Below are 57,671 nucleotides of genomic sequence, written 5' to 3'. Positions count from 1 at the left end.
GCAGCTCTTCGATGTTGTGAACTACTACCATACCTTGCCCGCCGATGACGTACGAAGGTCGCATCAAAACAGGGAAGCCGATTTCCTCCGCAATCGCGGTCGCATCCTCCAAGGACGATACTCCTTTACCAGGGATATGAGGAATGTCCAGCTTGCGCAGCATGGCGTAGAACAGCTCCCGATCCTCCGCGCGTTCGATGGCTGTAAGCGACGTGCCCATTACTTTCAGACCCGCATGCTCTAGCTTGGCTGCCAGATTGATCGCGGTTTGACCGCCGAACTGAACCATGACGCCCTCAACCTGTTCGCGTTCTGCGATATGCAGCACGTCTTCTACGTGAAGCGGTTCAAAATAAAGATGGTCGGCTGTTTCATAGTCAGTGCTGACCGTCTCTGGGTTGTTGTTCACAACGACAGCCGCAATACCGCTTGCCTGAAGCGCATTGGCTGCATGTACGGAGCAGTAGTCAAACTCGATACCCTGACCGATGCGAATGGGACCTGAGCCAAGTACCAGTACTTTGCGGCCAGACAGTGACTCGACCTCATCTATTCCTTGCCAATCCGAATAGTAGTAAGGGGTTTGAGCATCAAATTCTGCTGCACAAGTGTCCACGATTTTATAAGTAGGCGTAATGCCCGACTCTTGACGAAGTGATTTGATTTGGGCAGATGTAGCACCAACCAGTGAAGCGATGGTTTCATCGGCAAACCCGCGACGCTTTGCTTCCAACAACAGTTCTGGGGTCAGTGTTTTCCGATCGTGGCAAGACAGCTCTACTTCCAGGTCCACGATTTTACGCAAGCTCCGCAAGAAAAACGGATCGACACCAGTCAGGCTGTGTAGCTCACTTTCTGTAAAGCCTTTGCGGATCGCCTCTGCAAAAACAAACAGTCTGATATCAGTCGCTTCCTGCAAGGAATGGGCAAGCTCCTCACGTGTCCAGGATGCAAGCTCCGGTCGATTCAAATGCGTGCAGCCCTGTTCCAGAGAGCGAACTGCCTTCAAAAGTCCTGCTTCCAGATTGCGGGCGATCGACATGACCTCGCCAGTCGCTTTCATTTGAGTCCCCAGCTTGCGGTCTGCCAGTGGAAATTTATCAAACGGAAAGCGTGGGATTTTGACAACGATGTAGTCCAACGCCGGTTCAAAGCTAGCGTACGTATAGCCCGTGATTGGATTGAGTACTTCATCCAGTCCGTAGCCCAATGCGAGCTTGGCAGCGATCCGCGCGATTGGATAGCCTGTTGCTTTGGACGCCAACGCACTTGAACGACTTACACGAGGATTTACCTCGATCAGCACATACCGATCGGAATTCGGATCAAGCGCAAATTGTATATTGCAACCACCTACTACCCCAAGCGAACGAATTACTTTTGTTGATACACTCCGCAGCATTTGGTACTGGCGATCTGTCAGCGTCTGAGATGGCGCTACGACAATGCTGTCTCCCGTATGAATACCTACCGGGTCCAAATTTTCCATATTGCACACAATGATGCAGGTATCATTTGCGTCCCGCATAACCTCGTATTCAATCTCTTTCCAGCCTTTTACACTGCGCTCAATCAATACCTGACCGATTGGGCTAGCTGCAATACCACCGGCTGCAACCTTTCGCAAGGCCGCTTCATCCTCTGCGATCCCGCCGCCTGCTCCTCCAAGCGTATAAGCAGGACGCACAATCACTGGATAGCCGATAGAGTTCGCAAACTCGATCGCTGTTTCTACAGATTCGACGGTATCGCTCTCTGGGACAGGCTCTCCGATTTGTTGCATCAATTGCTTGAACAGCTCACGGTCTTCCCCGTTTTGAATGGCAGCCAGCGGCGTACCCAACAGCTGCACACTGTACTTTTCCAGCACGCCTGCTTCTGCCAGCGAAACAGCAAGATTAAGTCCCGTTTGGCCGCCTAACGTAGGCAAGAGGCCATCGGGACGCTCTTTTGCGATAATAGCTGTCACGGATTCCACCGTGAGCGGCTCCAGATATACTTTGTCCGCTACTTGTTCGTCTGTCATGATCGTTGCCGGATTGTTATTCACCAGTACGACCTGCACGCCGGCTTCTTTCAGGGAAAGGCAAGCCTGTGCGCCTGCATAATCAAATTCCGCTGCCTGCCCGATGACGATCGGGCCAGAACCGATGACCAATACTTTATGAATGTGTGGCAATTTAGGCATATCTCTTCGCTCCTACTACGCGCATCGACTGCAAGAATTGGTGGAAAATGTGGGATGTATCACTAGGGCCTGGATGTGCTTCCGGATGGAACTGCACACTGAAAACAGGCAGACTGGCGTGACGCAGTCCTTCGACCGAGCTATCGTTAACATTGCGATAAGAAACGGTCAGTTGGCGTTTATCCAGAGACTCTTCCTTGACTACGTACCCGTGATTTTGTGAACTCATGTATACTTTGCCAGTCATCAGATCCTTGACCGGATGATTGCTACCGCGATGACCGTATGCGAGCTTTTCTGTCTTGCCGCCGTACATCAGCGCCAATACTTGATGCCCCAAGCAGATGCCCAAGGTCGGGTACTGCTCTACGGCTTTGCGCCATTCGCTGCAATACGCAAGCAAGTGCTCCGGATCGCCAGGTCCATTGGAAAACAATAAGCCGTCTGGTGCGAGAGCATTGATTTGGGCAAAACTCGTATCAAATGGGACGACCGTGACACGGCAGCCCTGTTGCAGAAGTGCATCCAAAATCGATTGCTTCATGCCGAGGTCAATTAAGACGACATGCTCCCCTGTTCCCGGATACCGCTCTACCTGTTGTCTGGATACGTTGGCAACCAATGATTTCTTGGCGTGCTTGTAGCGCAGGGACACAACTTCCTCCACCTGCATAGGCTGATCGGAAATGACACCAAATACGGTACCATTCTGACGGACGCGCTTTGTAATTGTTCGCGTATCAATCCCTGCAAGGATCGGGAATCCAAATGCTTCAGCCGCTTGGGCCAAAGTCATGTTTGATTCGTAATGGCTCGGCTCCATGCATAGCTCGCTGACAATCATCCCTGTCAACGCTGGCTTAGCTGCCTCATAATCCTTCTCGTTGATCCCGTAGTTTCCGATCAAGGGATACGTGAAGGTAACGATTTGCCCTGCAAACGAAGGGTCTGTCATCACCTCTTGATATCCCGTCATTCCTGTATGAAAAACCACTTCTCCGAAACCGTTAATTGGGGCGCCATACAGCTTTCCTGTAAAAACCTCACCGCTCTCCAACGTTAGAAATCCTGTTCCTAACGATTGTTTCTCTCTATCCATCTATGAAGCCACTCCTCTCCAATGGGCACCGGACTGATCGCTCTTATCGAAAATTTATGCAACCTTTTGTATTAATATACATTTGGAATTATAAAAATGCAACGAGTTTTTTGACCACTTCCACTCGTTGCATTTCATGCTTTTTTCTTCTAAACCTGAGACAGCGCTTCGCTTAATACAGCAATTGCCTGCTTTACCTCATCATCTGTGGTCACAAAAGAAGGCAGGAGTCTCACTACTTGTGGGCCAGCCATCAGCAGAATGACTCCTTTTTCCCGTGCATACGCTACCGACTCACCAGCAGGAATCGTTAGCTCCACACCGAGAAGCAGTCCTTTTCCCCGAACTGTAACTACTTTGTCTGGATGCTCTGCCTTGAGCTTCTCCAGCTCTTTGATCAATACGTCATGGATATGGGCTACCCGCTCCAAAATCTGCTCTTCTTCCATCGTCGTAAGCGTTGCGATTCCAGCAGTTGCTGCCAATGGGTTCCCACCAAAAGTAGTACCATGCGTACCCGGAGCAAATGCTTCTGCTACTTCCTTGGTCGCGACTACTGCTCCAATCGGGAAACCACTTCCCAATCCTTTTGCCAAGGAAATCGCATCCGGCTTCATGTCATATTGCTGGAAGGCAAACCATGTACCCGTGCGACCGATCCCAGTCTGTATCTCATCGATTAACAGGAGCAATCCGTGCGTATCGCATAATTCACGCAGCGCCTTCACCCACGCCTCTTCTGCTGGATGTACGCCGCCTTCACCCTGAACCAGCTCCAGCATGATCGCGCATGTCTTGTCTGTAATTGCTGACTTGACTGCATCAAGGTCGTTGTAAGGAACGGTGACAAAGCCCTGCGGCAATGGTGCGAATCCGTCCTTCACCTTTTCCTGTCCAGTAGCCGTCAGGGTAGCCAATGTCCGTCCATGAAAAGATTGTTCAAAGCTGATGATTTCGTAACGGTCGGTCCCTTTTACCTTTTGTGCATAGCGGCGAGCGAGCTTGATCAAGCCTTCATTCGCCTCCGCTCCACTGTTGCAGAAAAAAGCCTGATCCAGTCCAGACAGTCGGCTCAGCTTTTCCGCCAAAATCTCTTGCTGAGGCACATGTACCAGATTCGAGCAATGCCACAACGTATCGAGCTGTTCGTGCAGCTTTGCCGTTACTTTTGGCGGGACATGCCCTAACGAAGTCACGGCAATTCCTGAGGTAAAATCGAGATATTGCTTGCCTTGATCATCCCATACCTGGTTTCCTTGTCCTTTTACCAAACTGATTCGCCATCTCGCATAGTTATTCATGAGATGCACTGGCGCTGTTGTTGTATGCATATTCTTTTCCCTCCTACCTAAGCGTAATTGACATTCATACGAACGATTGTCCCAACTGCCTGCCCCGCACAAACACCGAGCAGATCGTCAGCGATTCCCCGGCAGATGACAACCTGCTCCACTCCCTGTCCGAGAGCGTCGAGAGCTGCCTGAACCTTCGGAATCATTCCACCAGTAATAATTTCTGCCCGAATCATTTCCTGTATCTCTTCGGCACTTGTGGCTGGTACTACTGCCTTGGTTCCGTCTGGCTGTGGCTGCATGATGCCCGGAACGTCTGTCACCATAATCAGTTTTTCAGCGCTGAGTGCTGCTGCAATCACTCCTGCGGCTACATCAGCATTGACGTTAAATGTCTCCGTGCCATCTTCACTGACGGAAAGGGGAGCAATCACCGGGACGTATCCCTGCCCAAGAATCGCTTTCGGAATGGTCGTATCCGCCTGCTTGATTTCTCCTACCCACCCGAGTGGCTTTGGCGTTTTTGTTGCCAAAAGGGTCTGGCCATCGATGCCACTAACTCCCCAAGCCTTGGCTCCTGCCTCCGTCAGCCTTTTTACCAGTGCCTTGTTGATACTGCCGCACAAGACCATCTCTACAACACGCAGTGTGTCCTCGCAGGTAACACGAAGCCCATCGACAAATTGCGGAGTGATCTGAACTCGATCGAGCATACTGTTAATGGCAGGTCCGCCCCCATGGACGATGACGATCTCTTTCCCTTGCGCCTGCAATCCGGCAATCGCCTGAAAGAAGGAGTCAGGTAGCTGATCCATGGTGCTTCCGCCACATTTGATCACGACAATTCCTTGCATCTGCTCTCCTCCTCTACGGGAATACTGGTACGAGCGGCAAGCCTGTTTTCTCAGGCAAATTAAACATGACATTCATGTTTTGTACGGCTTGACCGGCTGCGCCCTTCATCATATTATCGATTACCGACAGTAAGATGACACGCCTCGTGCGCTGATCGACATGGATGGCGATATCGCAGTAATTGGAGCCATATACTTCTTTGGTATGTGGATGACTGCCTGCAGGACGTACGCGCACAAAAGGCTTATCCGCATAAGTGGCCTCGTATAGTTCCTGGATTTGCGATTGTGTAACATCAGTCGTTAGTTGTCCGTAAGCCGTGACTAAAATCCCTCGGGTCATCGGCACCAGATGCGGCGTAAATTGAACAAGCGTCTCTTCCCCGCTCTGTTTTTGCAGCTCCTGTTCAATCTCTGGTGTATGCTGATGATTCGCAACTTTATAAGCATGAATACTTTCATTGATCTCGCTGTAATGAACACCGAGCGCTACTCCACGTCCAGCGCCGGATACACCTGATTTGGCATCGACGATCCAACTGTTAGGCTGTACCCAGCCTGTCTTCACCAGCGGAAGCAAGGCGAGGAGCGTAGCAGTGGGATAGCAGCCTGGATTCGCGATGAGACTGGCACCTGCCACTTGCTCTTGATTCCACTCGGTTAAACCGTAAATCGCTGCTTCTACCCATTGGGAAGGGGCCGGCTCATGTTTGTACCACGTTTTGTAGACCGCACCGTTTTCTAGACGAAAATCCCCGGACAAATCAATGACCTTCAAGCCTTTTTCGACCAACTTCGGAGATAACGTGCTACTTACTCCCGCAGGTGTAGCGAGAAAGATCAGATCGTTCACACCGCTCATGCTGTCTGCATCAATCGGTGATAATGTGGGCAACCTGAGCCCAGCTACATGCGGAAACGATTTTTCCAAGCTTTCCCCTTCTGATGAACTTGAGTATACGTTTGCAATCTCAACATGCGGATGCCCAGCCAAAAGACGGATCAACTCCGCGCCACCATAACCCGTTGCTCCAACAATCCCGACCCGAACCATGCTCTCTCCCCTTTATTCTATTCTGTATTTTTATACATGAATAATAATAAAAATCCATATAGAATACAACAAAAAATCTTTTTTCGTCCAAAGAAAAAAGCGCCCGATTTGCTCGAGCGCTGGTTTGTTGCCCTGTTTACTTTTTGTCTGCTAACCATGCAGCGATGTTTTCTGCATCTTTTCCTGTGACGAGACCTGGAGGCATTGATCCTTTTCCTTTTTCCAAAATGCCCATGATCTGTTCCTTGTTCAACTGACCGCCGATCTTTTGCAAGTTCGGTCCAACTGCCCCTTCCAACGTCTGTCCGTGGCAGCTTGAACAGGTATTTTTGTACATGGTTTCTGCAGTTGCTGCATCATAGCTGCCAGATGGCGTTGTGGCTGGCGGAGTTTCTGTAGCCGGAGCCTCTGTTGCCGGTTGGTTGGCTGGCGGCTGGGCTTGCTGATTGCCGCCACCACAGGCACTTAGCGAGAATGCGAGTACAGCCGCTGTCAAAACGAGTGGAATACGTTTCAAGGCTGTTCCCTCCTTTATTCGGATTTCTTCGCTAAGTATGCCTCCGACTACCGCTTCTCATTCTTGCGACAACCATTTAGGACAGAGGAAATTCCAACGGGCTCCATTCACGTAACTCCAACGTCCGTGCGCCTTCCACAACAACTGGATCAGCCTCAGCCAATTGGCGAGCTTCTTCCAGAGAATCCGCTTTGTAAATAACCAATCCGCCAAGCTTATCTGTAAAGGGTCCTGCCATGAACACTTTTCCCTGCTTGTACAAATCATTAATATACGTAAGATGCGCAGGTCTTACTTGAGCATTCAGCTCTTGATTTACGATTGGCAAAAATGCTGCATACAACATGACGGTTTCTCTCCTTTTTCATGACCTTGTTCTTTCATGAAGTATAACATAATTATGAATACAGACTTTTGTCTGGTAGGATTTTTCCTTTCTACAGCGAACGATTCAAGGTAGCAAGTAGCAACAGAGAGGCGGATAGGTATGGACACGCAGATACAGTTATATACTTCTCTATTCCACAACAATCCTGATGCTGTTTTCATGTTCGACATGGAAGGCAAATTCACAGGAGTGAACGCCGCTGGTGAAGCATTGATAGGATACACCTCTCAAGAATTGCTGCGCATGCAAATTTGGGAAATTCTCGCTTCTACAGAGGGTCTCGACAGTAAGAAACAACAACAAATCCTCTCTGCAGAAATCAGAAAAAATAAGCATTATCAGTTGCTCCATAAAAACGGGCAGGTTGTGGATATTTTCGCTTCCAGTTTTCCTATTTTTCACAACGGCGAAATCGTCAGTCGCTATTCCATCGCCAAGAACATCACGCAGCAAAAGAAGATGGAAAAAGCTCTGCACCAGATGCAAGAAAATTTCCGCTTAATATCCGAAAACATTATGGATTTGATTTTAATTGTCGATGTCGACGGAATGATTACTTACGCTTCTCCTTCTGTTCAGGCGGTGAGCGGTCTTACAATTGATCAAGTGATCAATCAGCATTTTTCGATCTTGATTCATCCTGAGCAAGTAACCAAAGCCAAGAGCGATTTTACTCAAATGATGAAGCAGAAAATCACACTCGACGCTGAGTACCATTACCTTCACCCAGACGGGAGAATGTTACTGTTCGATGTGAAAGGAACACCTGACATTTGTTCGTACGGTCATATTCTCAGCACGGTTTTTGTGGCACGTGATATTACAGAACGTCGGCAATCAGAGGAATTGCTTCGTTACTCTGACAAGCTGTCCGTTCTAGGAGAGCTTGCCGCGGGAATCGCCCATGAAATTCGCAATCCACTTACGGCATTGAAAGGGTTTATTCAACTCATGGAAGGGGACGAATTCGCGAATCAGCAATACTTGCAAATCATGCGATCTGAAATCGACCGGATCACTTCGATTACCAGTGAGCTTTTGATCATGGCGAAGCCGCAAGCGTTGCGATTCGCTCCCAACGGCCTTTTGCCATTGCTTTTGTCTGTCATTAAGCTTTTGGAACCACAGGCACTTCTTAAAAATGTATCCATTCTTACTGATTTTCCGCAAGTCACGTCCCTCATATTGTGTGAGGAATATCAAATCAAGCAAGTCTTCATAAACATCATAAAAAACGGCATGGAAGCCATGCCGTTAGGTGGAAATCTCACAATCAAGGTTGTAGAGCGCTCTTCCGATGTTGTCATCCGAATCAGCGATCAAGGACAAGGCATCCCTGCCGAGCTACTTCCCCGATTAGGAGAGCTTTTTTATAGTACAAAAGAAACAGGAACTGGCCTGGGGTTAATGGTAAGCTCAAAAATTATTCGCGATCACGGGGGAACAATCAACATCGCCAGTGATGTCGGCAAAGGAACCACCGTATCGATTTCCATACCAAAAGCCTTGAAGCCTTCTGTTTCGTTTAACGATTAATCTGCGCGCGCAGATAGGCATCGATAAACGAATCAATATCACCATCCATGACGGCTTGAACGTTTCCTACCTCCATATTCGTCCGGTGGTCTTTTACCAGACTGTATGGGTGGAAGACATAGGAACGAATTTGGCTGCCCCATGCAATATCTTTTTGTTCACCTTGAATAGCGGCCAACGTTTTCTCTTGTTCTTCCCGTTTTTTCTCAAACAGTCGTGCCGTTAGCATCTTCATCGCACGCTCCCGGTTTTTAATCTGGGAGCGTTCTGTTTGACACGTCACCACAATTCCAGAAGGCAAGTGAGTAATCCGTACAGCGGAGTCAGTCGTGTTGATATGCTGACCACCTGCACCACTGGAACGATACGTATCAATTTTCAGGTCTTCCGTACGTATGTCTACCGCATTATCGTCTTCGATCTCCGGCAGGACGTTGCAAGACACAAACGATGTGTGTCGACGTCCAGAGGCATCAAACGGAGATATCCGCACAAGACGATGAACCCCTTTTTCTGATTTGAGGTAGCCATACGCATTGTAGCCCTTAATGAGGAGAGTAACACTTTTTACACCGGCTTCATCACCAGGCAAATAGTCCAATGTATCCACCTTGAAGCCCTTGGCATCCCCCCAACGTGTATACATACGCAGAAGCATGGACGCCCAATCCTGGGACTCTGTCCCACCCGCTCCTGGATGCAGCTCCAGAATCGCGTTGTTTTTGTCGTATTCATCACTCAAAAGCAATTCCAGCTCAAAGCTCTCAAATGACTTCCGCAGCTCCTGCGTACTGTCATACAGATCTTGAATGAGGGACGAATCCCCTTCTTCGATGACGAGCTCCAGCATTACCTGGAGATCCTCGTACTGAGAATCCAGCTTGGTCATCGTCTCTACGAGGCTTTTGATTACATTCAGTTCACTGATTGTCTTTTGCGCTGCATCATTGTCATCCCAAAAATCGGGTGCCAGCATACGCTCTTCCAGTTCACCGATTCGTTCCTGTTTTACTGGGAGGTCAAAGAGACCCCCTAATATCCGCTAAACGCTTAGCCATGCTAGACATCTCTTGTTTGATGTCCGCAATATCGATTAATGCCATGTTGCGAATCACCTTCTCTTTACGTAAGCTATGTTTTATTGTAACGTAATTTGCCCGATGCGCAAATACGGTAGCATGTCACGTTTAGAAAAGGGACTTCGCCCATACACTTTGTCACGTTGCCACCGGTGGTGATGGCGAGGATCTCAGGTCTCGGATTTCATGTGGTTGTTTATTTTCCGCCTGTGGTGCGGCAACCAGATGGAGATGCGTACGCCGAGCTTCGCTTGCTTTCAGCTGATAAGCTTGCTTGATGAAGGCTTGTCTCTTCCAGTTGTGTGTTTTTCGATATTTTTTTACTAGTGGACTTTCACGCGTTCGATCCACCAATCCATTCGGTGGGACGATCACGGCCTCATTCCAATTTGGCTCCGGAATTTCTTCCATCAGTCGCTTGTCCTCAAAAACTGGCTCTTGCGCTGAGATAACTCTCGGTAATTCGATTCCCTCCTCTTTTTCAATCAGTTGTACTTTTTTATTCTCCTTTCCTGTCTTTAGCACCGCTTTTAATGTTATAGAAATGCGCTCCATTATATTTTTCGTTTGTATCCCCATCACGTTCGCTGACGTTCTCATTTGTTCATTCCCCCGCCTTCGTGAATTTGGTAAAAGTGTTGTACTTACGATTCTATTTATTTTTCAGATAATTACCACTTGAATCGTTCGATCACATTTACCAGTGTTAGACAAATAGATCGTTTATATCAGACGAGGAAGAATAGATGAGGACGAATACTGTCAAGGCATTAGGAATGGGCAAGAAAAAAACATTCCCCTCGTACCGAATTTGCCGATACGAGAAGAATGTTCTGTCATTGCTTAGTGTTTCTTATTCTGGCGTTTGCGATCCTGCTCTTGAGCGCGACGCTGTGCACGGTTTTTCGGATCAGCATCACCGGAGGTCTCAGGATCTGGACGATCAGATGGTCCTGAGGTTTGCAAGTTGTCCGTATCGATTCCTTGACCGCGAATGACATCCTGACGCTCCAGGTTTTGACTGACTTCGGCCTTCATGATGTACATAGCGACTTCTTCTTGAACAGCAGCCAGCATACCTTGATACATTTCGTATCCTTCGAACTGGTACTCACGAAGCGGGTCGTTTTGTGCGTAGGCGCGCAGGTGAATACCTTGACGCAATTGATCCATCGCATCGATGTGATCCATCCACTTGCTGTCGACAGCACGCAGAATGACGACTTTTTCAAACTCGCGAATCGATTCACCGATTTCTTCTTCACGCTGTTTGTACTGCTTGTCGACTTCAGCTTTCAACAGTTCGAGAATTTCTTCTGCTTCCATGCCTTTCAGCATTTTTGCTGCAATATTTTCTTCATAGAGGAATCCATTATTGGCAGCATCGGCCATTGCTTGCAGATCCCAATCCTCTGGTACCTCTTCTTTTGGACAATGCAGAGACACTGCACGCTCCATTACTGCGTAGATCATATTCAAAGCAACATCGCTGAGATTTTCCTGTTCCAGGATGTCTTTACGTTGTTTGTAGACAACCAGACGCTGCTGATTCATCACGTCGTCATACTGGAGAACGCCTTTACGTGCATCGAAGTTCGATCCCTCTACACGCTTCTGCGCAGATTCTACCGCACGAGTAACCAGTCGGCTCTCGATCGGCATATCCTCTTCCATCCCCAGACGATCCATCATATTCATGATATTGTCTGCACCGAAACGACGCATCAGCTCATCTTGCATCGAGAGGAAGAACTGGGATGAACCCGGGTCTCCCTGACGACCAGCACGACCACGCAGCTGATTATCAATCCGACGGCTCTCGTGACGTTCTGTACCGATAATATGAAGACCGCCCTGCTCCGCAACACCTTCGCCAAGCTGAATGTCCGTACCACGACCCGCCATGTTTGTCGCAATGGTAACCGCTCCATACACACCTGCACGCGCAACAATTTCCGCCTCGCGCTCATGCTGCTTCGCGTTCAATACGTTATGCGGTACGCCCTTTTGCTTCAGCATTTGGGACAATCGCTCCGAGTTTTCGATGGAGATGGTACCTACCAGGATCGGTTGGCCCTTTTTGTGACGCTCGACAATGTCGTTTACAACCGCACGATATTTCGCTGCCTCTGTTTTGAAAACAAGGTCTGGCGAATCGATACGCTGTACAGGCTTATTCGTTGGAATAACCACGACATCGAGACCGTAAATCTTTTTGAATTCTTCTTCTTCCGTCTTCGCTGTACCTGTCATACCCGCCAGCTTCTGGTACATACGGAAGTAGTTTTGCAAGGTAATGGTAGCCAGTGTCATGCTCTCGCTTTGGACACGCAGACCTTCTTTGGCTTCGATCGCTTGATGCAAGCCATCGCTGTAACGACGTCCAACCATCAGACGGCCGGTAAACTCGTCAACGATCACAACTTCGCCTTCCTGCACCACATAATCGACATCGCGCTTGAATAATACTTGTGCCTTCAACGCCGCTGTAATGTGGTGGTTCAACGTGATATGTGCCGTATCGTACAGGTTGTCGATGTTGAATGCCTGTTCGACCTTGCTCACACCTTCATCTGAAAGGTTGACGATTTTCAACTTCTCATCGATGGTAAAATCTTTTTCTGCTTCCAGACGCTTTACAAAATGCGAGCAGATGTAGTACAGCTCTGTCGATTTGTTAGCAGAGCCGGAGATGATCAACGGCGTACGTGCTTCGTCAATCAAAATGCTGTCCACTTCGTCGATGATAGCGAAGAAGAGCGGACGTTGCACCATTTGTTCCTTGTACAGGACCATATTGTCACGCAGGTAATCGAAGCCAAACTCATTGTTCGTACCGTAAGTAATGTCACACGCGTATGCTTCGCGTTTTTCCTCAGGGCTCAGTCCATTCTTGTTCAAACCGACTGTCAGTCCGAGGAAGTTATACAGCTTACCCATGATGGTCGAGTCGCGCTCAGCCAAGTATTCGTTCACGGTAACAACGTGAACGCCTTTTCCCATCAGGGCATTCAGGTATGTCGCCAGTGTCGCAACCAGGGTTTTACCTTCACCCGTCTTCATCTCGGAGATACGGCCTTCCTGAAGAACCATACCACCAATCATCTGGACGTCGAAGTGACGCATACCCAGTACACGAATCGATGCTTCACGTACAACGGCAAACGCTTCATTCAAAATTTTGTCCAGTTCTTCTCCATTTGCCAAGCGCGCCTTAAACTCAGCAGTCTTCTCCCGCAGTTGGTCATCAGAGAGTGCCTTAATCGTTGGTTCCAGATCGTTGATACTTTCTACACGCTTAAACATTTTCTTTACTTCACGTTCATTGCTATCGCCGAATATCTTTTTAACGAGTCCTAACATGAGGACACCCCTTCCATATGCTGCCAAACAAAAATGCACAAGCCGGCATGAGTCCAGATAATAAATAAGAATACCGATTCTACGAAAATAATACTTTCTAAAAAGATATTTTATCAAATAGAGCATCCTCTACACAAGTAAAGGGAGTTGCCAATAGCAACTCCCTAGTCTTATACGAATGAGAATGTGTAAAGTTTCGTTATTTTGGTTCAATCAATCCGTAACGTCCATCATTGCGGCGATACACCACACTGACGTCATTGGTGTCACTGTTTTGGAAAACGAAGAAGCTGTGTCCCAGCATATCCATCTGCATGACCGCTTCCTGTGCATCCATCGGCTTCAGATCGAAGCGTTTGGTTCGAACGATATCAATGTCTACGTCGATATCCTCCTCATCCACATCCGGGATCATAACTGCAACTGGCTGACTCTCACGCTGTGCGATTCTTCCTGTCGAATCCACTCGAAGCTTACGCATCAGCTTCGTTTTGTGTTTGCGAATCTGACGTTCCAGCTTTTCTACTACCAGATCGATAGCAGCATACATATCTTCGTGCGTTTCCTCCGCTCGGATAATGACCCCACCCAGTGGGATAGTTACCTCGATCGTGCCTTCTCCTCGATGTACATGCATGGTGACTTGTACTTCTGTAGGCTGTGGAGTTTCAAAATATTTTTCCAGACGGCCGACTTTCTTTTCGACATATTCTCTAAGCGCAGCGGTGACTTGAATGTTTTCTCCACGAATGTTAAATTTCATGGTTCCAACCTCCTTCCGTCTATACATACTTATTCGCCACCTCTGTAAATAATCCTTCCATTCAGCTTAAAAAAATCTTTGCAAATCTTTTACAATCCATCATTATCCGACATTATTTTACCAATACTTACTAGATTCCCTATGCTATAATAGGAAAGGTAGTCATCCAATCCTATATCGCGGTCGTACATCGCACTGGAGGAATCCTCATGGCCGAGGTAAAACCTTCCCATTCACTAATCGGAACAACGCTCGCTCAAGACGTCTACAATGAGTACGGCCTACTTTTATTACCCGCTGGTGCAATCCTTCATCTAAGTGATTTACGACTGCTAGAGGCTCACCAGGTGGAAGCCGTACACGTTACTACTGACTCGGAAGCACCCGAAATGCCTTTTCCTCTCCTTCATTGGAGTGAGGCAGAAGCTGCAAAGGCCTATATGGTGGCCGTACAAAAAACCGAGTATTTATTTAACCAGCTCGCAAATGGGGCTACCCCCCGACTGGCACAATTTAGCGACGCTGTTCATCCTATGCTCGATCAAGTTCTTCATCACATGAGATTTCTGCGCTTCATTTATTTGAATGAAGGAACAGAAAGTTATACGTATCGCCACTCCCTGCATGTAGGAATCGTGGCTGCCTTAATCGGAAAAATCATTGGATTGCCGCAACGTAATGTTCATTTTTTAGGTGTAGCAGGCCTTCTCCATGACATCGGCAAGATGAAAATTCCCGATGAGCTACTGTCCAAGCCAGAGCGTTTGACAGACGAAGAGTATACGATTATGAAAAAGCATACCGTATACGGCTACGAGCTCCTGCGCACTATGGACGATGCCGACCATTTGCTGGCACAATGCGCGCTCATGCACCACGAACGCTGGGATGGAAGTGGATATCCGCTCGGACGAAAAAAAGATGGCATCCCTTTGGAATGCCAAATCATCAGTGTCGCAGACGTATTTGATGCGATATGCGCAGATCGCGTATATCGGAAGGGAACCTCTCCCTTTGAGGCCGCGAATGTTCTGTGGGAGTTAGCTTGTTCAGGCAAATTAAATCCGATGATTGTCTCTCGTTTTATCCATTACATTATCTTACTATATGTCGGTTCCCATGCGCTTTTAAGCAATGGCGACCACGTCGAAATCATTATGATTCATACCGATGAGCCTATGCGCCCTCTCGTTCGTAGAGGTAATGATTTTATAGACCTGAGACTGCAGCGTTCCCTACGCATTCAGAGAATGATCAGTTAAACACGTTGAAAAAACGAATCCCCCTGTCCTATCTAAGGAAGCAGGGGGATTTGCTATTGTTTCGTTTATAACTTCACGACGTTCGCCGCTTGTGGACCGCGCTCATTACCGTGTGGAGTATTTTTTCTCAAGTCCTCTCACGACTACACGGGACAAGAACAACGTAAGTACCAGGTAAACCGCCGCTTCTGTTAAATACGGAGGGTAGCGCTCAAATGTACTTTTCGCCACGTTCATGGCTGCGTAGTTTAATTCCGGCGTCGCGATTACCGCCAGAAGAGATGAATCTTTCAAAAGAGCAATAAACTCATTTCCGATCGCAGGCAGCATTCGTGTAAACGCCTGCGGAAGAACAATTTGGCGCATCGCAAGACCCTTGTTCATGCCAAGTGATCGTGCTGCTTCCATTTGTCCCGAATCAATTGATTGTATCCCTGCCCGAAAGATTTCCGCCATGTAGGCTGCCGCATTAAGTGAGAGTGCGACGAAGCCTGAATAAATCGCTTCTGGACTACTTGCTCCCGGATACAGAATACCCCAAATCGATGGGATCACCGCGAAGTGAATCAGCAGAATTTGGACCAACATCGGGGTTCCCCGAAACAGTTCTACGTAAATCGAACAGGTCCAACGTATCATTCGCTTTGAGGACATTTTGCCCAAGCTGATGAACAACCCTAAAAATGTTCCGCAAACCGTAGCCACTGCCGTTAGTAAAATCGTATTGATAATACCTCGGATAAATAGTTCACGATAGTCGTAGATGACACTCCAGTCCAATGGCTAATCCCCCCTTCTTCAAGTCAGCAAGCCAAGGTGCGAACAAACGCCGGCTACGTCATAAGGACGCACCCGGCCATTTTGCTGCCTACTTATTGCCAAAGTACTGGGTGTAAATTTCCTGCAGCTTTCCATTTTCTTTTATCTTTTTCAATCCGTCGTTAATTTTGTTCATCGCATCGGCGTTGCCCTTTTTCACGATAATTCCGTAAAATTCTTTTTCAAAGGAATCGTCTTTAATCAGCTTAAACTTCTTATCTTGTACTTTATTCACGTAGTATGACAAAACACCATTGTCGCCAATCACTGCATCTACCCGACCATTAAAGAAGTCATCGACGGAGGATGGCATGTCGTCATAGCCTTTCAGGCCTTCGTACGTATCTCCAAACGCTTTTTTGACCACTTCTTCACCCGTTGTCGCAGCTTGCACCCCGATCTTCTTACCTTTCAAATCAGCCAGCTTCGTCACTGGGGAATCTTCCGCTACCAGAATGAGTTGGTTCGCTTCAAAGTATGAGTCCGAAAAATCGTATTTTTCCTTGCGCTTCTCCGTGATCGTGATAGACGAGATCCCGATATCAACCGTCCCTTTGTCCAGTCCATCAAAAAGTGGGTCCCACCCGGTGTTTTTCCACTCGATCTTGAATCCGCCAGCTTCCGCGATCGCGTTCATCACATCGATATCGTGGCCGCTAATTTTGTCAGCCTCAAGCATTTGGAACGGTGGGTATGCTGCATCTGTACCGACTACGTACACCTTGTCGCCCGAACCACTGCCAGACGTTTGCTGACCACCCGATCCACAGCCTGCGAGGAGTACCCCCACACCGACGACCAACGCGAGCGATTTGAACCAATTTGTCCCGATACGCATTTCGAAATCCCCCTTGTGTCTCTCTATCTGCCCATTTTGTCCCCAGCAATGTCCACATGAAAATAACGGATTTTTTGCGTTCTCCACAGAGTTATCCACATTATCCACATGACCTTGTGCACAAGCTGGGTATAACTATTTTCCTGTATATTCTGCCACTTTGGTACGAAAGTAAGGGGAACGACTTCGGATTATAAGTGCGAATAGCAGCAAAAAACAGGATTCATATACACTGGATATACTTCTATCCTGTATATAAAAATCCTGCTTTTATCTGAAAAATATGAATTGTTATTTTTCCCCTAAAATCACGATTTCCACCCGGCGGTTCTTCGCACGGTTCTCCGCGTTGGAGTTGTCCACAAGCGGTTTATATTCGCCCAAGCCAGCCACTGTAAAGCGAGACGCTGGTAAGGAATGAGCATCCACCATTTCACGCATCACAGAGATCGAGCGCGCCGAGGATAGCTCCCAGTTGGATTGGTAGGAACTGCGCGATATCGGCACATCATCTGTATAGCCCTCGATTCGCACCTTGTGCTCAAAGCGCTTCAAAACCCCCGCTACCGTCCCGACGACTTGCTTCCCTTGGGCCTGTAGGTCTGCCGAACCACTCGTAAACAAGATCGTTTCCGGCAAACGGATACGCAAGCCTTCTTCGGTCTCCTCGTAGTCCAGATTCAGCTCAGCTAATGCAGAGGATAGCTGGTTACGCACCGTCTCCATATCGCGCTCACTCGAGTCAGACATGCCCATTGGCGGCTTCGGCACATTTACGGTGTCTTCGGAGCCTTCTTCTTTTTCGCCCTTGAGATCCTTCTGACGAGCCTCCAATTGGTAGACTTCTCGCTGCAGCTCCAGCTTTTGCAGGTTGAGCAGGTCGAGACTCTCATGCACCTGCTCCAAGCTCGCTTTTTCCTTTTGGACCTCTTCCTTTTGTGCCTGAATGCTCTTCGTCTGCATCGCCGCGATAATAATCACAATCACGAACAGCAGGGTAATCAGATCACTGTAGCTGAGCAGCCAGCTTTTTTCTAACTCTTTTTCATCGTATAACCGTTCGTCATGCATAGCGGTCCTGCCTTTCAATCGTGCCCTTCATGCTGCCTGCTTCTTTAATCAGCACCAGCTTCTGGTCACCTGGCAAGAATGAGTTCAGCTTTTCAAACAACAAGCGTGGCGTCTCCATGCGCTGCAAGCCAACGCAACCTTCGACGAAGAGACGCTTTTCAAACATTTCCCGGTCGTACAGATCCATCAGACGGTAGTAGCATGGCAGCGCGAACAGGTTCGCCAAGAGCGCGCCATACAGCGTCGCTACGACTGCTGCGCTCAGGCTGTGGCCAGTCAGTGCCATGTCGGAGAGCGACTTCAGTACCCCCGTCATCCCTAAGAGCGTACCGACCAGCCCCATCCCAGGCGCCAGCAAGCTAATGAGACGGAAGAACCCTGCCGACTGTTGGTAGCGATACTGCTCTCCCTTGAGCTCGTTCTCTAGGATCAGGCGCAGCTCTTCTTCGGGAACACCCTCGATCGCCAGTAAGCTGCCGCGTTGGACAAACGAATCGGGTTCTTGTTGCAGCTCCTTTTCGAGCGCGATGTAGCCCTGTTCCTTCAGAACGAGCGCGTAATAGTAGAAGCGCTTGATCGTCTCTTCGACGTTGCTTTGCCGGCCGTGGATAAGGAGGCGCCAGATTTTTTTCAAGTCGAGATGCTTGCGTTTCACTGCATAGGACATGACTACGGAGAGCGCGACCAGTTCGATGGCGGTAACGTTGAGGAGATCCGATAAGGTTCCGTTTAGGTAGACCGCGTGTATGAAGATGAGGAGGACGGCTCCGATTAAGACGAGTGAGCGGCGTTTTGTGGACAAAAGTGATTCACCTTCCTAGTTTTTCAACAAGTTGTTCTTAAAGTATAGCAGATGGTGGAAAAAAGATGAGAGAATAGAGTCATGGTTATAGTGAAGCTTGGTATAGAAAATGTCGATAATGATAAAGAAAGCCATTCTAGCAAAGAGGTGATCATCTGTGAATGCCGTACAATTAAAACAAGCTGTTACTATTAGTTTGACGAAGCAAGTGCAGGAGACTGCGCAAGCGCAAGCTTCCATCATGTTGGAGGGTTTTGCTAAGACGCAGCAAAATGTTCAAGCGGCTCAGGCTAGTCATCCATCTCTTGGAAAAGCGATCGACATTCGTGCATAAGTTGTGAAAAGAAAACGGCCGGTTCCCCGGCCGTTTTTACTTTTTGCGGTCGAAAAAGGCACCATAGCCGTTTGGACCTACTTCGTTGTACGTATTCATTGCGAGTTTGCTGCGCTGGAGGTTGTTAAGTTGTTGCTGGACGCCTTGCATTCTTCCATCGATCAGGGGAATGAGGCGTTGGTTAATCTCGTAAATTTTCTCTAGCTGTTGCTTTTGCAACGCAGATAGCGATTCATTGTCTAAACCCTGATGCTGCATCTGAGAAATCATTTCTTCTCTTTCGTCCAATACAGACAACCATTCATCAGGTTCTGAATCCTTTACACTTACTACTTTCTCTAAGCGTAATGTTGTTTCTAGCAGGCCATTTAGAAGAACATCGACTGTCATTTCCATATACCTTACCCTTGTTTCTTCGCCAAAAGCATGGCTTCTTTCCAAGTGTCTCGGAATTGAATGAACAGGTCTTCTACTTCTATTAGAATTTCCAAGTCCTTACGCATGTTTGCTTCTATTGTCCGTTGAAGCATATATTCGTAGAGTCTGGAGAATTCTTTTGAAATATCATAGTCATTATTTAAAGTAGACATTAACTCGTAAAGGATGTTCTGTATTTTGATCGAAGCTTCATGAGCTTTTGTTACATCTTTGTTCTCAAGCGCAAGCTTTGCCTGTTTAATGAATTTGAGTGCCCCATTATATAGCATCAGTGTTAAATCAGCAGGAGTAGCCGTTGTTACTTGATTTGATTGGTACGTTTGAGCAGCATTTTGTAACATCTGCATCACTCCCTATTATCGTTGCCCTAACATTTGTGCAAACCAAGATCCCTGAGACTGGGACTTGGACATTGCTTTTTCCATGGCGGAGAATTGTTTCCAGTAACGATCTTCGATTAATTTTAAACGATCTTCCCAGCGATTGATTTCATCATCTGTTTGCTTTAATTTTTTACTCAAATTACTGTTGTCAAATGCACTTCCTACAGCACCAGCTTGCTCGGTAATTTTATCGATTACTTGTTTCACTTGTCCATACAGACGCTCGGCAACGCCACTTTCATTATACTTCGTAGCAGCGTTACTATTATCACTGTAATTAGTAAATAGCTTGAGGACATCTTCCCCGTTATTACGAATAGATTCCCGTAGCTTTGTTTCGTTAATATAAAGTTTTCCATTTTCTTGATAGGCATACTTACCATTTGGAGGACCACCGATACCTATTTCTGACAAAGTATCCATTGATTTATTGATACCAGCAGCCTGTAATGGTGTACTAATGGCTCTTCTTAGCTCATGTAATCCGCTGGTTAAAATTGGATCACGCAATAGAGTACCACTACGTGCCATATTCTCCATTTTTTCTACTGTTTTTTCTGGTAAAGCTTCTTTTTCTTCATCCAAAAGCGGTTGGTAGCCTTTGTATTTTGGTTCAGAAATCTTTTTGTTAACAGTCTCTATAATTGCATTGTACTTGTCTACAAAATCTTTAACCATGGTATATACAGCATCTTCGTCAGTCTTTGTATTAATAACTACCGGGGCACCAACGTTAGCCTGCTTTAAATTAATTTCCATACCATCAAAAGTTAAGGAATTTGTAGGAGAGGTGTACTCTACACCATTAATTTTAAATTTTGCCGGAGTCCCTACCGTCCCCGGGGTAGATGCTGTAGAACTTCCGATGTTCAAATTGTTCACGGTGGATGCTTCAACTTTAAACTGTTTGCCATCTTCTGAAGTAAGAACCAGTTTATTGTTAAAGAAACTTGCTTTCACACCTGTATTCGTATTGTTAATTTTAGCTATGACATTCTCTAAAGTGTCTGTCGCAGATAACGATATTGGTATACCAGCAGCATCATTATTATCTACCGTACCATCACCATTCGTATCTTTACCGATAGTCATTGTAAAATCTGTACCACCAATAGGACTTTTAGGATCTGTTACTCCTGTGTTAAATTCCGCTCTTGAAGGAGTTCCTGCTTTTGCTAAGTCCTGAACCTCTATTGTATAGGATGAGAGTGATGGTTTACCTACCACCTTGGCAGTGGCAACACTATCATTTTCTGAGGCAGCAACTTTTTTGTTGAAGCTACTGGCCATTCGGAGATTCTTCAGTGAATTCTGCATGTCTGCAAAAAGTGTATTAATATCACGATAAGCATCGCGTTTCCACTCTGTTGAATATTTATTTCGTTGTAAACGATTAACTGGCTCACGTTGAGCTTTCATCAAATCTTTAATCATCTGCTCTGTATTCATTCCAGAAGCCATACCACTAAGCCGTATTCCCATTTCCTTCTACCTCCTATCTTTTTTCGTCCACAAGTAAACCGATCATTTCATGCATTTTTGCAACCATATCCATCATTTTCTTTGATGGTATTTCACGGATAACCTCATTCGTTTGATCGTTAATAACCTGCACATAGTACTCATTTAGATCTTCATGTAAGGTGAATTTAACATGGGTATTCGTAGATTGTAGCCATTTGTTTATTCCGACAATCTCATTCTGTAAATCAGACTTTGTTTGTGGATTCAGTTCCACCTGTTTGTTCGTGGTGTTCTGCTCATTTGCAGCAGTTGTTCCCGGTCCCTGTTTCATGCTATTCTTCTGTCCTGGTAATGAATGAACAGAGGAAATCTCCATTTTATTCACTCCTCAAAAACGATCTTATTCTATATATCGGTAAGAATACGATTGAGTTTTATTTTTTCTTTGGATTATTGTTATTGAACTTACTTTTTTGTCCGCTTTAGCCGATAAAACTATATATACTTTTTTAGGCGAGGAGAGATAATATGAGCAAGAAAATGCACCAAGCCCTTGTACCACAGTATATGAAAAACTTTCAGTGTATTGGTTCATTTTGCGAAGACACATGCTGTCAAGGCTGGACAGTTGTCATTGATAAAAAAACTTATAAACGCTATAAGAATATACGAGACAAGGAATTCGTCCCGATCATTAACGATCACATAACACGCTTACGAAATGAATCAAGTGATCTTATCTATGCTAAAATTAAAATGGATAGTAAAAACGCATGCCCTTTTTTAAATACTGAAAAATTATGTTCCTTTCAATTGAATTTAGGGGAAAACTATTTATCCAGTGTTTGCTCAACCTATCCTCGGACTCTTAATATGATTAATGGATCTTTAGAACAATCTGCTACACTTTCGTGCCCAGAAGCAGCGAGGCAGGCTTTGCTGAATCCAGAAGTTATGCAATTTGACGAAATAGAACTTGAAATAGATTCTAAGACCATTGTAGGAAAATCGCTAGAAATAGAAAATGCTAATCTACCACAATATTACTTTTGGAATTTGCGTATTTTTAGCATAGAGATACTCCAAAATAGAGATTACTCTATCCCTGAGCGCTTATTACTTCTAGGAACATTCTATGAAAAAGTTCAAACCTTAATCGATCAGAATGAGCTTGTACAACTCCCTCAATTCATTGAATCATATAAGACTATAGTGAAAAATGGAACTTTAAAAGAGACAATACAAGCCATACCAACCTCTTATGACATACAATTTAAACTTGTTAAATATATGATGGACATGCGTGTGCTATTAGGAGTTAATAGCCAAGCCTATCTTGAGTGTGTTCAAGATACTTTAGATGGCCTTTCGTTTACTGAGGAAGACTCTAATAATGAAGAACTCATTCAAAAATATAAGCACGCTTCTGAATCACACTATCTGCCATTCATTACGAAGCATGAATACTTACTGGAACATTATCTTGTGAACTATGTATACAAAAATCTTTTTCCGTTCCAAACTACTAGCCAAAATTTATTTGATGAGTTCTCTCTGCTCGTGCTACATTTTTCAATGATCAAGCTTCATCTAATCGGTATGACGAGCCATTACAAAGAAAACTTCACTGTAGATCATGTCGTTAAACTAATCTATTCCTTTGCCAGAGCAATTGAACACACTCCTATCTACCTTTATAAAATATCAAAAAATTTACGTGAGAAAGAACTAAGTTCTCTTGCACACCTTGCCATTCTAATAAAGAATTAGTCCTTACTTCCAATTAATAATAGCAAGCATTATGTCTCTCACTGACTGTACTATGTGATGAGACTTTTTTTGTTCTTATTTGGTTTTCTCTAACATACAAACAAAGCTGTCGAATGAATTCGACAGCTTTGTAATGAACGTACTCTGAAGTTATTAACGGAGCAATTGCAGAACGCCTTGTGGCAGTTGGTTAGCTTGAGCAAGCATTGCTTGGGAAGCTTGAGTCAAGATGTTGTTCTTTGTGAACGACATTTGCTCTTTCGCCATATCTACGTCACGGATACGGGATTCAGCAGCTGTCAGGTTTTCAGAAGTGATGTTCAGGTTGTTAATTGTGTTTTCCAGACGGTTTTGGTTTGCACCAAGATAAGAACGTGCTGAACTTACTGCGTTAATTTGCGCTTCAACAGCACCCAAAGTAGTAGTTGCAGCAGCTTGTGTATCAATTTTCCAACCAGTAACTGCTGTATCTACTGCAGTAAGATCAAATTTCGTAGTATCCAAATCCAATACTTGTGTAGATTCTTGACCAATTTGCAGAGAAATTTTGTTACCTGCAGCAGAATTGTCGAGAAGATTGATTCCGTTGAATTTAGTATTACCTTTAATGTTTGTTACTTCTTTTGCCAGTTCAGCCAATTCTTCTTGCATACGAGCACGGTCGTTAGTGCTGTCATAAGTACCGTTCGCAGATTGAGTAGCCAGTTCTTTAACGCGAACAAGCATGTTATTTACTGTTTGCAGAGCACCCTCAGCTACTTGGATCAAAGAAATACCGTCTTGGGAGTTGCGTGAAGCTTGCTCCATACCACGAATTTGTGCACGCATACGCTCGGAGATGGAGAGACCTGCTGCATCGTCAGCTGCACGGTTGATGCGGTAGCCGGAAGACAGTTTCTCAACGTTTTTCGCCAAGCTGCCAGTGTTTACACCCAATTGACGGTGTGTATTCATTGCGGAAATATTGTGATTGATAATCATTGATTTTTCCTCCTTGATATGTCGATAGTCACGTCCCTGTGACTATTCATGAATTTGAGACTCATCACAATCGCGCGCTTGTAACTTTGTCCCTACATTACTATTATCGGATTGTAGCTTTCGAGATTTTAGCACTTTTTTTCTTTTTCTGCAGAAAAAAGAAAAAAGATGGTCTATTGACCATCTCCAGAATCCTTTTTCGTTTGAATTAGGCTCTTTAAAGTGGACCAATCATTCTGACTCTTTGTAGCCAGACGATTCTCTTCCTGAATAGCATCAAATATTTCTTTTCGATAGACGTCCAAGTTTCGAGGTGCTTCAATTCCAATACGAACCTGATCGCCATCCACAGAAATGATTTTAATCTCGATGGTGTCACCGATCATGATTGATTCATTTTTCTTTCGAGAAAGGACCAACATGTAAACACCACCTACTTGTTTTCCGTAGCTGGTTGCTCAATCAACTGCTGACGGATAGAATATGAATCTTCCTGTAAAATAACCTGCCTACCCATCCGATTCGATAGATTGACTACAATTGGCGCTTTCAAATTTACCGTCGTCTGGTTATTTTCTCGTATCGTTACGATGGAGAAAACAGCCACGGGAGACGATTCATTTATTCTTAAAGTTTCTTTTGTTACAGATGATAACGAAAACTCATAGGAAGGAAAGAACACAAAAGGATCTACTACCCAAAACCCAACATCCTTATCTTCTGTAGACTGAATTAAAAAGAACGGGCTCTCCTCTTCCTGCATCAACTGGAAAAACTGCAAATGAGAAAATCCAGGGATCCCATCTTCAAAAAACAACTTGCCCAATTCCACTTTTTGACTCGTGTTCATATTCTCCCCCTCACTTACATGGTTCTATCCAGTTGACTACCCACCGCGTCTATTTTGAGACTATTGTATTGTATCATATACGGCTCCACTTTACCTGGTATATAGGAAAGCTCCGGAGGACTCAACACTGGCTGCATACTCATGCCGTTGCGCTTTACGTTAATAATTGCCGGTTTTGTCTGGACGCTTACGTCGACTCCCTCATCTGAGGATGCTGCTGGAGGGGTATATCCGCCCTCCAATGCACGTAGCCCTTTTTCTCTTCCAATGTTAGCGATGGCATTTTCTCTTGTATGAATCCTCATTAAACGGTCGCCTTCTTGACTTTTCTCCGCAATCGCCTGCAACCACTTTTGTCGCCCGTAAGATGCATTACTATCACTAAACTGCATGGGCGTCATGAGCCCAATGTTGGCTCTAGCCTGGCTAGAATCAATTTGCAGCTCCGTTCTTCCCTGCTCAATCGAGATACTAGCCGCTTCTTGATGTAGGTTCATCTCTGCCTTTGGCTGCTTAATTTCTTGTATAGGTTTTTTGATATTTAGACCTATTTGAGCAAAGGTACTCTCCATCCGAATTTGCTGAATCTGCATTTAGCTTCCCCCCTTACAATTCCTAGCGAAGGAAGTCTAACAATGTCGGTTGAATAATGCGTGCTCCCGATCCTAGCGCCGCTGAATGAACACTTTCTTGCGTTTTTAAATTCGTCATTACTTCTGCCATGTTGGCATCTTCATTTCTTGACATTAAATCAGAAATACTTACTTCTTGCGTCTTCAATCTTTCGGCAATTAATTCAACTCGATTTACGTTTGCACCAAGCGATGCGCGTTCCGAAAGAAGTTTATCAAATTGCTGGTCTGCTTTTTGCTGAAATTGTGCGGCGCTTCTTCCATTACTAAGTTCAGTAATGACATTATCCAACAACTTAAACATATTGTTTGCGTTATCAGGAAAATTAAATATGTTCTGTGCATTTACGTTTGAGGTCACAAAGACATTTTGGCTTACCTCTAAATTTATCAGTGAACTGTTAGTATTAACAAAATCTCCTTTCCCGCCATTTGCTGCTGCATCATATGGAGCTTTGTTTGTATCAGTACCTGCAAAGATATACTTTCCATTTATTTGTTGGTTAGCAAGTGTTCCCAAGTGGTTCTTTAATTCCTGGACCTCTGAACCCATCGTTTTTAAATCCTCTGGCGATATGGCTCCATCGGCAGAGTAGATTAAAAGCTCTTTGATCCGCTTCATAACGTTCCCAACTTCGTCCATCGTACTATCCGTCATATCTAACCAAGATTTTGCCTCATCCACATTGCGCGTATATTGTTCATTCTCCATCAACGATGACCGATAAAACATACCACGTGCTGCTACAACAGGATCATCAGAAGGTGTTGCGATCTTCTTACCAGATGCTAATTGATCTTGTAGCTTATCCATGCTACGCATGGAATTGTGCAAATTCCGCAGCATATTACTATTCAGCATGTTCTGCGTTACACGTACCGCCATATCTATACCCTCCTAATTAGAGGCCGACCCGGCCCATGCCATTGATGACTTTATCCAAAATTTCGTCCATGCTTGTCATGACACGTGCAGATGCGCTGTATGCATGCTGATACTTCACCATTTCTGCCATCTCATCATCAATAGATACTCCTGATACAGATTGTCGCTGATTGTCAACAGTGCCAACGAGCATTTCGGAGTTCAATTGATTACGCTTGGCTTCCTGGGCATCAACACCCAATTGGCTGATCGTATAGCGATAGTAGTTATCCAGCGTAGAGCTTTCTGCCAAGTCATTAGGGCCAGTGCCTGCAGCCAATACCTTGAACTTAATCGATGCAATGGCGAGAGCGCTCTTGTTATTCCCTACAGGAGTGCGGCCTGCTTCTTCTTGTGCTGCCGCGATGGCATCCAAGCTCTTCATGATCTCCGGGTTAACAACCAGGCTGGATGCACTCGTTGGATAATTTTTCGAAGCAGGATTTGTTGCCAAAGAATTCGCATCCACAAAGAATGGCAGATCCTGTACAGTCCCATTGTTAATATCACTCAAGCTTCGTCCTGCCCGATGCAGGTCGTTGATTTCCTTCGTCAGATTCACTGCCAAAACATCCAAGCGTTTCAACATGTTCGGCACGATCTGATCACGAGATTGGAGGGTTCCTGCCATGTAGCCGGTTGTCGGCACAAACGCCGCTCCGCCCAGCGTCATGTCACTCATGCCCGTAGCTGGATTCTGTACAGTAGCTACTGGCTGCGATGTAATTCCAGTAACAAATTCACGACCTTCAATGGTCACGTTAACCATACCTGCTGTTGACTGAGTTGCACGGACCTCCACCAGTTTGGAGAGCTTGTCCAGCAATACGTCACGTTGATCATACAGATCGTTTGGTTGATAACCATGCGGCACAACGTTTGCAATCTGATTGTTCAAGTTAGCAATCTGTTGGCCCAAGGAATTGATCTCCATCGATTTTACATTGACCACGTTGTTGAGATCGGTTTGTACTTCCTTGATGTGATTGGTTAGCGTATTAAACGTATCAGCTACTGCCTTGCTTCGTTCCCGAACAACCGCACGAGCAGAAGTATCTGTCGGGTCTTTGGCCAAGTCTTGCCATGCTTGCCACATTTGGTCCATAACCTTTTGCAAGCCAGTGTCAGAAGGCTCGTTCATGATGCCTTCCAGTTTCTCCAAGGTTTCCAAACGACCATCCCAATAGCCTTGGCGTTTGTATTCGTTCCGATACTGAATATCCAAAAACTCTTCTCGCAGACGCTGAATACTAGTAGCTTGAACCCCTGTCCCGAGCAACCCCGGCTCGATACTCGCCTGCATCCCCACATAAGGCAAACCATTCGTAGCCTGCATATTCACGCGCTGGCGACTGTATCCTTCCGTATTCGCATTGGAGATATTATGTCCCGTTGTATTTAGCGCGGATTGTTGAGCGAACAAGCCGCGTTTGCTGACTTCGATTCCATGAAAAGTAGAGCGCATTTCGACACCTCTTTACGCTTTTTTGTTGAAAAAAGTTCGATTAGCCTGACGATACGTATCCGAGGTCGGCTTGCCGTAGATGAAGTCGTCCTCGGGTGTATCCGTGATCAGATCGAGCGTCATGTTTACAAAAGAAAGGGATTGCTCCAATAACTGCTGATTCAGGTCGTTAGCATCGCGCAGTTCGGTCACAATCCGGCTTAGCTCATTACGACAGGAAATGAGTCGCATCTTCTCTTCCGCACTGGTCGTCAACTTGATCAATTCAGCCAGTGTGCCTTCTTGCAGCGCAAAGCCCTTCTGTGCTGTCAGTTCTTTTACTACTTGCTGGCGGGCTGCTTCAGCTTCTGTGACGCCCTTGATCAGTTTTTGCTCCTGGCGCGTAATGGCTACCAGTTCATCCACGATCCCTTTTAACAGCACTTCTTTCTTGTGCGAGGCTAACGTGTACAAGGCTTTGTGCAACTGGATCAAGTTGTCGAGCAGATCGTAGAGTCTATTCATTCCTTGCTTCTCCTCATCTTCCATCGAAAACTATTCAAAGAGGCTTCTTACAAAGCCATCTTTCGATCTATGTTACAGCTTTTTCCAAAAGGACAGGAGCTTATCAGCGATCCGCTCACTTGAGACGTGATATTTTCCTTCCTCCACTTGTTTCTTCAACTGTTCCACTTTTTCCCGACGTTGTGGAGAGTTGACATCTTCTACTTGCCTTTGCATTTCCAACGCTTCTGTGGAAATGTTCACTTCATCCTTGCCCATCGGGATTTTGCCGCTTTTGCCTACTTGGTTGTTGCCTGTCTTGTTGTAAGCATTGATCATCCCGACACGGTTAGGTTCATTAATCCGCATCTGTTTACCATCCTCTCATACCACCAGTCTTTTCATAGAAAAAACCGATGACACCTCTTAGTAGTATCATCGGCAATTTCATGATGTACGATTAGTTTTTTTGCACAAAACTATTCGTCACTATTCTGCTTTCTTCGATAAGCTGCCTTAGCCAGATCGGCGCGTTGGAACTCTTCCAATCGTTGCTCTACCTCGATTTGTTGCGTGATCTCATGTTTCAAGCCTTTTAGACAAGATTCGCAAATGTTGCCTGCTCGAATCAAAAAACCGCAGCGCTCACATGGATAACCAAGATTTGGACTTCCGGCAACCGAAATGCGCCCTTCCTTGATAAACTTCGTGATTTGCTTCACGCTCACACCGGTGGCTTCGCTCACTTGATGAATATTCGTTCCGCGATTTTCACGCTTGCGTAAAAACTGGGCGCATGCCTCATATTCTTGTTCCACTTCTTTATAGCATTTGGGGCAAATGTCACGGACTGCTTGTACAAATACAGCATCACACCGCGAGCAGTTTGCCAACTTGCCCATAGACATATCGGACAACCCCTTTTCCGTTCAGAAAGTTCATACGGTTCCCACATCCATTGTATGCCTACATCATAGCTTAATTTTTCCAAACTGGCTATCGGTATATTGTCAAGGAATATATTTCACAGCTTGGCCCCATATGTCCTCTGATTGTCCTCGCACAAGAGCGCAGCGTCGAACCAGTCGTATAAATATCATCAATGAGCAAGATTTTAGAGACACAAGGCATGTTATTGCCATCCCAAGCAAATGCTTCACGCATACTTTCTTGACGGGATACACGCCCTCTCTGCTTACTTAACTTTGGGGTGTCCTTCGTTCGACGTAGCAACGGTCTCACGGGAATCTTCGTTGCTACTCCTAAATGGCGGGCCAGTAAATCAACCTGATTGAAGCCGCGTTCGCGCAGCCGTTGTGGATGTAAGGGTACTGTCGTGATGCAGGTAAATCCGATAGACCTGTAAAAACGTTGAACCGTAATGGCGAGAAGCGTTCCGTAGTAGGAAGCTAACCGCTCATCACCACGGTACTTGAACAATCCGAGTAGATCCTTCTCCCCCTCTTCATAGCGAAGCAAACTCCGATTTGCCACCAAAATCTGTCCATCTTCTCCATGAACACAATCCCTGCATAGCCCTTCGTTGCCGATACAAGTCTGATACTCCATATCCCGCCCGCACCGCTGACAATAATCATTCCCAATCAACGGCAAAGCATCAAGGCAGACTCCACACAACACAATCCCTTTTAACATACGGTAGATGACCGGATAGCTAGTCTGATCTGATAGCTGTCGCGCTTTTTCACGAGCTACTGTCTCCTTTTGGAGAGCAGCGATACGCCCACTACAACGGACACACGTCCCACCGATCATGAAAGGCCTCTTTGTTCCGCGAGCTTTTGAGCCAAGTTGTTCATCTGTGAAATCTGTCTGACAGCCCGCGTTGGGGAAGTAGCGCGTTCTGCTTGCAAAAATAGAACGCTACCGGTCGTATCATCAACAGACCGTCCTACTCGGCCTGCTATCTGTACCAATGACGCCTCGTCAAATACAGGTGCCTCCGCACCTACCACTACTACGTCACTTTTTGGTATGGTCACACCCCGCTCCAGAATCGTTGTCGTCACCATGACGGTATAACGTTTTTCTCGAAATGCGAGGACCTTCTCCTCCCGCATAGGGTCTGCTGCGTGGACACCGTCCATCTCCTCTGCGTGAGCAGGAAGCCACTTTTGGAGGTACGACAGCACCCTGTCAATTTCATCAACGCGCGGGACAAACACAAAAACTTGCCGGTCTTCATTCAGAGAGGTACTTATTGCTTCTATAAACGGTGCCACGACACGATTCTTCTGAACGCGCTTATGTAAGCCTTGTACGGTGAGAATCTTAGGAACAGGAAGCGCAGCTCCATGATAGCGTCCAGGCAACAAAACATGCGTATCAGAGAATAGCGGTATCACGCCAGACGAGCCTAAGGTGGGGCGTCCTTTTCCTACGAGCCGCTTTTGCAAATATCCCGGAGGTGTCGCGCTTAAATAGAGGAGCTTCCCATTCTTTTTCACTGCTCTAGATAAAGCGCGATACAAAATAGGATCATTATGATAAGGGAAAGCATCGACCTCGTCGAGAACCACCAGCAAAAATCGCCTATGGTAGCGCATGACCTGATGCGTGGTCGCAATCGTGATGTCACTCTCTTCCCACTTCTCCGAGCTCGAACCGTGGACGGCAATCACTTTAGCCCCGGGAAAGACTCGCTGAATACGCGGAGCCAACTCCAACACGACATCTTTTCGAGGGGTCGCAATCAAAACGCGACCGCCAGCAGCAAGTGCCTCCGTAACAGAAGGGAATAACAATTCCGTTTTACCCGCTCCACAAACTGCCCAAATCAAAAACTCCGATAGCCCTGGTCTCGGATTGGCTACAAAGCAACGCGCTCGCTCAGCTGCCCGCGATTGATCTGCCGAATAATTCCCCGCCCACTCCAATCTCGCCACGTTCTGCAAGTGGTCTGCGCTTCGGATAAGGGATTCCCCTACATCCATTAAAAAATACGGCGTGCAACATTTACTCCTGCCCATCCCTAAACAAGCTGTACAATAAGCGCAGCCTTGCTCACACGTGTGACAATAAGTAAACTCCACCTTCGCTCCTGCACTTCCGCAGCGTTCACAAACCAACTCCAGCTGCTTGCGCCACCATCCTTTTGTAACCGCAAGACGAATGCCAGGTCGCCATTCCGCTTTGTTTGCAAGCACGAATGAATGCAAAATGGCTAACAAATCCTGCGCGTCCGCCCCTCGCTTTTTCAGCAAGGTCTCTATTTCGTCCCAAAGGAGCGCACGCCCGTCCAAAAGCTCGTTCAAAACAGCTTCTTGTAGATTCTCTCGAGATGAGCTCCTTCGAAGAAGCTCGCGACCACCCAAAAAGCCCAACTGTGCACCCGTCCATTTCCGCGATTCTTTGCCACCTCGATACGAAACTTCCACACTCTCCTCGATTGGCTCCCAAGAAAACCACCCCTGCTCTAGGCGGTCCTGTACACTCACTGCTTCCCGTCCATATAAGCTGCTCGCTTCGCACACACTACTTACCGCCAGCGCTCTCAACTCTTTTACATATCCTTCAGTCAGCATCCGTCCTTTACCGACTTGTTCCATCAAGTACCCGTTCACCTTCGCACGCAACGAAAAAGCCAGAGCAAGCGATGACGTTTTCCCGATGACATGCAGGACACATCCTTCTCGCTCCTGCCAAAAAGAACGATCTACAGAAAAGCTCGGCGTAACATAAGTCTGCACCTGTGGTATTGATCCGCCGCAAGCTTTGATATACAGCAAATACTCACGCATACGCTCACTCCTCTGCCTTCTTGCCCTTAGTGTGCAAAAAGACAGACAGGTCCGGCAAATAAATTTCGAAACCCGAATTAGGCCGCAGAAAAATAAAAAAGCCGCCGATCTATTGTCGACAGCTCGTAATATTTACGCTCAACAAACTTTTATGCTCCCTCTTTTTTCTCCCGCAGATCAATGACGATGGTTCCAGCCGTCATCTCCTCCTGTACGTCACCCAAACAATGGCCGTACGGATAACGATTCAAGACGGCTGTCATCTGTTTTGTATCATCGTCAGATCCATCATCTATCAAGGTAATTCGGATAGGTCTGCCACTCCAATACGAACGAAACAGCAGACTCCTCACTACACGTTCCAGCACCTGTTCCGAATTGCGCACCAGCAATCGATAATGCTCATGCGGGAGCTCGCTCGCGCTTTTCGTCCGATTGTTCCAGCGCTCCGCGATCATTACCAACAAAGAGGAGCAGCCAAATGCTGCTAAAAGCCATACAATCAGCTCTTCCATACGGTCATACCTCCTCCTATACCAAGGTATGCCGCACGGCTTGAACAGAGTGCAAATAGGAAGCGCTTCCTACAGTTTCACCCAGCCGTTTTTAATGGAGATGACAACAGCTTGTGTCCGGTCTTGGACATTTAGCTTTTGCAAAATGCTACTAACGTGATTTTTAACCGTCTTTTCACTAATAAATAAGAATTCCCCGATGGCACGATTGCTTTTCCCTTCTGCCATCAGTTGCAATACTTCCCGCTCGCGACGGGTGAGCGATTCGATCACTTTTGGATCGATAGCTTGCGATTCATCTACGGAGAAGCTACGCTCTGCCGTCCCTTCCTGCTCGCTCAAACGACGGAATTCTTCAATCAGCTTGCCCGTCACCTTTGGATGTATGTATGCACCGCCGCTCGCCACTACACGTACAGCGTCAACGAGGTCTGACGTTCCCATTTCCTTCAGCAAGTAGCCAGATGCTCCAGCACGGAGGGTACGATACACATATCCCTCATCATCATGAATCGAGAGCATAATCACACGAGTAGAAGGGCTTACAGAAATCACATTTTCTGCAGCAGAGACGCCATTTATGTTTGGCATGTTAATATCCATCAACAAGACGTCCGGCTTGTGCTCTTCCGCCAATACTGTGGCTTCTCCTCCGTCCGCACCTTCCCCGACCACCTTGAAATCTTCTTCCATTTCCAATATCCGTTTTACGCCTTCGCGAAACAATTGATGGTCATCCACAATCACGATGCGGAGTTCTTGCTGTCTCTTATCCATGGTTCATCCCCCAGTACTTATTTACGTATCATGTCACATTTTTATCGGTATTTGGAATATAACCTTGGTTCCTTCTCCCGGAGCTGATTGCATCTCGACACTGCCCTCTAAGAGCTGTACACGCTCACGCATTCCCAAGAGTCCAAAAGAGTTGCCATTCGCCATGCGTTTTTCCAGATCGAATCCGACCCCATCGTCTTTGACGACAAGACTTAACGAATCTTGTACAAATTCCAGCTTCACTTGAACCGTCGAAGCGCCTGCATGCTTCTCCACATTGTTCAGACATTCTTGAACCAAACGGAAGATCGCAGCCTTTACTGAACTGCGCAAAGGAGGCTCCACACCAAATACTACCAGATCGATGGAAGACTGAATACGCTCTTCGCACGTTTGAATATATTTTTGCAAGGTAGGTACTAGCCCTAAGTCATCTAATGCCATTGGACGCAAATCAAAAATAATACGTCGAACATCTGCCAAACTCAAGCGTACCATTTCCTTCAGCTCGTGCAGTTCCATTTGCGCTTCCAAAATGCGCTCGTTCTTCAACATACGCTCTACAATTTCCGAACGCAGCACGACATTCGCCATCGATTGAGCTGGACCGTCGTGAATCTCGCGTGCCACACGCTTGCGCTCTTCTTCCTGAGCCTGAATTACCTTTAGGCCCATCAACTGATGCTGCTTCGCCGATTCCAGCGCCTCGCCTATCTTGCTTAAGTCACCCGTTAAGTAACCAAGCACAACGCCCATTTGAGAAACCAGCTTTTCCGCACGGACGATGGTTTCTTCCAAGGTACGCAGCTGACGCTCCAAATCATTTCTTCTGCGCTTCAAATTATTTTCCCGCTCGCGGTAAATGGACAGTTCTACCTGAATACGGCTCGCCTCTTCATAAGCAACCCGGATATCTTCCTCCGTGTACATATGAAAATTACGACTGACCAAGACGAGCTTGTTGCGCGATTTGCGATACGCGAGTTCGAGCGCGTCGACTTTTTGAATCACCTTGGAGATTTCTTGCCGTAGTTCATGTAAATCAAACTTCAATGAGTTGCCATGCTGTCTGGCGTTTTCAGCTATATCAAATATTTGGGTTTTACTCGTTTCTACGGTTTCAATCGTTCGCTTGATCACCCCGTCCAGCACGCTGATGTCTATCGCTTTGTTCATGATTGCTCTCCTTCAAACTCATTTTTAGCCTTCGTGAACAACTGTTGGAGGTGCTCTTCTTCAACATCTCGCAGTCCCATGTCATTGCGTGGAATGGCAAACGGATCTGTTCCCTGTTTTACGAATCCACGATTGGATGTAAATACATAGCGGTAGCCAGCTTGACGAGCTGTCTCCAGTACGATTGGACTTGTGTAGCCAAATGGCAACGAGATGACATCGACCTCTTGCTTCATCCATTCGCTTAAACTGACGCGAGATATACTGAAATCCACATAGAGGCGGTCCCTGTATTCTTTTTCTTCCTCTAAACGCTGCAAGTCTTTCAGAAAGACCGGAGCTGTTTCTGGGCCGAGATCGCCCCACTCATTTCGTTCTTCCTCTTCATGCAGACTGTACGTATGGGACCCGATCGTAACCAGTCCCGAATGAATCATTTGGTTAACCTGTTGACGCGTAAGTGGTGGCGTCATATTCTCCCGTTTTCGATCAGCTACATCTCTTAAGCGCCCCGCAATCGCGAAGTTCACTGAAGGGTAGCCGTATGTACGTAAGATCGGAAATGCTTCTGTGTAGTAACTCTCATACCCATCGTCAAACGTAATCAAAACAGCATTCTCAGTCGGTAAGGTACCCGTCTCCATAAATCGCAGGAACTCCTCCAACGAAATCGGATTCAGTTCATTATCGTGCAAAAATTTCATGTGTCGGGCAAATTGATCAGGAGCTATGACATACCGCTGATTCGATTGATCCGTGACATGATGGTACGTCAAAACCACAACCTGATTGTTATACCACTTTTTCGTTTGAACCGCTGCTTCTTCATTTGGTGTGACGTTTGGCTCAGCATTTTTTGTCTCACTTATGCTTATAGACGTATCTACTTGGGGAAAAGGTTGCACTTCTTGTTTATTCTTTTTTTCCAGAAAAGATTCGCCTAACAACCCAATAGCCACTGCAAAAAACAAAAAAGTAAGAAACACGATCAGGAAGAGCCTTCTGTTCGGCAAAAAAACCCCTCCTCCACTTCCTCACTAGGAGATTCGACACAGTCCTACAAATTCCTGTGCAACAATTGACCCAATAATTGGATGACTTTGCTCCTAAAAAGAAAAAGAGCCCAGTAGCAACACCAGGCTCTTTTTATGTCGTTCATGAATATTACAATTGAGCAGCCTCTTGCTTCAGAATTTCTGCCTTGTCTGTTTGCTCCCAAGGAACATTCAGGTCATTGCGTCCGAAGTGGCCATATGCAGCTGTTTGTTTGTAGATAGGACGACGCAGGTCGAGCTGCTTGATGATACCAGCTGGACGCAGGTCAAAGTGTTTGCGAACCAATTGCACCAGAGCTTCTTCGGAAATGGTACCAGTACCGAATGTATCTACTGCGATGGAAACTGGTTGTGCTACACCAATAGCGTAAGCAACTTGCACTTCGCATTTGTCTGCGAGGCCAGCAGCTACGATGTTTTTCGCTACATAACGAGCTGCGTAAGCACCGGAACGGTCAACTTTAGTTGGATCTTTACCGGAGAACGCACCGCCGCCATGACGAGCATAACCGCCGTAAGTATCTACGATGATTTTGCGGCCAGTCAAGCCAGCATCCCCTTGTGGTCCGCCAATTACGAAACGGCCAGTTGGGTTGATGAAGTATTTGGTTTCAGCGTCCAACAGTTCAGCTGGAACAACTGGTTTGATTACTTGTTCAACCAGATCTTGCTTGATTTGCTCCAAAGTCGTTTCAGGAGCGTGTTGGGTAGAAATAACGATTGTGTCGATGCGAACTGGTTTGTCGCCATCGTACTCAACGGTTACTTGTGTTTTTCCGTCAGGACGGAGGTAAGCAAGTGTTCCGTTTTTACGTACTTCAGTCAGACGACGAGCCAATTGGTGAGACATGCTGATTGGAAGTGGCATCAGCTCAGGTGTTTCATTGCAAGCAAAACCAAACATCAAACCTTGGTCACCAGCACCAATTGCTTCGATCTCAGCGTCAGTCATTTTGCCTTCGCGTGCTTCCAATGCTTGGTCTACACCAAGTGCAATGTCAGCGGACTGCTCGCCAATTGCAGTAATAACACCGCAAGTGTCAGCATCAAAACCGAATTTCGCACGGTCATAACCGATTTCACGAATGGTTTCACGAACGAGCTTTTGGATGTCCACATACGTGTTTGTAGTGATTTCACCTGCTACGAGAACCAAACCAGTAGTTACGGAAGTTTCGCAAGCTACGCGAGCGTTTGGATCTTTGGACAGGATCGCATCCAAGATGGAGTCGGAAATTTGGTCACAAATTTTATCCGGATGTCCTTCGGTTACAGATTCGGATGTAAACAGACGACGACCTTTTTGCAAAGCCATGAGAAAATACCTCCTTTGACCTCATACAAATAGTGTGGTAGCCGAGTTAGGATTTTATCTACGTAAACGCAAATAAAAAACCTTTTCCATCTTTTAGGAGGAAAAGGTTTGAGCGTTTTTTGCTTCCTTCATCCTCTTATCGGCCAGAACAGATGTCCGTTCTGCTGGTTAGCACCGCTCTAGATCGGTTGCCGGGCTTCATAGGGCCAGTCCCTCCGCCTGCTCTGGATAAGAGTATCCATTACGGAATATAGAATAATTGTTTTTTTCAGAGATGTCAATAGGAAAAATTTTACTTATAATTGATAGGCTTTGGAAAGTACAACAACAACCTCGGCGCGAGTTGCCCTTCCATTCGGTTTAAAGGAAGAACCGTACCCACTTAGCCAATTCCTAGATGTCAAAGCTTCAATGGCAGGAGAAGCCCAATGGCTTGTCGGCACATCCTGATAATTCGTGGTACCGTGGTTATACAGTAAAACATTACGTGCCCGCGCGATCATTACCGCCATCTCTGCACGCGATATCGGCTGATCCGGCTTCATTTCATTCTTCGGGTATCCTTTCAAGATACCTAATTGATAGGCTACACCTAGATTGTTATACGCCCAGTGCCTTTTTGGCATATCCCTGAAGGTCGTTTTTCCTGTATAGGCAGTTGCTACCTTGGTACCAGTCGCACGCATTGATTTAAGCAGCATCGTCGAAAATTCTGCCCGGGTCACAGCCTGATTGGGCTTGAACGTCGCGTCATTGAACCCATTTACGATATCGCGAGAGTTAAGTCTGACGATCTCCGAGCGCGCCCAGTGATCCGAAATATCGCGATAGCCCGCTATCAATTTCTGTTGCGTCACCGTGAGTCGGTACGATTCATATTTGAACGCAGTACCGCTATTGAGGCGCACATAATATTTTCCTGGTTGCAAACGCAAACCGATAATGTCGTTTCCTCGGTTAGACAGTTCCGCTACCTCATTCGTCGAAGCAATTGCATAGTTCATGTTCCGATCGCTATAGAGCGCGAAACGGAAGCCGCTATCGACAGGAATGTACGGCGCTCGGAACGTCACATACGATTCACTATTCACAGTAAATTGGAACCAGTCGGAATCAGTAGCCGTTGGTATTGTGCCTGACATCACTGACCCACCGCTTAGCGGAGACGCTTTTTGATAGGTGTCATTCGGCTCATTAAAATCTTTTTTTACGGGCGTGTATCCCAGATCCAGCTGATATTCACCATTCACCGCATTACGATTGTACTCACTCACACGGATGTAATACTTGCCCGGCGAAACTTCTTTTTTGACACGCTCTGTTGGATTGTCTTTCGTTCCATTATCGTAGTTAGGGTCCCAGACAACCGTATTTTTCCCGGGCTCTTGTTTACCAATACCCAGCAACAGATCGACACGCTTGTTATCAGGGCCTACGGAGACATCCAAATGCCCGTATTCACGAACATAGTAGGAGAACCAATCCTGATCCCCTTCATCGTGAAAATTGCCTGTTACACTGATTTGATTACCTACGAGCGGTCTTGCCGTCTCTTGCGTATCGTTCGGTTCGTTACGATCCGGATTGATGGTAAACTTGCTCGTCAACACGTAGGTAAACGCATTGTTGACTCCTCCGTTACGCATTAAGCGGATACTCATAGTTCCCGCCTTGACCGGAACCGTTATCGTATCACCATTCCCAAAGTACTGCGTAATCGGCGTACGATTCTCTGGGTAAAAGGTAGCTGCCATCGCTGAAGAAATACCCGAAGTCACTGACGCTGTGAAGCTGACCTTTCCATCGTAAGGGATGTCCATTTTGAACCAGTCTATCGTGTCTTTTGGCCCCAAATTCCCACGTATCTGTGACTCGATCGGGAACGCTTTTGCTGAGTACGACTGATTATTCGGCTCTAAAAAGTCGTAGGATAGGGCCGATCGAACGGCCTTATCGACATTTAGCAACCCGTAGCCCGTTTTCCGGTCCCATCCCTTTTCCCCCAAATCAGTAGCCGTTTGATAAAGCAATTGCCTCACATCTAATGGGCTGAGCTTGGGATAACGGGCAAGTATGAGCGCTGCTGCGCCAGCTACTTGAGGAGCTGCTGCTGAGGTGCCGCTAAATGAACCATATTTTCCCCCGAGCTTGGTCGTATAGACGTTGAAACCAGGTGCTACTAGGTTCAGCTCAGGCCCTGTATTGCTCTGGTAGATCACTTCATTGTTACCCCTTACAGCGCCTACGGCAATCACTGTAGGATATGCTGCTGGATATGCTACACGGCTGCTTTCATTGCCACTTGCGGCAATCAGCACAGCTCCGCTTCTTTCCGCTCGTTGAACAGCATTCGCCAATTCCTTGGAGTAGGCCATACTGCTGAGAGACATCATGATGACTTTGGCACCACGATCCAAGGCAGTATTGATACCCTTAGCAAGAGTCTGCACCGTAGTATCTCCATTTTTGGCCAAAACTTTAATAGGCAAAACCTTGGCATTCCACAAGACACCGGATACACCAATACTGTTATTCCCGCTAGCAGCCAGTACACCAGTTACTTCTGTTCCATGTCCGTTATCGTCCTGGGCAGACCTCCCGGGATTCACAAGATTCACACCTGGCAGAAGGTTGTCCTTCAAATCAGGATGCTTATAATCCGCACCGGAGTCTAGCACTGCGATGATAATCTGTTCATTACTATTTACGACTGACCAAGCTTGATGAGCTCTAATCTGACTCAAATGAAGCTGGTTACTTAAATAGTAGTCATTCGATGCAGGTGGTGCTGCAGCATAGATCGTTTGGTTGTTTGCCATCACTAGTGCGACACTTAACGCAGTCGCTACTGACATGTTCACTAATTTTTTCATGCAAAACAGTCCTTCCTTCTCTCCCCTGCACAATAAGCAGTCTAAAAGGAATTCAGGTATTTATCTTCTCGTCCTAGCATAGCGGATGAAAAGGGAGACATGCAACCCTGATCACCCAATATTTGGAACGTTATAACAGTACAAAACCCTTTTCACCATGGGCAAAAAGGGTTTTATCCTTACTGTAACAAACCTTTATTGTCTTCCACTTCAGGTGCTACCTGAGCTTTTTCTTTTTTTCTTTGCTGTGCTTTCGGAATAAAAGCAGTCAGTTCCGCCAGATTTACCTCTTCCTTTTTGATGGAGGAGAACGGAATGTCAAATGCCCATACACGATGGCTATTTGCTTCTACCTTCATGTTTTCCAGGGTAAAGTGTACACGTGCTACTGTATCGCCATCCTTATCATGAACGATAATCGGCACTTCAGTAAACTCCAGACGTTTTCCCAGACCGTTACGGAAAGCAACGATGACTTTTAGGCCGTTATCTTCACCCGGCTTGATATCGAGGACTTGTAAGTCTACTTCGCCCTCTGCAATTGGAGCTTTCTCAGCAGCCTGCTGCAAGTATTGCTTGGACTCATCTGCACTCAGACCCAAATTATAATTTTGATTCTCTTCCACTTCGTTCTTTTTCAGCTTGATGTAGGTCAGCTTCAGAGGAACCTCTTTTTCAGGAATACGGTCGAACTCATCCCAGCGGAACATGAATTCCATTGGACGGCTGGACATTTCCATCACTGGACCAGATGTGATCAGATCAAAAGTCTTTCTCGCGACTTCCTCTCCATCCTCTGTCACCAAAGACAGTGGAAGCTTTTGCAGCAAAATGCTGCGGTCAGTCGCATTGCGAACGTAGGTAAGAACCAAGTAACCATCATTGGTAACCTGTGTGTAGAAAGGAATGATACCTACTTCGTTACGAACAACTGGAGGCATTTCATCATGCGCGTATTGCAAGAGCTCATGCTCAGCTTCGTCCAATTGATCATCCCACGGACCGTTTAGCACCAAAAACAATTCCTTCGATTCCACACGATTCGCAGATTGCTGCGGATTCTCCAATCCGGATACACCCAAATAAAACTCTCTATGAAGATTCTCATGAATATCTTCGCGTACTTGCTCCAAGCTCTCCTTGGAACCAAACCAATTTTCCAATAACCAACTCATAAGTCAACCTCCTCTTTCCCACACCTCAAAAGTATTGCGCTCTATTCTACCTCAAGCGTCCATCTTTTCAGGTCGGCATCAGGCTTTTTCACTAAATTTGGCGGGAATACAATCATCCACGGACGGCTGTAACCCGGCTTCACATTAATACTACTCGCATCCAGCACACCTGTTGCTACCAGATCACCATTTGCATCAGCAATCGTCAGCTTGAGTTCATCTGGACGGTATTCATGTGGCATCCCATTGCGGAAGAGCATCGCTGTTACCAGATGTCCTTCCTTTGTCAATCCGATGTCAAAACCAGTAACCTGTACGGTATTAATCGGAATCATTGGCAAGGACTGTGTCAACGCTTCCAGACGATCCTTTTGGCGATCGGTCATGCGCTTTTCCATTTCGGGATCGAGCTCCAGATTACGTGGCCACACATGCGAATTTCTACCAGCCTTCATAACCACTTTCCAACGGTTAAAGGTGAAATTATCATGCAGATAGCTCTCCTCCGGGAACAATACCTCCCACGGACGGCTGGTATGCGGCGGAATTGCGTCCATATCTGACAAATCCACCTTGATCCTTGCAAACGCCTTATCATCGAGATAAATCGCTAGCCCAACGTTTTTGATCCGCACTGGCTTATTCGTGGAGTTGCGGAAGAACATAGCGACAGTCAGGCCGTTTGGTTGCGGAATCATACTAAACCCAGTTACGCTAACCATGCCTTTACGCATCTCAGGCAATTCTTCTTGCAAAAAGCGAAGCGTATACTTTTTCTCAGAATCCAGCTCACTTTCCCAAATCGGGCTCAGAGACAATTCTGTACGAATCTTTTCAGCTCCACCTACAGAAGCTTCCTGTTGCTCATTGCCTTCCATTTCGACCTCGGTGTTTTTCATCTCAGCGACATCAATGGCAGACTCTTCTTGAATATCTTTTTTCAGATCCTGTTGATCCTTACCTAATAAATTCTTCATAAAGGAAAACATAAACTACCTCCTCACACGTCCGGACACGAACGAAGCTTTCTCATCATGATAAACTTTTTTGACTAGCCTATGCAAATTCGCTCTCTTGCATCAGGCTTATTGGGGAACGTTTACTTTCCAACGGGACAAGTCCAGCTCTTCCTTTAGAATGCTCTCTGGCGGGAAAATAAACAGCCACGGCTTACTTGTATTTGCATTTACAGTCAGGCTCCCGAGTTCAAACAGGCCTTCTGCCACTTTATCCCCGCTTGCATCATACAGCGCTAGCGGCAACTTTTCGATGGACAGCGACTGTGTAGAGCCATTGCGAATCAAAAGCATCGCATTCAGAGCACCATTTTCTGTTTGACGAATCTGTACGCTCTGTATATTTACTTCTCCCTCTTTTAGAGCGGGGAGGTTCTTCGCTAATTCAATTAAGGATGTTTTTTGTTCATCAGTCAGTGCCTTAATCCAGGATTCCTCCAGCTCCAGCTGCTGTGGAAGGACCATCTTCTTCTGCGCCATCTCAAAAGCGATCTTCCAATTCACGAGAAGAACCTCTACCTGTAAAAAGTGCTCTCTGGTAAATACAAACGACCACGGTCTTGCAGAACGCGGCGGAATTTCTCCGAGCTCGCTCAAATCAAAGGATTGGCGGGTAAACAGCTCCTGATCCCCAAACAGTACCACCAGTGTCATCTCATTCAGGCTGATTGGACGGTCCGTGCTGTTTCGTACGAATGCTACCACTTCAATCCCGTCGTCATGCGGAACAAGTGAAGTCCCTGCCAAGGAGATATTCCCAGGCTGCAACGGCTCCAGCTCCTGAGCCATAAAGGAGAGCGAGTATTTCTCTTGCGCCCCCAACTGCTTCTCCCACAATTCATGCAGCGAGAGTGTTGTGATGACGCCAGTTGATTCCTCTTGTACCTGTTGCGCTTCCTGATGAGACTGTTCGGTATCAGCAGCGGAAAGGATCGATTCCTCCTGCACCTGCTCCCGAACCTCATTAGTTGTCGGTTTGTTCCCCATTAAATTCTTCAAGAAGGATAACATATCGTCGCTCCCAACTTTTCTCTACATCTATATATAGTAACATTCGTCATCCACTATAGCATAGTGACATCCTTTTGCAACATAGAAAACTTGGCATTCCAAGTGGAAAACAAGCGGCTTTTGCAACCTTTTCACAGCATGATTCGTACTATAGTTATGTTAGGATACCCGTACGCAACAGGGGATGTCAAGGAATGGAAGGATGGACGGTGGGGCAAAAAAGGAGAACCTGGTTTTCTCGCAGCCTCAAGGACCGTTTAGTCGGTCTATACCCTGCAAATACCTTTGATCGTTCACCGTGTCTCAGTCGCATAATTAATGAAGAAAAATTTTTTATGCTATTCGAGCCGTTGAAGATTTCATGTATAACATTTCCATAATGAGTTAAAGTTTACAACGTTGTTTATTATTGATAAACTGTAAGGGTCTAAACAAATAACTTGGGGAATTGCTTTTTGGCCAACTGTTTCTTGCAGTTGGTTCTTTTTTGTTTTCAAAAAAGATTCGATGAAAATAACTATCACTTTTTCCAAAAAGGTTCAGATGCAAAGGTAATTGTGAAACGCATGGGCTATCAAGATCATCCTAAACTGGTGACATATTTGAAGGCAAAAGATAAAGAACCCTCTGAATGAACAAGAAGGACCTTCTGTAACGAATAGAACAGGTCATACGCTCTCGATTCAATTGGATTAGTACCCTTTTTCCTTACTTGAGCTTTTGGAACACACCAGAGCTCTTCAAATCGATCTTATCGTCTCTTGGTCGTGCGGTGCCTGAAGGAAGTCCGTACATATAACAAATACACTAGACCAACTAGTACAGGAATATAGCAAAGAAAAAACATTAGCCAATCTGATATTTTTGCTGTTGCATTAATGAATTCAAAAAATTATATATGCGCAACATACCGGTCGATTCAATTAATTCTCATCCCTATTAAGAGAAGGTTTAGTAAGAATAAAACATTATTAAGTGAACGTTTCAAATGGCTAAGAGGAATTAACTAAATTATATGCTGTTCCTGAAAAAAAATTGAGAGCCCATAAAAAAAGATAATAACTATAGTAGTTGTTATCGGTGAAGTTACGAAACGCTTAGTTATCCTAATGAAAAAAGAGGACTTTTGATGCTATTTTAGCCAGCATTAAATATGATCTGTCTCCCCCTCTCGTAAAACTCCTAAAAACCCAGTCTAGAAATCCAATATTTCACTGCCTAATCTGCAGAGTTTAGAGCGAGGGGTTATCGACAGCCTTAGAACCCAATGAGGACCTTTTCCTTCTCAGTGAAAAAAGATAGATTTATTAAAAAATTGACTTGGACAAAAAAGAGCCTACCCCTCTCGAGGTAGGCCCTTCAGAAACTTTTAGGATTGACCAAATGTCATCCCCTAAAAACTTCGGTTAATTAGTTAGCAGTTACAGTCACATCAGCTTTAGCAGCTGTACCGTTAGCGTCTTTCAGATCGCCACTAGCTTTTGTAGTAACAGTTACAGTTTTAGTTGCATCGTAACCAGTACCAGTTATGTCTGTAAAGCTAATTTGCACTTTATTGTTAGATCCAGCAACCAGAGTAGCAGTAGCTGCTCCTCCGCCTGCAACAACAGAAGTATCTGCAACTTTAATATCGTAGTTAGTCAAAATCTCTGCGATAGTTGCATCTGCTGCATCTGTTGCATGCAATGCCTCATTGAAAGTCAAAACGAGAGTGTTACCAATCTTTTGAGCGGATTGCAGAACAGCTGGAGTGTTATCTGCAACTTTTACAGTCAGGTTAGTTGCATTAACAACATTGTTTGCTTTATCAGCTACATTGCTAACGCTCAACAGAGCATCAGAACCATCTGGATTAGCTCCGAAGTTTACAGAACCAGCAGGCAGTTCGATAGCAACTTTGTTTTTCGCAGTATCAGTGAAGTAAACTGTAGTTCCAGCTGGAAGTGCTGCACCATCAAGTTTGTAATTAGCTACCGCAAGAGCAGAAGCAGTTACTTCCTCACCAAAGAAAACAACAAACTTGTTTACAGTGGAAGCACCGTCAAGAGTTGCAACTGGTTTTGTAGTATCGGAACCAGAACCAACAGTTACAGTAGTCGAAGCTACAGAGCTGAGGTTGTCGAAATTATCCTTAACAGCACCAGCTTGCAATTGAATGGTGTATACTCCATCAGGAATAACTCCACCGGCAGTAAAGCTAACCACAAGAACTTTTTCGTTACCCGGGCCAGCTTTTCCGATCGTAGTTGCATCTTCTGCATTAAATCGAACACCATTAGCATCTGTAATGACGATTTTCGCTTCGCTTACGTCTCCAGCAGCGCCTTTAAATGCTTCGTCAAAAGTAAGCTCAACGGACTTCTTATCATCAGCTACTTTAGAAGAAACAAATGCAGGACCAGTTTTGTCAGCGCTGAAGGTGAAGGTTTGAGTAAATTGCTCAATTCCGTTACCAGAAGCATCTTTTACTAGATCTTTAGCAAGAAGCAGAGTTACAGTTGCTGTGTTCGTAGGAGTAGCACCATAGATTTCAGCATCAGCGAACTTTACATCATAAGTTTTACCTGTTGCGTCCGCAGCATAAAGTGTAACAACGCTGGCTGTTCCGTTTAATGCAGAACCTTTAAGGAACTTAAACTCACCATCTACAAGAGCAGCATCGCCTGTACCAAGAGGCTCACTGAATACAACACGCAGGGTGTCTTGCCCAACTTGAGTTACAGAAGTAATTGTAGGTTTAGTATTATCTACTACTTTTGTAACAGTTCCGTTAAAGATAGCCATATCGTTGTTAGACAAGTCTTTAACACTTGCTACATAAATTGCAGCAGATTCACCACCAGCAACAGTCACACCTGCAGCAGTCAATGCAGCAGCAGGAATAGTAATTTTAGTATCACCATCAGCAGTTACAGAAGCAGCTACAGGAGTACCTTTAACACGAACAATTGCAGGACCAGCCTTCAATGGCTCAGAGAAAGTAATTACCAGATCGCCGGTAACAGCAAACTCCGATTTAGTAATTGTTGGAGCAACAGTGTCTTCAAAAGTTACCGTTTTGGAGAATTCAGTTACTGTAGATTTTTTATCTTCAGTTTTCACATCTTTAACTCCAAATGTGAAGGACTTAGCAGCTTGAGAAGCTTTAAAAGTCAAAGTAACGGACTTTGCATCTTCTGAAATAACTGGAGTTGCATCTGCAGTTGTAATTTTAGCTCCGTTTTGGTAGTAGTTTCCTACGTCCTCAGCGGTAGCTTTATCAACTTTTTGGTTGAACTTAATAACGATTTGAGAGCCGTTAGCAGCACTTACAGATTCAACTTTCAGTTCACCTGGAGTGTCGCCATCAACTTTAGCTTTAGCATCTACAGTTTCAGTAGAAGTGCCATCTGGCTTAACTACATTGTACAGGTCAACGAAGTCGGATTTTTTCAGTGGTTGCGCGAAAGCAGCTGCGCTACCATCTTTGATGATTTCGGAGAAGAAAGCACCTTTTCCGTTGATGTGTACGAACACGAGGTTGTCAGATCCAACGCGCAGATCTTTTGCGTATTGAGCTTTTGCTTCTTTAGTCAGGTTCAACAAAGTTGTTGTGGAGTAAAACTTTTTAACATCTCCGCCAACATAAACACCAGCTTGTGGTGCAGCATATGCAGAAGCTGCCATGCTAGCTACTACTGCAGTAGAAAGAACTGAAAGTGCTACTTTTTTATTCACGTACTACCCCTCCGTATGTTTGATAGGAAGTTCTCTTTTTAATAGGGTATGTAGTACAGAAGGGGGAAAATCCCCCCTCTATACTACACTTGTAAATATAGTTACTACTGAAGAGTAATCTTACGCTTCGTTGTAAGTTACAGAAGCTTCGTCAGTCTTACCATTTGTGCCGGTAACTTTCAGAGTGCTGCTGTTAACTTTACCTTCAGCGATAGCTTCTACATAGATCTCGCCATCTTTGATGGACAGTTTGATATCTTCTTGAGGCAGTTTAGAACCATTTACGTAGAGTTCAACTTTCTCGATATCGGATTCTTTAACACCCGAATTCAATTTAGCTGTAACAGCCAGGGTTTTCATGCCTGCACCAGCTTCTACGTATTTACCAGTCAGTTTGGAAGCAATTGCATCCCACTCACCTGGTTTTGGCTCAGTTGGCTCTTGCTTCAAGAATGCTTCTGCTTCATCTTCCAGGTCGTCTTTACGAACTGTCTTCTCGTCGGAAACGATCAGAACGTAGTCGTATTTCGTACCGGAAATGTCAGCGCTGTCGATCATTACAATGTAGTCGCCTTCGTTTACGCTATCTACGCCACCGAGGTCATCGAACAGATCGAAGTAAGCTGTAGCAGATTTGATGCTAGCTTTCTTCTTGTTGCCATCAGCATCTTTGTAAGTGATGGTGTCTTTGTTTACATCATCAACCAAACCAACGATCAATTTGTCGATGTTTGCATCTTTCAGGCCTTTTTCGTCAGTTACTTCTGCGAGCATGCCTTTGGAATTTTTGTTAACTACTTCAACTACATCGTCAACAATAACTTCGTCGTTGGAATCCAATGTGAATGCGATGAAGTCGTTACGACGGATGTCGTCATCTTTCAGATCGTCTTGATCGCCATCCAGTTTGTATTCTTTCTCAACAACTTTGTCGCCATCTTTAACCCATACTTTGATGGTGTCTTTACCGCCGGAGCGACCGAAGTCAATCACTTGACCGTAGAGAGCGTCACCAGACAGACCGTCACCTTCAACAACGAAGATTGCTTCTACTTCGTCTTTATCGTTTACAGTGTAGATTACGGACAGGTCGTTTTCGTCAGCAACGTCTTTGAACTTCGCAGTTTTAGCGTTTTTCAGTTCTTTACGTTTGCTGCTCTCTTCCAACTTACCAGTCATGTTGAAGACAGCTGTTTTGTCAGTAACTTCGTAGTCGCCAACCATGTCGTCGTCTTCATCCGCGAGGTCATCCCAAGCTTTGCCGGATTCTTGTTCAACTTTTACAGGTTTCAAGAATTCAACTTTACCTGGTTTGCCATCTGCATCAAGAGTTACTTGTACGAGCAAAGTGTCTTTGTCTTTGCTAGGTACCAGGATCTCTTCCAGATCATCTTCATTCTTACCATCTCTGGAGAAGTTTTTGCCATCGAAGTCATAGATGTTTTTAGCTTCGAGGGAAACAGTAATTTCTTTACCTTTTTGAGTCAGCACACGGAAATCATAAGTGTCTTTGCTGGAGTTGAAAACTGCTCCACGAGTGATGATTGCTTTTTGTTTGCGATCGTCGATAGCATCCTTAGTTTCGATGTGACGAACACGACCAGAAGCATCCAGGTACAGTTTTACTGTTTCGTCGTCCAAGCTGTCAACCAGATCCCAGTGGTCTTTGTCGATGTCTTGAACATCTTTGTTACCGTCATCGGAGAAAGTAGCACCTTCGTAAACGCGGTATGTTTTGTCGCCGATAGTCAGGCGGTAGTCGTTGTTGTTACGGCTAACAACTTTGTCTACTTTACCTTCTACTACTGTGTCAGTAGCGAATACCAGCAGTTTGTCTTCGTCGCCATCAGCGTAGTATACGCTGTAAACCATGCCTTCTTTCAGCTCACTGAATTTAGATGGTTTTCCGTTGAGGAATACCAAGAAGTCTTTACCTTCTTCTTTGTCTTCCAATTCGTTGAACTTGTCGTTATCACGGTTCGTGATTTTCTTCTTCTCAGCATCGATTTTGGAGATAACTTCGGAACCGTATTTAACGCCTTCGTCTTCTTTGTTCATGGATTGGTCGTCAATAACGTGGATGTAAGCAATCTCGTTATTGTTGTCCAGAACAACTTTTGCACCAAATGTGAAGCTGCCATCAGCGTTGTCTTTGATGATTTCTTTCAAACCATCAACTGGATCGTTGAAGCGAGTGAAGTTGTAAGTTACTTGGGAGTTTTTGTTGAAGCGGTAGGATTTGCCGCTAGCATCCAACTCCAATTTCAGATCAGCCAGATCAGAGTTGCTCAGATCTTTTGGATCTTCCAAAGTTTTGCCTTTCAGAGTGAATTCGCTCAGGCGGTCCATGATAACTTCTTCGTCTGTGGAACCTTCCATCCAAACGATTACGTCTTCACGGTCGTCTTTGATCCACACTTGTACGTGTTGACCAGCGAAATCGTTAGCGTTGATACCGTCAGCTACTTTGTAAGTAGTGTTACCGATACCAGCGTCTTTACCGTTCAAAGTAACTTCGTTAGCTTTGATTTTGCCCAGACCGATAGCTGGTACGTTAGTTACCAATGGCAGGTCATCGCTGTCGTTGCCAGCTTCTTGAGCCCATTCCATGTCACGTACAGTAACTTTCAGGTATTTAGTCAGGAGAGTTTCTTTCGTGATTTCATGACGGATGTCAGTACCGAATTCAACTTGCTCCATCAGGTCTACGCGAAGAGCGTTGTCGAGCATTTTGAAGATGTCGCCACGAGTTGCTGCATTGTTAGGAGTAGTGATGCTTCTAGCAATGTTCAGCTCGGAAGCTTTGGAGATCATGCTGTTAGGCCATACACCCTTAACTGCTGGCTCATAACCCAGTGCACGAACGATCATAGTTACTGCTTCAGCATAAGTAACTTGGTTTTGTGGTTTGAAAGATTTGTCCGGGAAACCTTTTACGATTTCTTCGCCGGAAGCTACGTTTACGAAACCAGCAAACCAATCAGTGGATTTTACATCTGTGTAAGTATTGCTGAATTGTGCCAATTTCGCACCTTGCTCCAGTCCGCGAGCGCGAACGATCAGAGTAGCGAACTCTGCACGAGTGATAGTTTTGTCTACACCGTATTCGCCGTTGCCATAACCTGCTACCAGGCCAAGAGCTTCCAGACGTTTTACGGTTTTTTCCATATCAGCGTCCATTTTAGGAGCTGTAGTTGCTGCTTCTTCTGCTGCGAAAGCCATTGGAGCAACAGTAAGTGCGAGTGCACTAGCCAATACACTGTTAACGACCTTTTTCATAACCTTGTGTTCTCCTCCTCTAGTATAAACAAATTGTTCTTGGGGAATATTTGTTGTTAATCTATCTTTCTTTTTAAAGCCCGAATCCTGCAAGCGCGTGTCACCTCCTTTCGCAGGAAAGCCTCGCTTTTTGTGTTAAAAATCTCTAGTATATTCAGTATTGTGTAAAATGCAACAATCACTAGTGTAACACAACTGCTAGAATTCGTGAATCTTTTTTACACAATTCCCCGTTTTTCGTGTGACATCCTATTAAACGCCTGAGCGAATCAAAAGTTGCGGCGCCTTCGAAAAAAAATTAAAGTTTTTTTCGTGGTTCGTTATTCACCTGTCCATTATGTACGAAGTGACATCCGCCACAATCCGTATTATAGGGGACATATGGCGGGCTGTCACGACTGAACCTTTTTCCAATTTGGTTCAAGAGCTTACAAATCTTGCTTCAATCGAGTTAATTCCCTAATGCATTTTCAAAGTTTACGACAGCCAAGTTGTAAGACAGGACAGCTTTTTGGTACTCGTTCTCACGAGTAGACAATGCTTCTTCTGATTGAATTACTTCCAAAGTCGTCGCGAGTCCATTTTCATAACGCAAATTTTTCAAACGATAGCTCTCAGCTGCAGAATCTTTTGCTGCTTTTTGGAAGTCAATCGCCTCGCGAGCTGCCTTTAGGTTGAAGTATGCCTGTGCAACGTCTTTCGAAACAGTACGTTTTGCCTCATCAATGGCAAGCTGCGATTTCTCGACGTTGTTGCGAGCTTGTTGACCGGAGAGAGTTGACGCCGCAGTATACTCGGCGATCAGCTTCACATTCAATTCAGCCAGCTTGAGCTCTTCTTCTGCTTTGGTAATCTCCAAACGTTTAGAGAGAGCCTGCTTCTCCGCCTCTTTCATGGTGATTGAGATTGGAGCCATTTGTTTATTTGCAGAGACGACTTTCCATTCTTTTTGCAGATCAACGCCAAGGAAATCGTTCAGATCCATTACGGCAATTTCCAAGTTGTTTTCCGCAGTCGTCAATTGAGCTTTTGCACCTGCCACGCCCATTTCTGCCTCAAGAACGTCTGTCTTCGCGTTGGTTCCCACATCAAATGCAGCCTTGGCTACTTTCAGTTGTGCTTCTGCACGAGCCAAGCTTTGTTTTTTCAAATTCAGGTCATCCTGAGCAAAAATCAGCTTGTAATAGGCATCTTGTGCGCCAAGTTTGATTTTTCCTTCTGTAGTCTTAACAGCGAGGGCATTCAGCTTTTTGGTCATTTCACTTTGGGCGCTTCTCACAAACTTTGCTTGCGCTGCATCCAAGGAATCCAGCATATCTGCTGTCATTTGTGCTGTGCTTCTATAGGTGATCGAATTGTTAATATCTGCATTTTTCGCATCCAGACGAGCATTTTGCAATGTGACGTTGGTCTTGAAAGCTTGTTCAATCGCTTTGTCCAGTGTCAATTCTTCTTCTGCAGCAGCATCTGGGGTTGATACATTATCTTTACCTGCCTCAGCTGCTACTTTATCGTTAGATGCTTGTACAGTCGTAGGTGCCTTTGCTTGATCGGAGCCTGTATTCGCAGATGCCGTCAAGGTTCCTGCGCCAAGTGCTGTTGTTAATAATGCCGCCAAACTGATAGACATCCATTTCTTTTTCGAATATGGAAAATTCACTGAATTCCACTCCTTCATTTTATATTGAGCATAAAATTATTAACCACGTTAAATATGTGGTTTGTCCCAAGATCACTATATCACAGAGTTATCCTTCTCACACGCAAAATTATGCCATACCAGCATTTTCATAAGGGAATCATAAGCAGCTCCTCCCTTTCCTTTTTTATTCCAGAAGCGCTATATAGAGTACTACGATTATGTGTCAAAAACATTTCAGTGTTCGCCAACAATTCTTTTGCATGCTATCCTTTTCTTGAGGTGATTGTACGATGCTTACACAATACAAAACCATCGCTGGCTACGGTGAGGACTATATCGTTATTGAGCGCTCCCGTTTTATCGGATATGCCCAGCGGGTTACCACTGAGGAAGAGGCGACAGCGTTTATCGCGATGATAAAAAAGAAGCACTGGGACGCTACCCATAACTGTTCTGCCTTTGTCATCGGCGAAAACGATCAGATTCAGCGCTCAAGTGATGACGGAGAGCCAAGCGGTACGGCAGGCAAGCCGATCCTGGAATGCATCAAGAAAAACGGCGTGAAGGATACGGTCGTGGTCGTCACTCGCTATTTCGGCGGAATCAAGCTGGGAGCTGGTGGACTCGTTCGGGCTTATACAGCTGGAACCGTCACTGCATTAAAGGCCGCGAAGATCGTGGTACACACGCTCCATCAGACAATCTCTGTCAGCGTGGACTATACGTGGTGGGGCAAGGTGGAAAACGAGCTGCGTCTAGGTGAACATCGCGTGAGTGGTACGGATTTCACAGACAAGGTGACTGCACATGTGCTGATCCCTGAGGGTGAGCAGGATGAGTTTGTTGCACGGATGGTTGATTTGACGAATGGACAAGCTCAGATCGTGCTCGGGGAAAAGGAATATGTGGAGGTTCCTGTAGACGCGGTTGGAGATGTGGAAGAAGAGTAATTTCTCAATGAAAAAAGCTGAAGAGGCGATGACCTCTTCAGCTTTTCTTCTATTATATATGGCGAAATATCTCGGCTTACTGCTTAGGCAGTTTTTTGAGTTGGACCATGACACGAATAGTGATGACAGCCATCTCAGCACGAGTCAGGTTATTAGTTGGTTTGAAGCTATAGGTTGACTTTTTCTCACCTGGATTATCTATTTCGCCGTTCATCAGCTTCGCCTTGCTGACAGCAAGTACGGATGGAGCTGCATAGTAGCTAACGTCTTTGGCATCTGAGAACATTTTGTTCAAAGCCACCTTGGATGCATCGAGTGTACCCAATTTGAGATTAAGTGCACGTGAGATCATGATTGCAGCTTCTTCGCGAGTAAGATTTTCATCTGGACGGAAGTAGCCTGGTTGTTTTCCACGGATAATCCCTGCACGTGCAGCTGTCTCGATGTATTTGTACTGATAATCCCACGAATCGCGATTCGGACGAACATCGGTAAAGGTTGGTTCTAACGGATCGCGCTCGTTGCTATCCCGATATGGTCCAGCGTTAATTGGCAAATCCATCGATTTGACCAGCATCGTTGCAAATTCGCCGCGAGTCATGTCACGGTTAGCCCCAAAGCTGCTTCCGCTATATGCTGGCATGATTCCTTTGGCGTACAGCGTTTCAATTGCATCACGAGCGAAATCATGTCGAATAACATCATCGTATGTTTCTCTCGTTTTCATGACCATGTAATAACCAAAACCAGCAAACGGCACCGTAACAGTCTTTTTGCTTGTACTCACTACGCCACCAATATTTTTCCATTCATCCCCATTGTGGTAGTAAACCGTCAGGATGTTATTCGCTGCGTTTACGATGGATGGATCGTATTTGATGGTAAGTGTACCGCGAAGGCTAGGAACCAGATTGTCTTGCCAACGGCTCTTGAAGTCTTCCGCATCGCCTTCATCGAAGTATGGATCGCGACCACCCGGAGCTTCTGTATCACCTGCATCTACATAGTACAGGGGACTTGCATAGTTAAAGTTTGCTTCCAATACCAGTCGTTCTTCCAGATTATCCTCGTCGATGGATATTTGTCCTGTTGTCCGGTCAGCCATACCGAAGTAAAGAGGTACATCGACAAAAATATCTCCGTTTGGATTCTTCACTTCTTGACCAGCACGGCTGTCATCTGGTGACAGCAATACGGTACCTTTCGGGAACTTCAGCTCAAATTGCTTATCAAACACACTAAAAGCAGTTTTCTTTCCTAATACATCGCGATATTCTGCACCATTTACAGTTGAGCTCGCATTGTAGATCTTGATTTCGTCTTTATAGGTGCTATCGCCTACCACGACCGAGAATTTTATTGTGTTTAGACCTTTTTTAAGTGGAACTGTAGATGTAAAGACATAGTAAGTCTCAGGGATTGTTTTCCCTTGATCGTCATCGTAATAGAAGTCAGGGTTGCTTGTATTGGTCACTTTTGCCTCTGTTTTGCCGAACAATACTTTGTCTGCATTTTCCGCAAACACTTTCACAACTGCACTGTTGCTATTTACGATAACGTATGGATCGTTTTCTTTTGCTTTTACTGGAGACAGAACTTCCCAGCTGGAATATTTCTGATCGATGTTGATGTCATAGCGAATGACAGTACCATTGTCATCTTCGGCTACGATGGTGTAGACCGTTGTGCCACCCTTTTTCAACGTAAGTGGGAAGAGGGCCAGTTTCTGTTCCTGTTCTTTGGCATCAGTCACAGCATCTTGCACTTCTTCAACAAGATCGCCATATTTCTTCGTGGTCATCTTTCCTTCAAATCGGGAACGAGACTGTGAATCAATGTTGTGCTCATCGAACAAGTCTTCCAAATCGTTATTCAACGCCGCTTCGAGGCGCGCTTTTACGTATTCCTGGTTCGTCGTATCTTGTTCCCAATCCCCACTCTTGTAACGGAAATCATTGATACGTTTCCCGTTCTTTTCGATGTAAACATGTGTTGCGTCATTTACTGTAAAGCTCAAGTTGGTCAAGAAGTTAGCGCCGGTTTTATAGGATGCATCTCCAGCTTTCTTGGTTAGCTCTTCAGTTTTACCATTGGAGATGATCTCCAGCTTCACATCCTCTACAGATGGCGTCTTGGATGAGTTGTAGGAAACATTATAGGTGAAAACTGTTTGTGGATCGTCTTTCAAGGTGATTTTCAGGACGTTGTTGCCTTTTTTGTAAGCGAGCTGATCTTTAGCGATAAGGAAGGTACCTTTGTTTGTATCGACATCAGAAATAGTGATTTTCGCACCATTTAAGGTTGCCTCAATATTACTTGGCGTACCGCCCTTCAATACATAGTTATACACTTTCCCGTCGAGATTGCGGATATCATTCTCACTCTTTACTTGATATCCATCTTCAAAGCTGCGTACCTGTCCAGTTGCATCTACATAGGTGATTTGAGCAAATGGGGTAATGCGTATATCCAGGGTGTAAGCAGCAGATAATGAACCCGCTCCACTAGTATATCCAATCACCAGTTTCCCTTGACCCTGGGGCAGCTTTTTAAGAGTAAGCGTGAATTCTCCTGTCCCAGACGAAATTACATAGTCTGTTCCTGAAGTTAACTCCTGTCCGTTATAGGTGATCTTTGCAGTGTTTGGATCTGGTATATTTTTCGTAACTACCTTCAATTCCAACGGAGAAGTGACGATTGTATTCGCGGTCGTCGGAGACAATACTTGTGCGTTTGCCAAATTAATCACTTGTGAAATGTTCGGCTTGGTGCTATCCAAGTATTTGAATTCGTACTCGTAATTCGCAACATTAATGAAACCCGATGGAGACGTTACAGTATTATCTGAAGCCTTTGTCAGGTATTGATAGCTCAAAGATACTTTGTACGTTTTACCGTCTACGAAGCTACCCGCTGGCACCGACATTTTTACCGCATATTCCGTAAATCCGCTTTGCGGGTTGCCAATCGGTGTAAAGGTTACCCCGTCGGCATTCTTGTATTCTTTTTTCGTCGCACCCTCGGAGATCGTAATTTTGAATTCCTGGAACTGTTGTTCACCAGCAATGTCTACAAATTTTAACAGTGCAGCGCCATTCAACTCCATGGCAGAAGAAGAAGAAGGACCTGATATCGTCGCTTGCTGGTTAGGCAAAAGTGGAACTGCCCCCAACATTACTTTATAAAATTGATCCGAGCTTCCAGAGGATGTAGTGGTGACCAACAGCTTGCGGACAAAGGTACCTACCTCTTTGTTTTGGTTAAAGACTCTGATTTCCAAAGTATTTTCGCCAAGCTGGGATGGTACACTCAATCCAAATGAACCTGTACGGTTCACCTGTGTTTTAACTACATCACCTGTACGCAGGTTTTTTACTTCAACGGTATCTGCATTTAGCGCTTTCCCGTCCAGATTCAAATTCAGACGGTTGAGCGATGGAACCGTGATATAAGTCGGACTCGTGTTGACATTCGGATCGTTCAGTGGTGTATCATTTACTTTCAAATCACTAACAAGCGGTGTGTTGTTGTATTGAACATAGAACTGGTAGTGCTCTTTGGTTACATTCCCTACCTTTTCGTAAAAAGCGATCTGATTCAGACCGGGCTTCAAGCTGATGTTATTAAATGTAAAAGTGCTACCATTAATCGCTGGTGCAGTGTTGGCTAAGTCTTGAATGGAGCTGCCGTTGTTCGTAATCAGCTTCAGTCGCAAGCTGCTTCCCGTTACTCCACTTCCATACGTACCAATCAAGGTAATAGTAGAGTCCCCATAAATTACTGGGGTATAGGCTGTCGTTCCTCCAGAGAAGTTGGTAATGGAGATCGGGCTGTTCTGTGAGTTGTACTCGTAATATACAATGGCACGTTCTCCTGTATTCGGTGCAAACAACTGAACCGCATTCAGACCAGGAGATAGATCGATATCTGGCAAGGTACCTCCAGGACCGGTTACAGTTCGAACGGTTACTCCGTTTACCTGAACTTCGACAGCTTGAGATTTATCCACTGCGGATGAGACAGTATATTTGTATTTCAAATTCGTTACTGTTCGATTTGTTACCTTGATAGGGTCACTTTGATGCTTACCCGCTCCGGCGTTATCAAAAATTAGCGGACCTGTTCCTGGAGCAGCAGGGGTTGGTGTGTACTGGAAGTAAATCTCTGCTGTATCGTTCGTTGGATCCACCGTTACTTTTGGCCTCACTGTAACTTTTGTTACTGCTCCACTGCTATTCAGTTGAAAATCAGGCAGTGTAATTTTTTCGTTTACAAATAGTTGATTGTTCGGAAGTGGAACATTATCAATTAAAACATCAAAGCCTTGGCCATTTTTAGTGGCATCCTTGTAGAAAAGCTCGACTTGGTATACCAATTTGGATTTTGTCTTAATCGGGTCGCTATAACTTGTGCCACCCCCGCTGATGACATAGCTAGATGGTGGTGTCTTAATACCTGACGTAGTATTCCAATTAGAACCCAGCGCCGCAAAAGCTGGTACCGCTGGCAAAACACCTGTAACAATCAGCATCATCGTCAGGCACATTACCAGCCAACGACGGAATTGTTGATAGGACTTGTTCATATTTTCACCTCTCCGTTTATTTTTGAAACCTCTTATGTGTCCCGCACTATTAATGGGACAATGTAATTCTCCCTATCTTTATCGGATAATTTCCTTTTGCACTTAAGTGTTTCCCCCTAAATATTGGCGAAAAAAAGCCCTAGCACCATTAGATTGAACTGTTACCCGTTAGAT

Annotated in this window: 48 protein-coding genes and 1 riboswitch (1 of these 49 running past the window's edge); of the genes, 5 read left to right on the top strand and 43 right to left on the bottom strand. The window is 45.5% G+C overall.

What is annotated here, in order from left to right; genetic code table 11:
- The 7 genes from carB to C7R93_RS06695 all read right to left on the bottom strand — a co-directional run.
- Positions 1 to 2,188 carry the 5' portion of a carbamoyl-phosphate synthase (glutamine-hydrolyzing) large subunit gene (gene carB, locus C7R93_RS06725; protein ID WP_106838084.1) on the bottom strand. The gene continues 1,055 nt to the left of window position 1, outside the view, so the window shows 2,188 of its 3,243 coding nt (coding positions 1-2,188); its start codon is at positions 2,186 to 2,188; its stop codon lies beyond the left edge, outside the window.
- A complete protein-coding gene (locus tag C7R93_RS06720; protein ID WP_106838083.1) occupies positions 2,181 to 3,287 on the bottom strand; it encodes a carbamoyl phosphate synthase small subunit in 1,107 nt (368 codons plus the stop codon). The genes carB and C7R93_RS06720 overlap by 8 nt, the downstream gene beginning before the upstream one ends.
- A gap of 149 nt (positions 3,288 to 3,436) precedes the next feature.
- The gene (locus C7R93_RS06715; protein WP_106838082.1) at positions 3,437 to 4,618 is read right to left on the bottom strand and encodes an aspartate aminotransferase family protein; all 1,182 of its coding nucleotides are present in this window, start codon (positions 4,616 to 4,618) and stop codon (positions 3,437 to 3,439) included.
- A gap of 17 nt (positions 4,619 to 4,635) precedes the next feature.
- Positions 4,636 to 5,433: an acetylglutamate kinase gene (gene argB / locus C7R93_RS06710; protein ID WP_106838081.1), complete on the bottom strand. Its 798-nt coding sequence runs from the start codon at positions 5,431 to 5,433 to the stop codon at positions 4,636 to 4,638.
- A 13-nt stretch (positions 5,434 to 5,446) separates the two neighbouring features.
- Positions 5,447 to 6,487, bottom strand: coding sequence for an N-acetyl-gamma-glutamyl-phosphate reductase (gene argC, locus C7R93_RS06705; protein ID WP_106838080.1), 1,041 nt, complete (start codon positions 6,485 to 6,487; stop codon positions 5,447 to 5,449).
- Between the two features lie 136 nt (positions 6,488 to 6,623).
- Positions 6,624 to 7,004, bottom strand: a complete 381-nt coding sequence (gene cccB, locus C7R93_RS06700; RefSeq protein ID WP_106838079.1) for a cytochrome c551 — start codon at positions 7,002 to 7,004, stop codon at positions 6,624 to 6,626.
- Positions 7,005 to 7,080: 76 nt separating this feature from the next.
- Positions 7,081 to 7,350, bottom strand: a complete 270-nt coding sequence (locus tag C7R93_RS06695; RefSeq protein WP_007718215.1) for a YciI family protein — start codon at positions 7,348 to 7,350, stop codon at positions 7,081 to 7,083.
- Between the two features lie 141 nt (positions 7,351 to 7,491).
- On the opposite strand from C7R93_RS06695, the gene C7R93_RS06690 reads away from it, so the two are divergent.
- Positions 7,492 to 8,928: a PAS domain-containing sensor histidine kinase gene (locus C7R93_RS06690; protein WP_106838078.1), complete on the top strand. Its 1,437-nt coding sequence runs from the start codon at positions 7,492 to 7,494 to the stop codon at positions 8,926 to 8,928.
- Here C7R93_RS06690 and prfB read toward each other — a convergent pair.
- The 4 genes from prfB to hpf all read right to left on the bottom strand — a co-directional run bounded on the left by prfB (position 8,918) and on the right by hpf (position 14,133).
- Positions 8,918 to 10,031 (bottom strand): peptide chain release factor 2 gene (gene prfB, locus C7R93_RS06685; RefSeq protein ID WP_106838077.1). Its coding sequence is split into 2 segments (ribosomal slippage): positions 8,918 to 9,949 and positions 9,951 to 10,031, totalling 1,113 coding nucleotides; the frame shifts between segments, so codons are not numbered across the junction. The genes C7R93_RS06690 and prfB overlap by 11 nt on opposite strands.
- A 114-nt stretch (positions 10,032 to 10,145) precedes the next feature.
- Positions 10,146 to 10,607: a hypothetical protein gene (locus tag C7R93_RS06680; RefSeq protein WP_106838076.1), complete on the bottom strand. Its 462-nt coding sequence runs from the start codon at positions 10,605 to 10,607 to the stop codon at positions 10,146 to 10,148.
- Positions 10,608 to 10,850: 243 nt separating this feature from the next.
- Positions 10,851 to 13,370, bottom strand: a complete 2,520-nt coding sequence (secA, locus tag C7R93_RS06675; protein WP_106838075.1) for a preprotein translocase subunit SecA — start codon at positions 13,368 to 13,370, stop codon at positions 10,851 to 10,853.
- Between the two features lie 199 nt (positions 13,371 to 13,569).
- On the bottom strand, positions 13,570 to 14,133 hold the full coding sequence (gene hpf / locus C7R93_RS06670) for a ribosome hibernation-promoting factor, HPF/YfiA family (protein ID WP_106838074.1): 564 nt from the start codon (positions 14,131 to 14,133) through the stop codon (positions 13,570 to 13,572).
- Positions 14,134 to 14,342: 209 nt separating this feature from the next.
- Between hpf and C7R93_RS06665 the strand changes: the two genes are divergently transcribed.
- Positions 14,343 to 15,395: an HD-GYP domain-containing protein gene (locus C7R93_RS06665; RefSeq protein WP_106838073.1), complete on the top strand. Its 1,053-nt coding sequence runs from the start codon at positions 14,343 to 14,345 to the stop codon at positions 15,393 to 15,395.
- Between the two features lie 105 nt (positions 15,396 to 15,500).
- Here the strand turns inward: C7R93_RS06665 and C7R93_RS06660 are convergent, their stop codons facing one another.
- The 4 genes from C7R93_RS06660 to C7R93_RS06645 all read right to left on the bottom strand — a co-directional run bounded on the left by C7R93_RS06660 (position 15,501) and on the right by C7R93_RS06645 (position 18,925).
- Complete coding sequence (locus C7R93_RS06660) at positions 15,501 to 16,175, bottom strand: amino acid ABC transporter permease (RefSeq protein ID WP_106838072.1); 675 nt, start codon at positions 16,173 to 16,175, stop codon at positions 15,501 to 15,503.
- Between the two features lie 88 nt (positions 16,176 to 16,263).
- Positions 16,264 to 17,052, bottom strand: a complete 789-nt coding sequence (locus C7R93_RS06655) for a basic amino acid ABC transporter substrate-binding protein (RefSeq protein ID WP_106838071.1) — start codon at positions 17,050 to 17,052, stop codon at positions 16,264 to 16,266.
- Positions 17,053 to 17,343: 291 nt separating this feature from the next.
- On the bottom strand, positions 17,344 to 18,123 hold the full coding sequence (locus tag C7R93_RS06650) for an OmpA family protein (RefSeq protein ID WP_106838070.1): 780 nt from the start codon (positions 18,121 to 18,123) through the stop codon (positions 17,344 to 17,346).
- Positions 18,116 to 18,925 (bottom strand): motility protein A, encoded by an 810-nt coding sequence (locus tag C7R93_RS06645; protein ID WP_106838069.1) that lies wholly within the window; start codon positions 18,923 to 18,925, stop codon positions 18,116 to 18,118. The genes C7R93_RS06650 and C7R93_RS06645 overlap by 8 nt, the downstream gene beginning before the upstream one ends.
- 157 nt (positions 18,926 to 19,082) lie before the next feature.
- Here C7R93_RS06645 and C7R93_RS29925 point away from each other — a divergent pair, with 157 nt between their 5' ends.
- Entirely contained in the window at positions 19,083 to 19,259 is a 177-nt protein-coding gene (locus C7R93_RS29925) for a putative motility protein (RefSeq protein WP_146142412.1), read from the top strand.
- Between the two features lie 36 nt (positions 19,260 to 19,295).
- On the opposite strand, the gene fliT is transcribed toward C7R93_RS29925, so the two are convergent.
- From fliT to flaG, 4 genes are read right to left on the bottom strand one after another with little or no spacing between them, the layout of a single operon-like run.
- On the bottom strand, positions 19,296 to 19,655 hold the full coding sequence (fliT, locus tag C7R93_RS06640) for a flagellar protein FliT (protein WP_106838068.1): 360 nt from the start codon (positions 19,653 to 19,655) through the stop codon (positions 19,296 to 19,298).
- A gap of 5 nt (positions 19,656 to 19,660) precedes the next feature.
- A complete protein-coding gene (gene fliS / locus C7R93_RS06635; RefSeq protein ID WP_106838067.1) occupies positions 19,661 to 20,038 on the bottom strand; it encodes a flagellar export chaperone FliS in 378 nt (125 codons plus the stop codon).
- 15 nt (positions 20,039 to 20,053) lie between these two features.
- Positions 20,054 to 21,562: a flagellar filament capping protein FliD gene (gene fliD / locus C7R93_RS06630; RefSeq protein ID WP_106838066.1), complete on the bottom strand. Its 1,509-nt coding sequence runs from the start codon at positions 21,560 to 21,562 to the stop codon at positions 20,054 to 20,056.
- A 13-nt stretch (positions 21,563 to 21,575) separates the two neighbouring features.
- Positions 21,576 to 21,920 (bottom strand): flagellar protein FlaG, encoded by a 345-nt coding sequence (gene flaG / locus C7R93_RS06625; RefSeq protein WP_244191462.1) that lies wholly within the window; start codon positions 21,918 to 21,920, stop codon positions 21,576 to 21,578.
- 152 nt (positions 21,921 to 22,072) lie between these two features.
- Between flaG and fliB the strand changes: the two genes are divergently transcribed.
- Positions 22,073 to 23,314, top strand: a complete 1,242-nt coding sequence (fliB, locus tag C7R93_RS06620; RefSeq protein WP_106838065.1) for a flagellin lysine-N-methylase — start codon at positions 22,073 to 22,075, stop codon at positions 23,312 to 23,314.
- A gap of 153 nt (positions 23,315 to 23,467) precedes the next feature.
- On the opposite strand, the gene C7R93_RS06615 is transcribed toward fliB, so the two are convergent.
- The 23 genes from C7R93_RS06615 to C7R93_RS06500 form a co-directional block, all read right to left on the bottom strand.
- A complete protein-coding gene (locus C7R93_RS06615) occupies positions 23,468 to 24,295 on the bottom strand; it encodes a flagellin N-terminal helical domain-containing protein (protein WP_106838064.1) in 828 nt (275 codons plus the stop codon).
- Positions 24,296 to 24,468: 173 nt separating this feature from the next.
- The gene (gene csrA, locus C7R93_RS06610; protein ID WP_106838063.1) at positions 24,469 to 24,717 is read right to left on the bottom strand and encodes a carbon storage regulator CsrA; all 249 of its coding nucleotides are present in this window, start codon (positions 24,715 to 24,717) and stop codon (positions 24,469 to 24,471) included.
- 11 nt (positions 24,718 to 24,728) lie between these two features.
- Positions 24,729 to 25,145 carry a flagellar assembly protein FliW gene (gene fliW / locus C7R93_RS06605; protein ID WP_106838062.1) on the bottom strand — a complete coding sequence of 139 codons (417 nt, stop codon included), beginning with the start codon at positions 25,143 to 25,145 and terminating at the stop codon, positions 24,729 to 24,731.
- Between the two features lie 14 nt (positions 25,146 to 25,159).
- Positions 25,160 to 25,738, bottom strand: a complete 579-nt coding sequence (locus tag C7R93_RS06600; RefSeq protein WP_106838061.1) for a DUF6470 family protein — start codon at positions 25,736 to 25,738, stop codon at positions 25,160 to 25,162.
- Between the two features lie 22 nt (positions 25,739 to 25,760).
- Complete coding sequence (flgL, locus tag C7R93_RS06595) at positions 25,761 to 26,663, bottom strand: flagellar hook-associated protein FlgL (protein WP_106838060.1); 903 nt, start codon at positions 26,661 to 26,663, stop codon at positions 25,761 to 25,763.
- A 16-nt stretch (positions 26,664 to 26,679) separates the two neighbouring features.
- Positions 26,680 to 28,167: a flagellar hook-associated protein FlgK gene (gene flgK / locus C7R93_RS06590; protein WP_106838059.1), complete on the bottom strand. Its 1,488-nt coding sequence runs from the start codon at positions 28,165 to 28,167 to the stop codon at positions 26,680 to 26,682.
- Between the two features lie 12 nt (positions 28,168 to 28,179).
- A complete protein-coding gene (locus C7R93_RS06585; RefSeq protein WP_106838058.1) occupies positions 28,180 to 28,671 on the bottom strand; it encodes a flagellar protein FlgN in 492 nt (163 codons plus the stop codon).
- 72 nt (positions 28,672 to 28,743) lie between these two features.
- Complete coding sequence (gene flgM, locus C7R93_RS06580; RefSeq protein WP_106838057.1) at positions 28,744 to 29,019, bottom strand: flagellar biosynthesis anti-sigma factor FlgM; 276 nt, start codon at positions 29,017 to 29,019, stop codon at positions 28,744 to 28,746.
- 110 nt (positions 29,020 to 29,129) lie between these two features.
- Positions 29,130 to 29,558 (bottom strand): TIGR03826 family flagellar region protein, encoded by a 429-nt coding sequence (locus C7R93_RS06575; protein WP_106838056.1) that lies wholly within the window; start codon positions 29,556 to 29,558, stop codon positions 29,130 to 29,132.
- Positions 29,559 to 29,646: 88 nt separating this feature from the next.
- The gene (locus C7R93_RS06570; protein WP_106838055.1) at positions 29,647 to 30,426 is read right to left on the bottom strand and encodes a ComF family protein; all 780 of its coding nucleotides are present in this window, start codon (positions 30,424 to 30,426) and stop codon (positions 29,647 to 29,649) included.
- Positions 30,423 to 32,411, bottom strand: a complete 1,989-nt coding sequence (locus C7R93_RS06565; protein WP_106838054.1) for an ATP-dependent helicase ComFA — start codon at positions 32,409 to 32,411, stop codon at positions 30,423 to 30,425. The genes C7R93_RS06570 and C7R93_RS06565 overlap by 4 nt, the downstream gene beginning before the upstream one ends.
- Before the next feature lie 149 nt (positions 32,412 to 32,560).
- The gene (locus tag C7R93_RS06560; protein WP_106838053.1) at positions 32,561 to 32,926 is read right to left on the bottom strand and encodes a glycosyltransferase family A protein; all 366 of its coding nucleotides are present in this window, start codon (positions 32,924 to 32,926) and stop codon (positions 32,561 to 32,563) included.
- A 69-nt stretch (positions 32,927 to 32,995) separates the two neighbouring features.
- Positions 32,996 to 33,703 carry a response regulator gene (locus C7R93_RS06555; RefSeq protein WP_015893575.1) on the bottom strand — a complete coding sequence of 236 codons (708 nt, stop codon included), beginning with the start codon at positions 33,701 to 33,703 and terminating at the stop codon, positions 32,996 to 32,998.
- A gap of 33 nt (positions 33,704 to 33,736) precedes the next feature.
- Positions 33,737 to 34,879 (bottom strand): sensor histidine kinase, encoded by a 1,143-nt coding sequence (locus C7R93_RS06550; protein WP_106838052.1) that lies wholly within the window; start codon positions 34,877 to 34,879, stop codon positions 33,737 to 33,739.
- Positions 34,876 to 35,892, bottom strand: coding sequence for a polysaccharide deacetylase family protein (locus tag C7R93_RS06545; RefSeq protein ID WP_106838051.1), 1,017 nt, complete (start codon positions 35,890 to 35,892; stop codon positions 34,876 to 34,878). Before C7R93_RS06545 ends, C7R93_RS06550 begins: the two co-directional genes overlap by 4 nt.
- 151 nt (positions 35,893 to 36,043) lie before the next feature.
- Entirely contained in the window at positions 36,044 to 37,249 is a 1,206-nt protein-coding gene (metK, locus tag C7R93_RS06540) for a methionine adenosyltransferase (protein ID WP_106838050.1), read from the bottom strand.
- 133 nt (positions 37,250 to 37,382) lie between these two features.
- Positions 37,383 to 37,484: riboswitch (SAM riboswitch) on the bottom strand.
- A 61-nt stretch (positions 37,485 to 37,545) separates the two neighbouring features.
- The gene (locus C7R93_RS06535) at positions 37,546 to 40,122 is read right to left on the bottom strand and encodes a S8 family peptidase (protein ID WP_106838049.1); all 2,577 of its coding nucleotides are present in this window, start codon (positions 40,120 to 40,122) and stop codon (positions 37,546 to 37,548) included.
- 179 nt (positions 40,123 to 40,301) lie between these two features.
- A complete protein-coding gene (locus tag C7R93_RS06530; RefSeq protein ID WP_106838048.1) occupies positions 40,302 to 41,297 on the bottom strand; it encodes an SLAP domain-containing protein in 996 nt (331 codons plus the stop codon).
- Positions 41,298 to 41,338: 41 nt separating this feature from the next.
- A complete protein-coding gene (locus tag C7R93_RS06525; protein ID WP_106838047.1) occupies positions 41,339 to 42,286 on the bottom strand; it encodes an SLAP domain-containing protein in 948 nt (315 codons plus the stop codon).
- Between the two features lie 96 nt (positions 42,287 to 42,382).
- Positions 42,383 to 43,324: an accessory Sec system S-layer assembly protein gene (locus tag C7R93_RS06520; RefSeq protein WP_106838046.1), complete on the bottom strand. Its 942-nt coding sequence runs from the start codon at positions 43,322 to 43,324 to the stop codon at positions 42,383 to 42,385.
- Between the two features lie 1,410 nt (positions 43,325 to 44,734).
- Positions 44,735 to 47,041 (bottom strand): hypothetical protein, encoded by a 2,307-nt coding sequence (locus C7R93_RS06510; RefSeq protein ID WP_106838044.1) that lies wholly within the window; start codon positions 47,039 to 47,041, stop codon positions 44,735 to 44,737.
- A 120-nt stretch (positions 47,042 to 47,161) separates the two neighbouring features.
- Entirely contained in the window at positions 47,162 to 50,320 is a 3,159-nt protein-coding gene (locus C7R93_RS06505; protein WP_106838043.1) for an S-layer homology domain-containing protein, read from the bottom strand.
- 451 nt (positions 50,321 to 50,771) lie between these two features.
- Entirely contained in the window at positions 50,772 to 51,980 is a 1,209-nt protein-coding gene (locus tag C7R93_RS06500; protein ID WP_106838042.1) for a TolC family protein, read from the bottom strand.
- A gap of 272 nt (positions 51,981 to 52,252) precedes the next feature.
- Here C7R93_RS06500 and C7R93_RS06495 point away from each other — a divergent pair, with 272 nt between their 5' ends.
- Positions 52,253 to 52,912 carry a YigZ family protein gene (locus C7R93_RS06495; protein ID WP_106779554.1) on the top strand — a complete coding sequence of 220 codons (660 nt, stop codon included), beginning with the start codon at positions 52,253 to 52,255 and terminating at the stop codon, positions 52,910 to 52,912.
- 76 nt (positions 52,913 to 52,988) lie between these two features.
- Here the strand turns inward: C7R93_RS06495 and C7R93_RS06490 are convergent, their stop codons facing one another.
- Positions 52,989 to 57,497: an S-layer homology domain-containing protein gene (locus C7R93_RS06490; RefSeq protein ID WP_106838041.1), complete on the bottom strand. Its 4,509-nt coding sequence runs from the start codon at positions 57,495 to 57,497 to the stop codon at positions 52,989 to 52,991.
- Between the last annotated feature and the right edge of the window lie 174 nt (positions 57,498 to 57,671).

The organism is Brevibacillus fortis (genome assembly GCF_003013395.1).
Taxonomy (GTDB): domain Bacteria; phylum Bacillota; class Bacilli; order Brevibacillales; family Brevibacillaceae; genus Brevibacillus; species Brevibacillus fortis.
The sequence above is the reverse complement of the archived record's forward strand: the minus strand, read 5'-3'. Positions and strand labels throughout refer to the sequence as shown.

Coding starts and splice junctions, on each gene's coding strand:
- C7R93_RS06555 (WP_015893575.1), bottom strand. CDS start 33,703: ATGGATAAGAGACAGCAAGAACTCCGCATCGTGATTGTGGATGACCAT.
- C7R93_RS06615 (WP_106838064.1), bottom strand. CDS start 24,295: ATGATTATCAATCACAATATTTCCGCAATGAATACACACCGTCAATTG.
- C7R93_RS06575 (WP_106838056.1), bottom strand. CDS start 29,558: ATGTCTATGGGCAAGTTGGCAAACTGCTCGCGGTGTGATGCTGTATTT.
- flgM (WP_106838057.1), bottom strand. CDS start 29,019: ATGCGGATTAATGAACCTAACCGTGTCGGGATGATCAATGCTTACAAC.
- C7R93_RS06650 (WP_106838070.1), bottom strand. CDS start 18,123: ATGCATGACGAACGGTTATACGATGAAAAAGAGTTAGAAAAAAGCTGG.
- C7R93_RS06520 (WP_106838046.1), bottom strand. CDS start 43,324: ATGTTATCCTTCTTGAAGAATTTAATGGGGAACAAACCGACAACTAAT.
- C7R93_RS06680 (WP_106838076.1), bottom strand. CDS start 10,607: ATGAGAACGTCAGCGAACGTGATGGGGATACAAACGAAAAATATAATG.
- C7R93_RS06665 (WP_106838073.1), top strand. CDS start 14,343: ATGGCCGAGGTAAAACCTTCCCATTCACTAATCGGAACAACGCTCGCT.
- metK (WP_106838050.1), bottom strand. CDS start 37,249: ATGGCTTTGCAAAAAGGTCGTCGTCTGTTTACATCCGAATCTGTAACC.
- csrA (WP_106838063.1), bottom strand. CDS start 24,717: ATGTTGGTCCTTTCTCGAAAGAAAAATGAATCAATCATGATCGGTGAC.
- C7R93_RS06690 (WP_106838078.1), top strand. CDS start 7,492: ATGGACACGCAGATACAGTTATATACTTCTCTATTCCACAACAATCCT.
- fliW (WP_106838062.1), bottom strand. CDS start 25,145: ATGAACACGAGTCAAAAAGTGGAATTGGGCAAGTTGTTTTTTGAAGAT.
- C7R93_RS06550 (WP_106838052.1), bottom strand. CDS start 34,879: ATGAACAAAGCGATAGACATCAGCGTGCTGGACGGGGTGATCAAGCGA.
- C7R93_RS06655 (WP_106838071.1), bottom strand. CDS start 17,052: ATGCGTATCGGGACAAATTGGTTCAAATCGCTCGCGTTGGTCGTCGGT.
- fliB (WP_106838065.1), top strand. CDS start 22,073: ATGAGCAAGAAAATGCACCAAGCCCTTGTACCACAGTATATGAAAAAC.
- C7R93_RS06585 (WP_106838058.1), bottom strand. CDS start 28,671: ATGAATAGACTCTACGATCTGCTCGACAACTTGATCCAGTTGCACAAA.
- flgL (WP_106838060.1), bottom strand. CDS start 26,663: ATGGCGGTACGTGTAACGCAGAACATGCTGAATAGTAATATGCTGCGG.
- hpf (WP_106838074.1), bottom strand. CDS start 14,133: ATGAAATTTAACATTCGTGGAGAAAACATTCAAGTCACCGCTGCGCTT.
- fliD (WP_106838066.1), bottom strand. CDS start 21,562: ATGGGAATACGGCTTAGTGGTATGGCTTCTGGAATGAATACAGAGCAG.
- C7R93_RS06715 (WP_106838082.1), bottom strand. CDS start 4,618: ATGCATACAACAACAGCGCCAGTGCATCTCATGAATAACTATGCGAGA.
- C7R93_RS06530 (WP_106838048.1), bottom strand. CDS start 41,297: ATGAGTTGGTTATTGGAAAATTGGTTTGGTTCCAAGGAGAGCTTGGAG.
- C7R93_RS06695 (WP_007718215.1), bottom strand. CDS start 7,350: ATGTTGTATGCAGCATTTTTGCCAATCGTAAATCAAGAGCTGAATGCT.
- C7R93_RS06720 (WP_106838083.1), bottom strand. CDS start 3,287: ATGGATAGAGAGAAACAATCGTTAGGAACAGGATTTCTAACGTTGGAG.
- C7R93_RS06570 (WP_106838055.1), bottom strand. CDS start 30,426: ATGATCGGTGGGACGTGTGTCCGTTGTAGTGGGCGTATCGCTGCTCTC.
- fliS (WP_106838067.1), bottom strand. CDS start 20,038: ATGTTACAAAATGCTGCTCAAACGTACCAATCAAATCAAGTAACAACG.
- C7R93_RS06505 (WP_106838043.1), bottom strand. CDS start 50,320: ATGAAAAAGGTCGTTAACAGTGTATTGGCTAGTGCACTCGCACTTACT.
- secA (WP_106838075.1), bottom strand. CDS start 13,370: ATGTTAGGACTCGTTAAAAAGATATTCGGCGATAGCAATGAACGTGAA.
- C7R93_RS06565 (WP_106838054.1), bottom strand. CDS start 32,411: ATGCGTGAGTATTTGCTGTATATCAAAGCTTGCGGCGGATCAATACCA.
- C7R93_RS06525 (WP_106838047.1), bottom strand. CDS start 42,286: ATGTTTTCCTTTATGAAGAATTTATTAGGTAAGGATCAACAGGATCTG.
- C7R93_RS06495 (WP_106779554.1), top strand. CDS start 52,253: ATGCTTACACAATACAAAACCATCGCTGGCTACGGTGAGGACTATATC.
- argB (WP_106838081.1), bottom strand. CDS start 5,433: ATGCAAGGAATTGTCGTGATCAAATGTGGCGGAAGCACCATGGATCAG.
- flgK (WP_106838059.1), bottom strand. CDS start 28,167: ATGCGCTCTACTTTTCATGGAATCGAAGTCAGCAAACGCGGCTTGTTC.
- argC (WP_106838080.1), bottom strand. CDS start 6,487: ATGGTTCGGGTCGGGATTGTTGGAGCAACGGGTTATGGTGGCGCGGAG.
- C7R93_RS06535 (WP_106838049.1), bottom strand. CDS start 40,122: ATGAAAAAATTAGTGAACATGTCAGTAGCGACTGCGTTAAGTGTCGCA.
- C7R93_RS06490 (WP_106838041.1), bottom strand. CDS start 57,497: ATGAACAAGTCCTATCAACAATTCCGTCGTTGGCTGGTAATGTGCCTG.
- flaG (WP_244191462.1), bottom strand. CDS start 21,920: ATGGAGATTTCCTCTGTTCATTCATTACCAGGACAGAAGAATAGCATG.
- C7R93_RS06600 (WP_106838061.1), bottom strand. CDS start 25,738: ATGCAGATTCAGCAAATTCGGATGGAGAGTACCTTTGCTCAAATAGGT.
- C7R93_RS06560 (WP_106838053.1), bottom strand. CDS start 32,926: ATGGAAGAGCTGATTGTATGGCTTTTAGCAGCATTTGGCTGCTCCTCT.
- fliT (WP_106838068.1), bottom strand. CDS start 19,655: ATGGAAATGACAGTCGATGTTCTTCTAAATGGCCTGCTAGAAACAACA.